Below are 57,671 nucleotides of genomic sequence, written 5' to 3'. Positions count from 1 at the left end.
GCGGCCCCGGCCACCGGCTTCAGGACGGCGGGCGAGAACGGCAGCTCGTCGAGGTGGGTGACGTCGAGGACGTCGTCGACGACCAGGTAGTCCGCGGTGGGCAGCCCGGCCCCGCGGACCGCGCGCTTCTGCAGCGACTTGTCGCGGAACCGGATCGCCACCTCCGGGTCGAGTCCCGGCAGCCCGAGGTGGCGTGCCAGGACGCCGGCCGTGACCATGGAGTACTCGTCGGAGGTGTGGACGGCGTCGAAGCCGTCGGCGTCCGGCCCGGCCCGGCGCAGTGCCGCCAGGACGCTCTCGACGCTGCTCTGGTCGTCGACGTCCAGCACGGTGAGCTCGGGCGGCACGCTCATCAGCCCGTCGTCCCGGGACGCCGCGCCGCGGACGACGACGGCGTCCACGTCCAGGCGGACGCACGCGTCGAGGGTGTACCGGTCCAGTCCCACGACGAGCAGGCGAGGTCGGCGATCAGCCATGATTGTTCCTTCGGTTCTGCGTGCGTCCCCAGTCCTCCAGGGCGGCACGGTCCAACTTTCCGTTCGGCGTCAGCGGCAGGGCCGCGACGGCCACGGCACGGGCGGGCACCAGGAACTCGGGGAGCACCGCGGCCAGGGCGGCGCGCACCCCGAGCGGGTCGGCGGAGCCGGCCGCACGGTCGGCCTCCTCGTCCGGCCGCACGGTGTAGGCGAGCAGCAGCGACTGGCAGCTTCCGTCGGCCTCGCGGACCGGGACGGCGGCGCAGTCGAGGACACCGGGGACGGCGCGCCCGGCGCGCTCCACCTCGGCGGGCTCCACGCGGTAGCCGCGGAGCTTCACCTGGCGGTCCCCGCGGCCGAGGTAGTGCAGCAGGCCGTCGTCGTCCACCCGTCCCCGGTCGCCGGTGCGGTACACCCGGGTGGGCACGCCGTCGACGGTCAGGGTGCGGAACTTCTCCGCCGTCAGGCCGGCCTGTCCCAGGTAGCCGTGGGCCAGGCCCTCGCCGGCCACGCAGATCTCGCCCTCCTTTCCGGGCGGGCAGATCTCGCCGAAGCCGTCGCCGAAGCCGTCGCCGTCCGCTCCGGCGTCCGCTCCGGTGTCCGCGAGGACGAGGAGCCGTGTCCCGGGAGCCGCCGTGCCGAGCGGCACGCCGTCGGGCCGGTCGCAGTCCGGGAGCGAGACCCGGTGCCAGGAGACGAACATGCAGCACTCGACCGGCCCGTAGCAGTTCACCAGCGGGACCGTCAGATGGGCCCGTACGAACCGGCCCGCGTGGGCGCCGGACATCGCCTCGCCGCTGACCAGGACGGCCCGCAGGCCGGTGAAGCAGCCCGGGTCCACGTCGACGAACAGGTTGAACAGGGAAGTCGGCAGGTGCACCGTGCCGGCACCGTGCCCGGCGACCGCCGCACGCAGCGAATCCGGGAGGAAGAGCGGGGCGCCCGGGCCGGGGAGGAGACACGTCCCGCCCGCGACCAGCGTGCCCCACACCTCCAGCGCGTACATGTCCCAGGCCGCGTTCGACACCTGCGGCATGACGTGGCCCGGGCCGAACGACGCCGGGCCGGTCCCGTCGAACAGCCGCAGTGCCGCCCGGTGCGGCAGGACCACGGCCTTCGGTGAACCGGTGGTCCCCGAGGTGAAGATGACCATGGCGGGGGACTCGCCGTCGGCCGCCCGCCGCACCGGTGCGCCCGCCCGGTCCGCGAGTTCGGCGGGGGGTTCCAGCGGCGGTGTCCAGACGGGGAAGCCGTGCCCGTCCGTCGGGCCGGGTCCCTCCGGCCCGGGGTCCTGCGCCCTGGCCAGGTCCGTCACCGCCCGGGCGGCCACCGCCTCGTCCGCCACCGCCAGCGGCGACCGCAGCCGTCCGACCAGCGACGCCAACCGCGCGGGGGGCCACCCCGGATCGAGCACGGAGTAGGCCGCGCCGCACTTCAGCAGGGCCAGCTGGACGATGACCAGGCGCGCGGACCGGGGGAGGATCACGGGGACCAGGCTTCCCGGCCCGATGCCGAGGTCCGTGAGGAGCGACGCCAGGTGGTCGGCCGCGCGGTCGAGGGTCCGGTAGGTGACGGTCGTTCCGGGCTCGACCAGCGCCGGACGGTCGGGCGTCAGCAGGGCCCGGCGGGCCACCGCCGCGTGGAGGGTCCGGTTCATCTATACCTCCCCGGCCGGCAGGACGGCGAACGGGCAGCGGAGCAGGGACAACGCGAGGTCCTGCACCGCGAAGACGGTGAAGTGGTGCTCCTGGGGCGGGGCCGACGCGTCGAGGTGCACCTCGAAGACGGCACTCGGCCGCCCCGCCCGCCGGTCGGACCCGGCCGCCCCCGGTCCGACGGCCTGGACCGGCGGCGAGACGGCGGCCCGGACGCTCCACGGCAGGAGCACGCCGACCTGGACCGGCCCGGGGCGCGACGGCACGACCGGCACCTCGATCCGCAGCGTCCCGCCGGCGGGGACGGTCGCGGCGGAGGCGGCACCGAGCAGCCGCGCCGCGCCGTCCGTCCAGTAGCCGACCGGGCCGCAACTCAGGCAGACGTGCGCGGTGGTGAGCGGGACCCGGGAGGTGAACCCGCGGCGCGGGTACTGCCAGGCCGCCCGCCCGCACAGGACGCAGGGGGTGGTCACCGCCTCGGTCCGCGCGACCGAACTCCGGTCGCCGAAGAAGCGGGGGAACTCGGAGAGCGGGTCGTCGGGCCGCTCCGACATGCGGACGGCGATCGCCCGGTCGAGCACCCGCGCCTCCTCCCGGAGCGTGCCGACGAACGCCTCCCGGTCGGCGGCCGGACCCATGACCGGCCGGACGGCCGTCAGCTCGGCCCGTTCCGCCAGCTGCCCGAGCGGCTCTCGCAGCGGGTGCGCGGCCGGCAGCATGCCGGTCATGAGGAACCCCTGGGCCCGGGCCGAGAGGCCGCCGACCCACTCGGCCTGCTCGGCCGCCGACTCCACGGCCGACCCCGAGGCCGCCTTCCCGGTCGGCCCGCCGTCCGGCTCCACGGCCGACTCCACGGCGGGTGCCCCGGCCGGTTCCTGGGGCGACGAGGCCCCCGGGTAGGCCGAACTCGGCAGCCCCACCTGGATGAACGTGGGGTACGGGTGCAGGGCGTACAGGCTCGCGTTCAGCCGCCGGGCGGTGCTCCCGTCCCCGTCCGCCGAGTCCAGCCAGACGAGGTTCTCGACGCGGGCCGACTGGTGCATGGAGAGCGCGGCGACCACCGCCTGGGCCGGGCCGTCGACGGCGTTCAGGAGCAGCTGGTAGCGGGGGTCGTAGGTGGCGAGGTCCGCCAGGGCGCCGCTGTCGCAGCCGCTGAGCACCAACTCGGCGGCCCGGACGCGGTGGGCGGGGATCAGCTTGTCCTCGGGCTTGTAGCAGCCCCGGCCGTACGAACAGGTGGGCCCGGACCGGCCGGGGCCGGCGGCCGGGCTGAGCCCGCACACCGTGTGCGCGCCGAGGTTGATGCTGTCCTCGGTGCCGTGCCCGCTGACCAGCACCCGTCGCCAGACCCGCTCGGCGGTGAGGCGGACCAGGTCCGCGCCGCTGACGGTGCGTGCGTCGTGATAGGTCGCGGACGTGGCCACCGGCCGGGTGTCGAGGTCGGTGAACAGCCCGGTCGCACCGTCGGGGTGGACCTCGCCGTACTGCTTGGCGATCGCCCAGGTGAGCGAGTGGAGGTCGCGGCCCGTCAGCAGGAAGACGTCCCGGCCGCGGGCGTACGCGTCCACCAGGACGGGGCCGATGACGTCCATCCGGAGGTCCTCGTACCGGCCGAGGACGACCAGCGGGCCGTCGTCCGCGGGCGGCGCGCCGGTGGTGCGGCCGGCCCCGTGCGCCGCCGGCGCGCCGTGCTCGGTCCAGTGCCGGGCGAGCGGGCGGGCGAACGCGCGGATCGTCGCGGGCACGTCCCCCACCACGACCCCCGCCGCGCACACCGGCGGGCGCCGCCGGGCCGGGTAGAGGTCCGCTGCGAGGTCGAGGGCCGCCAGGAGGTCGGAGCGGTCGCCGATCCACACCGGGACGGCGTCCTCCGCCCCGGACCCGAACGCGGCGACGGCGCGCGCGAAGTCCGCCGCGCCGGACACCGCACGGAAGATGCCCGGCACTCCCGCCAGGTCGTCGGTCCCGCTCGTGCCACCCGTGCTGCTCGTGCCACCCGTGCCACCCGTGCCGCTCGCGCGGGAAGTGCGGTCGGTGTCGTCAGTGCCGCTCATGCCACCCCGTCGTCGTTGACGATCGCGGCGGCGAGCGCGTCGACCGTGCGGTGTTCGAAGATCACCCGCAACGAGAGGTCGCGGCCGAGTTCCTCCCCGAGCCGGGAGGCGGTGCGGATCGCCCCCAGCGAGTGACCGCCGAGCTCGAAGAAGTCCTGGTCGGGGTCGATCCGGTCCACGCCGAGCACGTCCCGCCAGACCTCGGTGATGTGCTCGACCAGTTCCGCCCGCGGCGACCGCCCCTCGTCGGGTCCGCTCAGCACGGCAGGAAGGCGAAGTCCTCGCCGACCTCGCGGGAGAGGACGAAGAACTTCCTGGCGCGCTCGGCGATGTCGATCAGCTCCGGGTCGCCGGACTCCCGGGTGATGTCGACCAGCCAGTCCCACGAGGCCCCGATCGGCACCTCCTCGGCGAAGTGGATCCGGCCGAGCAGGAACGCGATGTCCTTGATGTTGTACCGGGAGACGACGGTGCCCAGGGCGCGCAGCCGTTCCGGCAGGTCCGCGGCGGCCGGCCGCCGCTCCACCAGGGCGGGTTCCAGGTCGGGCCGGTACAGCTCGGGCCGCGCGAAGATGTCGGCGGGCCGGAAGCCCGGACCGGCAGCGAAGTCCAGGCAGAGCGACCAGCGGCTGCGCGAGGACATGTTCATCCCGGCGTGGATCTGGGCGGCGTCCAGGAACCACACCTCGCCCTTGCGCATGTGGAAGACCATGTCCTCGTCGGAGTTGACGGCGTGCTCGTTGTCCTCCAGGAAGACGATCACCCGGAAGAACTCCGTGACGTCCCCGGCCTCGATGAAGTCGCGGTGCGGGATGATCGAGAACTCGGAGACGTTGCGCCCGCGCACCATCGTCAGCCGGCTCCCGTCGAACCACTCGGCCAGCACCTCGCGGAGGTACGGGACCTCGTCGAGCAGCTCGGTGGGCTGCCCCGGCCGCTGCTCGTGGCCGTACCAGAAACCGTCGCCGTGGTCGCCGGAGGCGTTCCACAGGTTGAGGTTCAGCCAGGTGCCGGTGGTGAACACCTGGTACGGCTCCTGCGGGACCGGGAGGCTCGCCAGGCGGGCGACGTCCTTGGCGAGGCGCTCGTCGTCGAACGGGATGCGGCCGAGTATCACGGAGGCCATGGAGAGGCGTGCCCTTCTGTTCCAGAGGCCGGGGAGGGGTCGGGTCAGAGCTCGAAGCCGGCCGGGAACGGGTCGTCGGGCGACAGGAAGTACTGCGCGGTGCCGGTGATCCAGGCCCGTCCGGTGACGGTCGGCACGACCGCCGGACGGCCCGCGACCGTCGTCTCCTCGACCAGGCGGCCGGTGAACTTCGAACCGATGAAGGACTCGTTGACGAAGTCGGCGCCGATCGCCAGCTCGCCGCGTGCGTGCAGCTGCGCCATCCGCGCGCTGGTGCCCGTCCCGCACGGCGACCGGTCGAACCAGCCCGGGTGGATGGACATCGCGTGACGGGAGTACGACGCGTCCGAGCCGGGCGCCTCGAAGTAGACGTGCTTCACACCGCGGATCCGGGCGTCCTCCGGGTGCACCGGCTCGTCGGTCGAGTTGATCGCCTGCATGGTGGCCAGCCCGGCGGCCGTGATCTCGTTCTTGGCCTTCCGGTCGAACGGCAGCCCGTAGTCGTCGAGCCGCACGATCGCGTAGAAGTTGCCGCCGTACGCCACGTCGTAGCGGACGGTGCCGAACCCGGGCACCTCCAGCTCGGCGTCCAGCCGCTCCGCGAAGGCGGGCACGTTCCGCAGGGTGACGTGCTTCGCGACCCCGTCCGTGACCGCCACGTCGACCACGACCAGGCCGGCCGGGGTCTCCAGGCGCACCGTGGTGACCGGCTCGGTCACGGGGACCATGCCCGTCTCCACCAGTACGGTCGCCACACCGATCGTGCCGTGGCCGCACATCGGCAGGTAGCCGGACACCTCGATGAACAGCACCCCCCAGTCCGCGTCGGGCCGGGTCGGCGGCTGGAGGATGGCCCCGCTCATCGACGCGTGCCCACGGGGCTCGGTCACCAGCAGGGTGCGGATGTGGTCGAGGTTGTCGCGGAAGTGGATCCGGCGTTCGGCCATCGTCGCGCCGGGGATCACCCCGACGCCGCCGGTGATCACCCGGGTGGGCATGCCCTCGGTGTGGGAGTCCACCGCGTGGAAAACTCGATTGGTGCGCATGTCGTCCCTCTGGGGTCTGGGTCTGGACGGGGGGCTGGGGTGTGAGGTCCGGGCGGAGCCCCGGTCAGGGGCGCCGCGCGGGATCCGGGCTCTGGTCGAGGTCCTCCTCGGAGAGCTGGATCACCCCGGTCATGTACGGTCGTGCCGCGCCGATCAGGCCGACCCGGTCGCCGGTCAGCTCGCAGTCGAGGCTGATCGTGCGGGTCCGGCCCAGCCGGGGCGAGAACTGGTGGGCGTGCAGCCGGGTCCGGCCCAGTCGCTCCGCCCAGTACGGGACGAGCGCGCAGTGCGCCGACCCGGTGATCGGGTCCTCGGGGATGGACAGCTTCGGCCCGAAGAACCGCGAGCAGAAGTCGGCCCCGTCACCCGGCGCGGTGACGACGACGCCCCGCAGGTCGAGTGCGGAGAGCGCGCGCGGGTCCGGTACCACCGCGCGGACCTGTGCCTCGTTCTCGTAGACCGCGATGTAGTCCATCGACCGGTAGACCGCCGTGGGTGCCACCGGTCCCAGCCCGCGGAGCAGGTCCGCCGGCGGGTCCACAGGAGTGAACTCCAGGGCGGGGAAGGTCAGCCCGAACCGGTCGCCGTCCCCCTGCCGGGCGACCACGAGCGGTCCGCTGGCCGAGTGGAACGTCACCTCGTCCCAGTCCGGCTCCAGGTGGGTCAGGACGACGTGGGCCGCGCCCAGCGTGGCGTGCCCGCACAGGTCCACCTCGGTGGCCGGGGTGAACCAGCGCAGGTCGTAGGCGTCCCCGTTCCGGACGATGAAGGCGGTCTCCGGGAGGTTGTTCTCCAGGGCGATGGCCTGCATGACGGGTGCGGGCAGCCAGCTGTCGAGCGGGCAGACGGCCGCCGGATTCCCCCACAGGAGCCGGTCGGTGAAGGCGTCCACCTGGAAGATCGGGATCCTGATCGGCGTCGTGTTCGCCGACGTGCTCACCGGCGCGTTCGCCGTCGTGTTCGTCGTGCTGCTCGTCGTTGCGTTCGTCGTACTCACACGCCCAACCTCTGCTTGGCGTCGGCGAAGAACGGGATGTGACGGTAGTCCTTCGCCGCTTCGTCGTAGTCGGTGTACCGGTTGGTGAACTGCAGGAGCCGGTCCTGGACCTGTTCCGCCGGCTCACGGTGGATCCGTCGCTCGATGCCCTGGATCTCGCCGAGGAACTCGGCGAGGACGGCGGGCAGGCCCGGCCGCAGGTGGATCAGGCCGCCGTGCACCCGGATGCCGTCCGCGGCGAGCAGGTAGTTGAACAGCAACTGCGAAGCGACGGCGTCGTAGTTGGGCCGGGGGATGCCCTCGACCGCGTAGCGCAGCAGCCGTTCGGACAGGATGTACTCGTAGGCGAGCCGTGCGTCGCGTTCCGGGAGACCCGGGTCGTGGAGGCAGGCGAGCATCGCGGACACGTCGACCCGCAGCTCCTCCAGGCCGGCCAGCGGCTTCAGCTTCTTCACCGGGAGGAAGTCCGGGATGGGCATGTCGCCCTGCCGGTGGTGGTACTCGTGCAGCCGCACCCACCAGGACGACGCCTGCTCGACCTCCGCCGGCCCCGCCGTCTCGACCAGCGGGAAGGAGCCCGGTGCCATGACGTGCCGCGTGAGCAGGCGGGTCAGGCGCAGGTGCCGTTCCACGAACTTGTCGATGAAGTAGAAGATCAGGTCGCCGCTCTCCTGCCGGCCGTCGAGGTGGTTCTCCGGGAAGAGCGCCACGACCGGTCGGGCCTCGAAGCCCTTCGACATCCGCTCGATGGTGACCGGCAGGGTCGGGCTGGGGTACCGGACCTCCAGGCCCTCGTCGGTCGGCAGCGGCCGGTAGGCCAGGAAGTCCAGGGAGAGGGTCGGGAAGTAGGACGCGTCGAACAGGGAGAGGACGTGGCCGTCCTTCCTGCCGTTGATGTGCGCCTTGGTCCGGAGCAGCCGGGGGTCCTCGGTGAACGTCAGGACGTCCTCGGCCAGCGCCTGCGCGGCGGGCAGGTTCCGCAGGGCCGGTGACGAAGTCAGCTCGTGCGAAAGGCGTTTGAGGAAATCCTCGTCCCGCAGCTCGTCGCGCCGGACCGAGCCGCGCAGCGCGTTGACCGCGTCGACGACGTCGTTCAGTGGCTCGTTGTTCACTTGGTTCCGTACGTCCTTCCCCGGATCAGCTCGCGGAGGCCTGCGCCGTGGCCTGCGCCGGGGTCCCGGCGGCGAGCGGGCCGGAGAGCTGGTCGGCGAAGTCGTCGAGCGCGTCGGCCCAGTGGGCCGCGTACCCGGTGGCGAGCCGCAGCAGCTCGGCCGCGTCCTCCTCGCCCTCGACCAGCGCGGTCATGCCGGTCTCCTCGTCGCTGACCGACTTGGCGTGGCTGGTCTCGGCCTTGATGTGCGCGTCGATCCACACCAGCGCGTCGGAGTCCGCGAACAGCTTCTCCCCGCCGACCTGCACCTTGCTGTACACGCGCCGGAACGCGACGGCGATGTCCAGCGCGATCGCCTCCACCACCCGCAACTGGACCGCCGCACCCAGCCGGTGGTCGGCGAGTGCGTCCATCGCCTCCAGCAGCCTGGCGACGCCCGCGGGCAGCGCCGGCGCGGACTCCTCGCCCGAGGCCTTCACCAGCGGCGCCACGATCGAGTCCGCCCACCACAGGTAGTGGATGCCCGCCGCTCCGCCCGGTGCCACCGCGCCGAAGTCGTCCGCCAGGTTGTCCAGGTCGTCGCCGATCACCCGGAATGCGGTCTGGAAGGCCGCGAGGGTCTCCCGCCCCGGGGCCTCCTGCGCGGCGAAGTGCCGGGCGGCCGCGCCGAGTCCGCCGATCGTGGTGAACATGAAGGCCTTGGTCATGGCCTCCCACTGCCGCGCCACGGCGAGTGCGTTCGCGGGCGGGACGTCGTCCACCAGCCGCGCGTTCGCGAAGAAACGGTTTCCGGGCCGGACCAGCCCCGCCGCCCGGACGATCGAGGAAACCTGCTCGTCAAGTGCCGTCTCACCAGGCATGATTGCTCCCCCTTTGCCTGTGCCATTTCACATGCCACACGTTAAATGGCATCTGAGGAGGTGTCAATGATCCCCGGAGGGGCGGGAGGTCGGGCGGGAGGCCGCGGCGGGAAGGTGGCCGGGGGCGCGGAGCGGGGTGCGGTCGGGGGCGCGGACCGGGGCTTGGGCGGGTGCTCGGGTGGGCGCGTGCCGTCGCCCCCGGGGCGGGTGGCGGCCGTGCGCCCGCGGGTGTGGTCGGCCGCGCTACGGGCGGGCGGCGTTCGGGCCTTCGCGCCGACCGGAGGGCGGTTGCGGCCGGCGGTTCCCAGCCGGCCGGAGGAGCTTGACCAGCCGGCGGTGGCCGGGCCCCCACTCGTACCCGAGGGCCGAATTGACCGCGATCATCGGGATGTTGGACGCCTCGACCTCGGTGCACGCGGTCCGCACGCCACGGGAGGCGAGGTGTCGGGCGGCGTGCAGCTTGAGCGTCCGGGCCAGTCCGCGCCCGCGCCAGGAGCGCAGGACGCCGGTGAAGTCGATGTGGCAGACGCGCGGGTCGGCGGTCTCGCGGACGGCCGTGACGCCGACGATCCGGCCGGCGGCCTCGGCGGTGAACACCCAGTCCGGGCGGCAGCCCTGGCCGGACAGCGCCTCGGCGTGCCAGCGCTCGAAGCCGGGCACCGCGTCGGCGAAGCCCGGGTTGTCGCTCAACGTCTCGCGGTAGAGCCGGTGGAGCTGCCGGGCCGGCTGCGGTGCGCCGGAGGTGGCGAGCGTGCGGAGGTCGATGCCGAGGGGTGGCGGCGGGGCGAGGGTGCGCGGCTCCAGCCGGGCCGTGGCGGTGCGGATGTGGGCGTCGATGCGGTGGCCGCGGGCGATGAGCAGGTCGAGGAGTCCTGCGTGGCCGCCGCCGCGTGCGCTCCGGCCGCTGTCGTCGGTGCTGTCTCGCCCCTCGCCGTCGCCGTCGCCCCCGCTTCCGCCGGCGCTCCGGTGGGCGTCGGCTCCGTCCGCGTCGGGCGCGGCCCCGGCGGACTCGCCGTGGTCCGGCAGCTCGCCGAGCAGCCGGCGCGCGCCCGCGCCGTGGGCCCAGTCCTCTATCCCGTCGAGAAGGGGGAGCAGGAGCTCCGGAGCCCGGCCCGGCGTGCCGACGACGAGCGAGGCGACGTCGCCCGGCGGCGTCCAGGGAGCCCGCCATGCGGTCGCGAACGCGAGGAGCCCGCCGCTCGGTCCGGGATCCACCAGACGGATCCGGCCGTGCCCGATCAGGAGGCCGTCGGGGTCGGTGGCAAGGCTGCCGACGGGAGGCATCACCTCGTCCTGCGCCCGGAGCTCCGCCGCCGTGACCTGTTCCGGCCCGGCGGAGGACAGGAGCGCGGCCAGCGCCGGATAGTCGGTGGCGGGCCAGAACGGGCGGATCACGCCGTTCGCAAGATGCGTCACATGTGACACCTTACTGATGAATGTCGCGGCCCGTGCGGGAATCGGGCGAGTTCGCCCGGCGGCAGGTGCCCGCCCCCTGTGCGGTGCTCCACCGGAGCGAGGGTGGGGGCGGGAGTGCCCGGTCGGCCGTGCGGGCGCGGCGGGTTGCTGACCGTGCCGTCCGGCGATGTGGTCTGCTGGGAGTGCGTCCGCCGGACGTTCGTGTCGCCATGCGCCTGCCGCCTCCGGGAGGGTCACCGATGCTCCGCCGCTCCGCCGCCGCCCTGCTCGCCCTGCTTCTCGGACCGGCCGCCGTCGTGGGCTGCTCCTCCGCCGCCGCGCCGGACCGCGCCCCCGACCCGGCACCCACCGGCACGCTCGTCGCCTCCTCGCCGGCCCCCGTGCCGACGGCCGCCGGGACGACACCCGCGACGCCGCCCGCGACCTCCCCGGCCGCCACGCCCCCCGCCGCACCGGCGGTGAACGTCCGGGCGACCGTCACGCAGGACCTCGACGCCCCCTGGGGCCTGGCCGTCCTTCCGGACGGAGACCTCCTCGTCGGCGAACGCGACGACGGCCGGATCGTCCGAGTCGCGGCCGACGGCGGCGCGAGGACCGACGTCGGCACCGTCGCCGGCGTCGCCTCCGGTGGAGAGGGCGGCCTGCTGGGACTCGCCCTCTCGCCCGGATTCGCCAGCGACCACCGGCTGTACGCCTACCACTCCACCGCCGACGACAACCGCATCATCCGGCTGGACTACGACCCGACCCGTCCGGAGGGCGAGCAACTCGGCTCTCCCGAAGTCCTGTTGAAGGGAATCCCGCACGGCTCGCGGCACAACGGAGGCCGCATCGGCTTCGGTCCGGACGGCTTCCTCTACGCGGGTACCGGCGACGCGAGCGACAAGGCGCTCGCCCAGGACCGGAACTCCCTGGGCGGCAAGATCCTCCGTCTCGCTCCGGACGGCGCACCCGCCGCGGGCAACCCGTTCCCCGGCTCGCCGGTCTGGTCGCTGGGCCACCGCAACGTGCAGGGCCTCGCCTGGGATCCCCAGGGCCGGCTCTGGGCCTCCGAGTTCGGCCAGGACACCTGGGACGAGCTGAACCTGATCACTCCCGGCGGCAACTACGGCTGGCCGACCGTGGAGGGCGTCGGCGGTCGCCCGGAGTTCACCGACCCGGTCGCCCGGTGGCGTACCGCCGACGCCTCCCCGAGCGGCATCGCCTACGCCGACGGTGCCGTCTGGCTGGCCGCGCTGCGCGGCGGGCGGCTCTGGCGCGTCCCGCTCAACGGGGATCAACTCGCCTCTGAGCCGCAGGAGTTCCTGTCAGGCGACTACGGCCGGCTGCGGACCGTCGTGGCCGACCGGGACGGCACGCTGCTGCTCGTCACCAACAACACCGACGGCCGCGGGGAGCCGCGTCCCGGCGACGACCGCATCCTCCGACTGACCGTCTCGTAGCGGCTCGCGGGGCCCGCGCTGCCGGCGGGACCGGTCCGTCGGTCCTGCCGCTCCGCCCGGCCGTTCCGCCGTCCCGTTCCGCCGCCCCGCGCCGGGTCTCCGGTCCGCGTCCCCGTTCCCCGGGGCGCCCGGCGTCCGTGCGCCGGGGCCGTTTCCCGCAGCCGTTCCGGGGCTGTTCCGCGGTCGTTCCGCGGTCGTTCTGCGCTGCCGTTCTGTGCTGCGCTAGTTCATTCGTTCGAGGGGTTTGGAATCGGGATCCGCTCGGGGTCAGCCCCCGCCGGTCGCGTTGTCAGTGTGTCCCGTTACGTTCCTTCCATCACTGACCGACCAGCTGGGAGGAGAGCGGCCGTGGCGTGGGTGGATACGGGTGCGGGTGGCTATCAAGTCGCCCTCGACGAAGAGGGAAAGGTGCTCTGCCGGAATGCGGCGGGGCGTCCGCTGAAGAGCCTTCCGTCGAAGCTCAACGACGATCCGGTGGTGGTGGGGCTCAAGCAGCTCACCGAGTGGCTGGCCGCACACCGGCGCGGCTGCCTGGAGAGCGTCGAGCGGTGGATGGTCCGCTCGCTGCCGGTGCCCGCCGCCGTCGTCACGGCCGTCTGGGCCGACGAGGCCTGGCAGGAGGTCCTGCGCGACCTGGTCGTCACCGGCTCCGACGGCACCGTCGCCGGGTTCCTGCGCGGTGCCGACGCCGAGCGCGGGATCGGCCTGGTCGACCTCGACGGCGACACCGTCCGCCTGACCGCCGACGAGTTGCTGATACCCCACCCGGTCCTGCTGGCCGACCTGGACGAGCTGCGCGAGTTCGCCGTCGAACTCGGCGTCTCCCAGCAGGTCCAGCAGCTGTACCGGGAGGTCTGGCACCGGCCCGCCGACACCACCGGCACCGAGGTCGACACCTACGCCGGTGGTCACTACGCGGCGCTGCGCGACCTGCTCGGCCGGTGCGCCCGGCTCGGCTACCGGGTCCGCGGCGGTCACGCCGTGCTGCCCGTGGTCGAGGACGGCCGCGCGCTGGAGGCCCGGGTCTGGGTCGGCGACTACTACGAGTACGACGAGTGCGAGACGGGCTCGCTGAGCTGGGCGGGCCCGGACGGCAAGGTCCTGCCGCTCGCCGAGGTCGGACCGGTCGCCTGGTCCGAGGGGACGCGGATGGCCGCCGCGCTGTACGCCGGCCGCACGATCGAAGGGGAGGAAGCCGAATGAGCACCACCGGAGCCGAGCGCGGGACCGCACGCGGGACCGAACTGAGCGAGCGCCTGCTGGACGCCGGGGCGGTCCTTCCGCCCGGTACCCTGCCCGGCGCCGGCGCGCCCGACGGCGTCGCCGACGTCCTCACCGCCCGCAGCTACGCCCACCCGGTGCTCGGCGAGCGCCGGATCGTCCGCCTGGTGCCCGGCGCGCTCGGTCCCGCCGAGGACCTCGCGGTGGACTTCCTCGGCCTCGTGCCCGCCGGGGAACCGGCCGAGGTCGGCCAGGTCCGGCAGGAGGCGCTCGGCTTCCCGGCCTGGGCGCTGGTCCACGACCCGGCCAACGGCCACCACGCGCTCGCGCTGGTCAAGGAGATGGAGCGGCTCGCCCGCCAGGCCAAGTCCAAGCCCGGCCACGCCAAGGACGGCTTCGAGGAGCTGGCCAAGCGGCTCGGCCGCGCGGTGCCGCACTTCCTGCCCACCTACTGCGAGCAGGTCGGTCGGATCTTCCTCGAACAGGGCAACCAGACCTACGCGAGCACCTTCTTCGGCAAGGCCCGCGACGCCGAGCGCACCCACAACCTGACCGTCGACGAGGAGCGGCTGCGCGCCGTCTTCCTGGAGTTCGCCCTCGCCGGCGCGCTCACCGTCAAGGCGCTCCGCCAGTACGTCAAGGAGCTGAGCGTCCGGCTGGACCCGGTGACCGCCTGGCAGCGGTTCAGCCAGCTCTGCACCGAGCGTTCGGCGGCCGGGATGGCCCCCTACGCGGGGGTCGCCGAGGACGCCCGGGCCCTGCTCCGGGCCGCCGGCCTCGACCGCGACGAGCACGAGCGGGTCCTGCTCGCCGAGCTGCTCGCCTCGCCCGCCGTCAACCGGGCACCCACCGCGTTCTGGAAGAGCTGGCACGACGCCGTCATCGAGCTCGCCCGGCGCGACGACACCGTCCGCGCCCGCCTGCTGGAGATCCTGCCCGACCCCGCGGGCTCCGACGACCGCGACGGCCAGGACACCGCCTGGCTCACCGTCCTCTCCGAGAGCGGCGCCGACCGGCTGCTCACCGACGTCACCGGTTCGGCCGCGCCCGCCGGTTCCGCCGAGCCGCTCGACGGCGGCGCGCCCGCGGAACCCGCCGCCGCCTGGCTGCAGCGCTGGGTGAACCACCTCGGCCGCGGCTGGCGCGATCGCGGCCTCAGCGCCGAGACCCTCGCCCTGGCCGCGCGGATGGCGGCGCGCCTGCGCGCCGAGGCCGTCCCGGTCGAGCTCTTCACCGGGGTGCGCCGCAGTGCCACCCAGATCGAACTCCTCGATCTGCTGCTCGCCGAGGGAGTCCCGGTCGCCGACCCGTCCGACGGGCACACCTTCCACCTCTCCGGCTGGGTCCAGGCCTCCGGCACCGACGGGCGCGACCTCGCCGCCGTCGCCGCCGACGCCCGCTTCCGGCCGTCCCTGCGCGCCGCCGTCCCCGACGTCTGGAAGGCCGCCGGCACCAAGGGCGTGACGGCGGTACCGGTGCTGCGCGAGCTGTTCGTCGAGTGGTCCGACGCGCGGGCCGACGAGCTCGCCGCCGTCCGCGGCCTCTCGACCGCCGTCGGCCTGCTGCGCGGGCTGTCCTCCAGCCGCGCCGCCATCCGCACCGAGAACCCGGCCGCCGCCGAGCGGATCGCCGCGCTCGACGTGGCCGGCCTGCTCGCCCGCAGCCTGCGCACCGGCATCCTCGACGAACTCGGCTGGCCCGCGCTGGAGGAGGCGCTCGCCCGGCTCGGTGTCAAGAAGAGTGAGGCCCCTGGCTTCGGCGACAGCAAGACGCTCCCCGAGGGCCTCATCCTGGAGGACGCCTGGCCGCACCTCATCCTGGTCCGCGGGGACCAGGCCCTCGTGGTCGGCGCGGAGGGCATCCTCCTCGAACACGCCGTCCGCATCCCCGACAAGCAGGAGTCCTGGCAGCGGCCCCGGTTCCGCTTCGTCGACGGCGAGTTGCTGGTCGCCTGGTTCCACGAGCGCAAGCAGCGCGCCTACTGGTCCAGCCGTCCCGCCGAGATCTTCGACCTCGGGGGCGCGACCATCGCCTACTACTACGGCGGGTCCCAGGAGCCCGACCAGCCGTCGCTCCCGCTGCCCGGCGGCGGCAGGAGCACCGGCGAGCGCCCGCTGCACCCCGGTGACACCCGGATGCCCGAGGAGTACCAGGTCCTCGGCGACGGCACCGGCTACTGGACGGTCCGCCACGGCCGCGGCACCGCCGCGCTCACCGAACTCGACCCGGCCACCGGCACCCTCGGCCGGGCCGCCGAACCGCCCCGGATCGCCGCCACCGCGGCCGCCGGCCGGCTCGACGTCCGGCGCACCCTGCTGCTGCCCCTCCGGCCCGGGCTGGAGGACACCCCGCTCGGCACGGACGGCTCCGCGGTCGGCAGCTGGCTCCGGGTCGAGGGCGGCCGCGTCACCACCGGCACCGCCGACGGCACGACCCTCGTCCTGCACAACACCAGGGACCACGCCAAGCTCTACCCGCTCGGCCGGCTCGGCCTGCCCGGTGGCGCCCACCCGCTGCTCGTCGAACTCCCCAACGACCACCTCGCCTTCGTGCTGCCGACCGACGGCGCCACGGCCACGGCCACGGGCACCGTCGCAGGGCCGGCCGTCGTCGAGGGCGACGCCGCCGGAGCCACCGCCGACGTCCGGTTCTGCCGCCCCGGTGGCCGCGGCGCCGCCGGCACCGCGCTGGTGCCCCCGCTGCCCTACTGGCACGTCCTGCGGCCGCGCGACGAGGAGGGCTCGCGCCACCTGCGCACCGTCACCGCCGAGCAGGCCGCCCGGCTGATCGACGCGGCCTGGCCGGTCGACGCCGAGCCCGTCCCCGAGGAGCGCCAGCTCTGGCTCACCACCCAGGGTGTGCGCCGCCGGCTGGTCAGCGGCAAGAAGGCCAAGAAGGGGCTCCCCGTCCAGGACGTCGCCGGGATCCTCCCCGGCATCGGGGACCGGCTGCTGCTCGCAGGGGTCACCGGGCTCGCCCGGACCGCCGCCGACCTGCTCGACACGATCTCCCGGTACGTCCCGCAGCCCGAGGCCGAGGCCGAGGCCTCCGCGGACAGCGGTACCACCGCCTTCGCCTACCGGCCGGAGCACGGCTCCGACTACGACCTCGGCGAGGCCGTCACCCTCCTGCTGCCCGACATCGGGGGCTTCGGCCGGAACTGGGAGCGGTCCGCCAACTGGCGCGTCCTCAACAACCTCCGGGCCGTCACCGCCGTCCTCGCCGCACCGCCCGCGGCCACCGGCGAGAGCTGGACGACGCCGCACCGGATCAAGCTGCACGGTGACGACAACCACCACGGCTGGCTGCACCTGCTCGGCCGGCTCGGCACCGCCGCCTACGCCGCCGCCGCCCCGCTCACCTCCGACGCCGCACGCGCCTCGCTCGCGCTGCTGCTCACCGAACTCACCGCCGGCCCCCTGGCCGACCGCGGCGCCACGGTCCGCGAGGTCACCCTCACCGAACCGCTCACCGACCCCAAGGCCACCAAGGGCAAGCACGAGAAGCGGGCCGGCCAGGTGTGGCGGCACGGCGAGCGCACCGTCGTCATCCTCGGCTGCCGCCACCACGAGAACGACCGGGTGCACTGGCTCGCCGTCGACCACGACCCCTCGGGAGCGTTCGGACAGGTCGCGCACTTCGGCGCCGAGCAGGAGCGCAGCACCGAGGAGACCCTCACCGCCGACTGGGTCACCCGCTTCACCGCCCTGCTCGCCCTGCACGGCGGCATCCCCCACCGGGCCGAGCGCGCCGCCGACTTCGGCGACCGCAGCGGCATCGGCGCCGTCCGCGCCACCCTCCTGCTCAGCCCCACCGCCGCCCTCGTCCAGTGGTACGGCGCGCCGCTGCCCGCCGACCGGCTCAAGGAGTACGGCCTCAAGTCCTCCGAGGCGAAGGCCGCCCGGGACTGGGTCCGCGACCGGGACCGGACCGTCCTCACCGACGTCTGGGCGGCCCTGCTGCCCGCCGACCCGGCGAGCCTCTGGACCGACGGCCCCGACACCGCGGCCGCCGCGGCGCTCTGGACCGAACGCCTCGGCAGGCTCGTCACCCTGCCCGAGGAGATCCAGGCCACCGTCAGCGGCGCCACCATCGCGCACATCGAGGAGATCCTCAACGTCGCCCGCACCCCGTGGCTCAGCCGCACCACCCGCCACCGGCTCCGCCCCGAGGAGGACGACGGCTCACTGCGCCTGCGCCCCGACGACCCCGCCGCCCTGCCGGCGTACGACAGCCTCACCGGCGCCGTCGACGCCGTCCGCTGGCTCGCCTACCACCTGCCCTACGAGAGCCCGCTGCGCCCGTCGCTGCCCGGGGCCGCCGTCGCGCTGCGCGCCCGCCTCGCGGACCCCGAGCTGCTGCTGAGCTACGGCTACGTGCAGACCGTCAAGGGCCGCCCGGTCTCCGAGGTGCTGCGCTCCCGGTTCGGCCTGCCCGTCGAGGGCGGCGCCGACACCGACGGCCTGGTCCGGTGCGGCGACGCCGTCGTCCTGTCGCCCGGCCACGGGGACGAGCAGATCTGGCTGCGCCCGGCCGGCCTCACCGGGGCCGACGACCCGGTGCTGGAACTGCTCGGCGGCCTCGCCGAGGGCTACGGGTTCGCGGACCAGGTGCTCGCGATCCGGACGATCCTCGGCGGCGAGCTCGACCGGCTGGCCGCCCTGCCGGGAGCCGGACCGGCTCCGGACCCCGACGGGTCCGACGGGGCCGACGACTCCGACGTGTCCTGGCCGCACCACCCGCAGGTCAGCGTGCCCGACCTCGTCGCCGAGGTGGCCAAGACCCACGAGCTCGGTGAGGACGCCGCCGCGCTCTACCTCCAGCTGCTCGCCCTCCCCGACCCGACCGACCGCAACGCCGCCCGCTGGACGGGCTGGAAGCCCGCCCGCCTGAAGCGGGCCCGGGCCGAACTCGCCGGATCCGGACTGGTCCTGGAGGCCAAGCGGGCCCGGGCGGGCCGCACCCTCTTCCTCCCCGGCGGCTGGCAGGAGGCCAAGACTCCCGCCCTGCCCGCCGAGACCTGGAAGGCCGGGCTCTACGAACTGCCCACCCACCGGACCGCGCTGCCCCGCCAGGCCGTCCCGGAGCTGTTCACCCGGGCCTGGCAGCGCGTCACCGACGGGGACACCCCCGGCTACGAAGAGCTCCAGACCGGCAAGCGCAGGAAGGCCCGCCGATGACCACCCCCACCACCACGGAACCCGCGGCCACCCGGCAGGTCGTCCCGCCCGAGGAACGCCACGCCGCCGAACTGGAGTTCCTCGCCGCCTACGACTCCGGCCCCCGGCCGCCCGGCTGGCGCCTCACCCCGCGCGCCGTCATCACCTTCGTGATGGGCAGCGACGGCGAGAAGCTCAAGGCGGGGCGGAAGAGCCTCGTCATCGAGCAGAAGTTCGTCGGCGAGCGGGCCCTCGTCGAGCGGTGCGTCGTCACCCTCGCCGGCGAGCGCGGCCTGCTGCTCGTCGGCGAGCCCGGTACCGCGAAGTCGATGCTCTCCGAACTCCTGGCCGCCGCCGTCTGCGGCACCAGCGCACTCACCGTCCAGGGCACCGCCGGCACCACCGAGGACCAGCTCAAGTACGGCTGGAACTACGCCCTCCTGCTGGCCAAGGGCCCCAGCCGGGAGGCCCTGGTGCCGTCCCCGGTGCTCACCGCGATGACCACCGGCGCGGTCGCCCGGGTCGAGGAGGTCACGCGGTGCCTCCCCGAGGTCCAGGACGCCCTGGTCTCGCTCCTCTCCGAACGGCGGATCGCCGTCCCGGAGCTGGCCGGGAGTCCGGACGGCCAGCTGCACGCGGTGCCCGGCTTCACCCTGATCGCCACCGCGAACCTGCGGGACAAGGGCGTCAGCGAGATGTCCGCCGCGCTCAAGCGACGGTTCAACTTCGAGACGGTCGGTCCGATCGGCAGCCTGGCTGCCGAGGTCGAGCTGGTCCGGCGTCAGTCCACCGCCGCGGTCGCCCGTGCCGGCGCCCCCTACGCGGTCGACGACGCGGTCCTGGAGGCGCTGGTCACGGCCTTCCGGGACCTGCGGACCGGCCGCTCCACCGAGGGCTGGGACGTCGAACGCCCGTCCACCGTGATGAGCACCGCCGAGGCCGTTTCGGTGGCCACGGCCCTCGGCGTCACCGCGGCCTACCTCCCCGACGGCGGCGACCTGCTCGGGCGCCTGCCCGGCCAGCTCATCGGGGTCGTCCGCAAGGACGACCCCGCCGACGGCGCCCGCCTGCTCGGCTACTGGGACGGCCCGGTCCGCCGGCGCGCCGAACAGGGCGCCGGCACCTGGCGCACGCTCTGGGACCTCCGCACGGCGCTGGAGTCGTGAGGTGACCGCGCACACCGCCACCGGGACCGGCGGCCTCCGGCCGGGCCCCGACGGCATCCGCCGGGCCTGCGGCGGCCACTGTCGCCGGGCCCGGTGCGCGGTGTGCGCGACCCGCACCGGTGCACCCGGCCCCGAAACGCCCGCCGCCGCACCGCACCAGAGCCACCCGGCGACGGTCGGCACCGCGGCGGCTCCCCGTCCCCCCGGCCGACCCGCCCGCCCGGCGGCCCGGCCCCATCCAGATCCGTTCCACACCGGAGAGGTGAACACATGAGCAGCGCGGTGCTGCCCGACGAGGCGGGCGTCGACGACCCGCGAGGGGTGGTCGAGGCGGAAGCGGCCCGGCTGGCCGACTCCGGCCTCGGTGCCCCCGGGCCGTACCTGATCGGGGTGCGCCACCACGCGCCCTCGCTCAGCGCGGTCGTGCCCGCACTGCTCGACGCCGCCCGGCCCGAGGTGCTGCTCGTCGAGCTGCCCGCCGAGTTCCAGCCCTGGCTGGACTGGCTGGCGGACGAGTCCACCCGGGCGCCGGTCGCCCTCGCCGCCGCGCCCGGCGGCCCGGACGACGGCGGTGGCGCTGGGCGCGGCGCCGGGGGGCTCGCCTTCTACCCCTTCGCCGACTTCTCGCCGGAGCTGGCCGCCCTGCGCTGGGCCCGCCGCAACGGCGTCGAGACGGTCGCCTGCGACCTGCCGCTCGCTCTACGGGGCGCCGAGCGCGGTCCGGCCCCGGCGGCGGGGGAGCGGGCCGCCGCCGGCCCCCTGCCGGGGGTGGCCGACGCCCTCCGACACCGCCTCACCGGCCGCGAGGACGACGACCTCTGGGACCGCCTGGTCGAGACGGCCGCCCCGGGATCCGTACCGGAGGCCGTCCGCCGCGCCGCCCTGCTGGTCGGCTGGGCGCTGCGCCGGGACGCCCAGGACGGCCCCGGCGTCGACCCGTACGACCTGCGGCGCGAGGACTGGATGCGGTCCCGCATCGAGGAGGCCGCAGCGGGTGGACGCCGGGTGGCCGCCGTGATCGGCGCGTTCCACGCCCCCGCGCTGACGGCCGCCGGCCCGGCCGCCCCCGGGGACGCCGCCCGGGCCGCGGACCCCGCCGACCCGGCCTCCGCGGGCGGCGGCCACGTCGTCTCGCTGATCCCCTACACCTACCCGCTGCTCGACGCCCGCTCCGGCTACCCGGCCGGCATCCGCGACCCCGAGTGGCAGCACACCGTGCTCGACGCGGGCGGCGACCCGGACCGGCTCGCCGAGGCGCTCACCACGACCGCCGTCCGCATCTGCGAGGCGCTCCGCAACCAGGACCACCCCTCCGGCCCGGCCGACGCCCGCGAGATCGTCCGGATCGCCGGCGACCTCGCCCGGCTGCGCGGGCTCGCCGCCCCCGGCCGGGGCGAACTGATCGAGGCGGTGCAGACCGCCCTCGCCCAGGGCGAGCCGCTGGGCCGCGGCAGGGCCGTCGCCCGCGCCCTCGAACGCGTCCTGGTCGGCACCCGCACCGGCCGGCCGGCGCCGGCCGCCCCGCGCAGCGGCCTCGCACCCGCCGTCGAGGCGCTGCTCGCCGAACTCGGCCTGCCCGGCCCCGGTGAGACCGCCGAGTCCGCCCCGCGCGATCTCCGCCTCGACCCGCTCCGGTCGTCCCTCGACCGGCGCCGCGAACTCCTCCTGCAGCGGCTCGCCGTCTGCGGAGTCCCGTACGGAGACCCGGTCGCCACCACGGGCGCGGGCGGTACCGAGACCCTCTCCACCCGCTGGCGCGTCCAGTGGACCCCGACCGCCGCCGCGATGCTCACCGTCGCCGGTACCCGGGGTGTCACCCCGGCCCAGGCGGCCGAAGGCGCCCTGCGCGAACAGCTGCGCCGTGAGCGGCAGGCGGACGGCCCGACCGCGCGCGAGGTCCTGCGGGGCCTGGCCGACGCGGCCGCCTGCGGGCTCCCCGCCCTCGCCGACTCCCGCCTCGCCCAGCTCACCGCCGTCCTCCCCGAGAGCGGGACCCTCCCCGAACTCCTCGACGCCCTCGCCCTCGTCGACCGGCTCAGCGCCGGCCACGTCCCCGGCCTCGCCCCGGACCCGTCGTCCGGCACCGGTCACGGCGCCGGCGGCGACGCCGATCACGACGCCGATCACGACACGGACCGCCCGGCGGCACCGCCCGGCCCCGCCCGGTCGGGCGGGGCCGAGGCCCTCGCCGCCGCCGCGGAGGTGGTGACGGTGGCCGCGGTCCGGCAACTGGAAGGGCTCGGCGGCTCGGACGAGCCGGCCGACGCCCGGGCCCTGGTGGAACTGGCCCGGCGGGCCGACCTCGCCGGGGGCCTGCGGCTCGGTCACGCCCTCGCCGAACTCTCCGACGGCGGAAGCCCGCTGGTCCGCGGCGCGGCAGGTGCGGTGCGGGTGCTGCTCGGACACGAGGAAGCCGCGGTGTTCGGCGGCCGGGCCGCCTCCTGGGTGGACGGGGCCACCGGCCCCGAGGCACGGCAGGCTCTGGGCCGGTCGCTGGTCGGACTGCTGACGGCGGCCGAGGGCCTGTTCGCGAGCGCTCCCGAAGTCCTCGAACCGGTGCTGGAACGGGTCGTCACCCTCGCGGACGACGCCTTCCTGGACCGCCTGCCCGCGCTGCGCGGCGGCTTCGACACCCTCAGCCCGGCCGCCCGCGACCGGTTGCTGACCCTGGTCGAGGAGCGGCTCGGCGCCCGGCTCGACGTCCTGCCCGAGGAGGTGCCGCCGGCCCTGCTCGCCGACTGGTCCCGGGCCGACCTGGCCGCCCGGGCCGCACTGGGCCGTCGAGGACTGCTCCCGGCGGCGCTCACCGCGCCGGACCGCGCGGGCGCGCACCCGGCTCCCGGCGGCACTCCGGCCCGCCCGTCCGGCGCGGCACCCGTCCCCGCCGCAGACCCGTCCGCCGACCGTCCGGCCACTCCCGCAGCCGGTCCTGCGGCCGACCCCGCAGCCGGTCCCGCCCGTGCCCTCGGCCCTTCCGAGCGGTGGCGGCTCCTGCTGGGCCGGCCCGGCGACGGCGGCCTCGGCGGGCGCTCCGCCAGGCTCGCCACCGCCCTCGACGAGCTGTACGGGACGGGACACGGCGAGGGTTCCGGCCCCGGCCTGGACGGCCGGGGCGGCGGGAACCGCGGCGGACGCGAGGCGCCGTTCCCGGGCGTGCGGGAGTGGTCCGAGGAGCTCATCGCCCTGTTCGGGCCGGGTATCCGGGAGGAGGTCCTGGCTGCGGCCGTCGAACAGGGCCGGACCGACGCCCTGGCGGCGATCGACCCCGGCGCCGTCCGCCCCTCGGTGGACCTGCTGCGCACCGTGCTGGAGCACGCGGGCGGCCTGCCCGAGGCCCGGATCGCCGGACTGCGCCCGCTGGTCCGCCGCCTGGTCGACGAGCTGACCCGGGAGCTGGCGACCACGCTGCGCCCGGCCCTCACCGGGATCAGCGTGCCGCGCCCGAGCCGCCGCCCGGGCGGCGGGCTGGACCTGCACCGGACGATTCGCGCGAACCTCGCCACCGCCCGCCCGGCCGAACCGGGCCCGCCCGGCAGCTCCGGCGGCGGCCTGGTGATCGTCCCGGAGCGGCCGGTGTTCCGCACCCGGGCCCGTAAGGCGTCCGACTGGCGGCTGATCCTCGTGGTCGACGTCTCCGGCTCGATGGAGGCCTCGACCGTCTGGGCGGCGCTGACCGCGTCGATCCTGGCCGGGGTGCCCTCGCTGAGCACCCACTTCGTCGCCTTCTCCACCGAGGTGGTGGACCTGACCGACCGGGTGGAGGATCCGCTGAGCCTGCTCCTGGAGGTCCGGATCGGCGGCGGCACGCACATCGCCGCCGGCCTGAAGTACGCGCGGGAGCTGGTGACCGTGCCGTCCCGCACGCTGGTCGCGGTGGTCAGCGACTTCGAGGAGGGCGGCCCGATCGGGGGGCTGCTCGCCCAGACCCGGGCGCTGGTCGACTCGGGCTGCCACCTGGTCGGCTGCGCCGCGCTGGACGACACCGGGACGGCACGGTACTCGAAGGCGGTCGCGGGCCGGCTGGTCGCGGCCGGGATGCCGGTGGCGGCGCTCAGCCCGCTCGAACTGGCCCGCTGGGTGGGGGAGAAGGTCCGATGACGGAGACGGGAGCGGTGGGAGCGGTGCAGGAGACCGGGGCGGACTGGCCGGCGATCAGGCCGGAGGTGGTCGCCGAGGTGGTGGCGGGGCTCTCGGCCCGGCTGCAGAAGCGGCTGGACAGCGCGGCGGCCAAGTTGGCGGGCCGCCCGGTGGAGCGCACCGGCGACGACTGGCGGATCGCCGTGGACGAGGAGGCGGAGCTCGTCCTGCACGCCCCGGGCGGGGTGATCGCCGATCAGGCCGACGTCCGCTGCGGCTGCCTGCTGGCACCCGCGTGCGTGCACCGGGCGGCGGCGGTCACCGTCTGCCCGATCACGGACGAGGAACCGGCCGGGCGACCGGGCACCGGAGGCACCGGTACGGACGGGGCGGGGCCGGCCGCCGCGGCCCCGCCCGCCGGCACTCCGGTCGCCGGTCAAGGGACCACTGCCGGGACCGCTTCCGGGACCGGTGACGGCGCGCCCCCCGACGTCCTCGCCGCCGCCGAGGTGGCCGCCGTGCACCACCTGCACCGGGCGGGCGCCGCCGTCCTGGCGGCCGGCGTGGGCGGTGCCGGCGCCGTGCTCCAGGCGGAGCTGCTGCGCGCGGCCCACCGGGCGCGGCTGGCCGGGCTGTACCGGCCGTCGGCCGCGGCCGTGGCGGTGGTCACCCGGGTCCGGGCGGCGCGTTCGGGGGAGCCGGACCACCGGCTGGCCGACCTGGTCGCCGCCCTGCGCGAGCTCCTCGGCCTCACCGCGGCCCTGGCCGACGCCGCGTCCGACGCCGCGTCCGCTGCCCCGCCCGGTCCGGCGGACGGCGCCCCGGACGGTACCCCGCCCGTCGTCCCGGTCGGCATCGCCGGCCTGCGCGGCACCGCCCGCCAGGCGTACGGCGAGGCAGGCGGTCTGCGGTTGTACGGGCTGTTCAGCGAGCCGGTACTGACGCCCACCCATGCGGGTGCGGTCACCTGGGCGGTCGACGCGGGCGGCAGCCTGCACACGATCGCCGAGATCATGCCGCACGCCGACCCGACGACGGCGGCACCGCAGGCGGTCGGTGCCGGGAACCGGGCGATTCGGCTGGGGGACGCGCTGCTCAGCCACCGCGAGTTCACCCGGGCCGGTCTGGCGGTCCAGGGCGCCACCCGGTCGGCGGGCGGGCGGCTCGGCGCGGGTGCCGCGGTCCGCGCGGTCCGCGCCTCGGGGGCCGCGTGGACGGCGGAGCCGATCGCCAGGCTGTGGGCCGAGCCGCCCGCCGCGCAGGTGGAGCGGGCGCTCGCGGCGGCGGCGCTGCCCCCGGAGGGCAGGCCCGCCGGGAGCGAGCTGCTGTTCCTGGAGGTGACGCTGATCGGTGCCGTTCCGTACGGGCCGGGCGGGGCACTGCAACTGCTGGCCGACTGCGGCGGGGCCGTCGTGGTGCTCCGCGCCGCGCACGACCACCCGGGGCTGGCCCACCGGGGCAACCTCGCGCTGCTCGCCGCCGCTCCCGGGCTGCGGCTGAGGGTGGTCGGCCGGCTGGAGCGGGCGGCCCGGCCGGAGCTGCGGCTGCTTGCGGTCGGGGCGCCGGCGGACGGTCCGCACCCGGGCGAGCCGGCGCTCGCACTGACCGACCGGGCGGACCGGGTCAACCTGGGTCTGGAGCGGCTCCAGCGGGCGGATCTCGTCCTCCCGGCCGAGACCCCGGCTCCGTCCTCGACCCCGTCCTCGACCCCGTCCGGCGCGGAACCGGAGGGCGCGTCACGCCTCACCGGAGCCCCTTCCGCCCCCGGCCCCCTGGCGGCCCTCCCGGACCGGGAGGGCCCCGCGGCCCCGGTCCACCTGCTCACCCGCCGGGTCGAGCAGGCGGTGACCGGAGGCCGGGCCGCGCTGACCCTCACCGTGCGGACGGCCGACGGCGCGCGGTCGGTGGACGGTGACCGGGCACGGCTGCGGTCGGCGGGTCTGGCCACCGGTGCCGCGCTGCTCGACGGGCTCCGTTCGGCGGCTGCGGACCAGCCGCGCGACGTCTTCGGCCGGGTGATCGCGGACGACCACGAGGCGTTCGCCGTGGCCTGGCTGGCAGCCGCCTGGTACGGGGAGGAGCTCGCCTCGGCGCTCTGCGCGACCGCCTGGACGTCCGCGATGTCCGGGCCGGTGCCCGCCGCCGGGCCGGTGCCTGCCGGGGAGGGGGCGTCCGTCCATTCACAGCTGTCATCCCAGCCATAAGGGGAGGTACTTGCACGAGCAGGTAAACGGCGCCGAATGGCATACTGGGAGGACATGAAACGTTCGACCGGTCGTCCTACCGCCGACCGGCAGTGGACGACCGGCGATGGCAGGACCGTCGCCAGAGGGACGACCGGCAGCAGAGAGGCTCCAGCCATGGGTATCCAGGACGATGCCGCCGAGATCCGCGCCTGCGGCTGGCGCACGCTCGCCGCGTTGCACGGTCAGATCGACACGGCGCTGGAGAAGGCGCTGCAGGCCGAGCACCGGCTCTCGGTGGTCGAGTACACGGTGCTGGACGCCCTCTCCCGGCAGGACGGCTGGCACATGCGGATGCAGCAGCTGGCCCGGGCGGCCGCGCTGAGCAGCAGTGCGACCACCCGGCTGGTGACGCGGCTGGAGGACAGGGGGCTGCTCAGCCGCTACCTCTGTGCGGACGACCGGCGCGGCATCTACACCGAGCTGACCCCGCAGGGGCGCGAGCTCCTCGCGGCCGCCCGGCCGGTCCACGACGCGGCCTTGGAGGCGACGCTCACCAAGGCCGCCGACGTCCCCGAGCTGGCACCCCTGGTCCGGGCCCTGTACGAGCTGGAGCTGACGCCGGCGGCCCCGGTCAGGACCTGACAGGACCTGACCGGAGTCCGGCCGCGAGTCGTCCGTCGGTGGCCGCGCCGCGCGGAAGCCGCGCGGCCCGTCAGCGCTGCGCGGCGAGTGCTTCCCGGTGGACCCGGTCGAGGAGGGCGAGCAGGAGCTCCTTGCTGGAGGCGCGGTCCCGCACGTCGCACAGCACCACCGGGACGCCCGGGTCGAGGTCCAGGGCGCGCCGGACGTCCTCGGGGGTGCAGTCGCGGCGGCCGTGGAAGCAGTTGACCCCTATGGCGAACGGGATGCCGCGCTGCTCGAAGAAGTCCACGGCGGCGAAGCTGGACTCCAGCCGCCGGGTGTCGGCCAGCACGATCGCGCCGAGCGCACCGAGGGCGAGGTCGTCCCACATGAACCAGAACCGGAACTGGCCCGGCGTGCCGAACAGGTAGAGCACCAGGTCCTCGCGGACGGTGATCCGGCCGAAGTCCATCGCGACGGTGGTCGTGGACTTGCCCTGGATCCCGTCGAGGCTGTCGACCCCGATGCTGGCGCGGGTCATCCGTTCCTCGGTCTGGAGCGGTTCGATCTCGCTGACCGAGCCGACCATGGTGGTCTTGCCGACGCCGAAGCCGCCGGCGACGAGGATCTTGACCGCGCCCGGCACCAGGCTCTGGGTCGTCACGTCGGGTCTCCTGGGAGGGAACTGAACGGAACACGAATGAACGGGGGACTACGACGGCCGCGGGGACGGCCGGGCGGGCGACGGCCGGTCAGAGCCGGCGCACGCCCTCGATGACGGCCCGGATCAGCGAGATGTCCGGCGCCTCGGCGAGCTGCACGGGTGCCCGGGTGAGGATCATCCGGGCCTCGGCGAGGTCGTCCAGCAGCACCTTGACCACGCTCACCGGGAGGTCCAGGCTGGCCGCGATCTCGGCCACCGCCAGCGGGCGTTCGCGGCAGAGGTCGAGGATCGCGGCCGGTTCGGGCGTCAGCCGGCTGGTGTCCGTGCGCGCGTCGGCGGTGACCACCAGGGTGATCAGAGCGAACCCGTCACGGACCGGTCCGGTGCGCCCGTTGGTGATGGCGTAAGGACGGACCAGATGGCCTGCGTCCTTGTCGAAGAACCAGGCCTCTTCGGCGTCGACGGTCACGCACTGCCACCCGCGCCCGACAGGCCGGCGTCGCTGCGCGGCGCCGCCGTGAGGTACTGACCGACCTGCTTGACCAGCATGTTGATCTCGTAGGCCATCAGCCCGGCGTCGACCGCCTCGCTGGTGAGGACGGCGAGCCGGGCGCCTTGGCCCGCGGTCGTGACGAACAGGAACAGCTGGTCCATCTCGATCACGGTCTGCCGGACCCGGCCGCCGTTGAACCGGTGCCCGGCGCCGCGGGCGAGGCTCTGCAGGCCGGAGGCGACGGCGGAGAGGTGCTCGGCGTCGGCCCGGTCCAGGCCCTGGGAGAGCCCGACCAGCAGGCCGTCCTCGGAGAGGACGATGGCGTGCCGGGTCTCCGGGACCCGCGCCACCAGCTGGTCCAGCAGCCAGTTGAGGTCGCGCTGGGTGTCGGTGTGCTGCGTCATCACTGCTGTTCCTTAGCTGCGGAAGGTGCGGCCGGTGCAGAGGGAGTGGCCGGTGCGTCCGAGTCGGGTGCCGCCGCACGGGCGGTACGGGTGCCGCGCTGGATGGCGGCCATGGTCGCGCGCGAGCGCTGAGGCATCAGGTCGTCGGCGGCCGGGGCCGCCGGTCCGGGCCGGCCGTACGGGTCGGCTCCGCCCTGCGGTCCGGTCCGGCCGTACGGGTTGTCCCGGCCCTGGGCCGCGGCGCCGGGGCCGGTGGCCGGGGCGCCGGGGTGGGCCACCGGCGGAAGCATGGCGCCCGGGGCGTGGGCCTCCCGCAACTGCTCGGCGAGGCTGGCGTTGCGGACCCGCTGGGGCAGGACGCGGGGGGTGCGCAGCTCGCCGTCGGGGCCGTGCTCCGTGGCCTCGTCCTCGGCCCGCTGGTGCGTCGGCGTGCGGGGCGCGGCGGGGAGCGCGTGGCTCCCGCCGCCGTCGCCGCGGTCGGAGCCGGCGCCGGGAGTCTCCGCGGAGCCGTTCTCCCACGGCCCGGCGGGACCGGCCGACGGACCGACGGCCGGATCGCCCGCCTGCTGCTCCTCGTACGGCAGGGGCAGCACGGGTCGTGGGACGACCACCGCACCGGGCAGTCCGGGGATCTGCGCACCCACCTGCAGACCGCCGTTGACGGCGGGGTCGTTCTCGCCCCGTGCGCCGCCCATGGGGTAGCGCGCGAGCAACTCGCTGATGGCGAGACCGCCTTCGCCGCCGGTCGTTCCGACGACCGGGACGCCGTTCGCGGGCGTCCCGTCCACGAGCGGGGCCTCGTGCCACTCCGGTCCACCCGCGACCTGGCCGGGAACGGCCGGACCGGGAACGGCCTGGTCGGGGAGGACGTGGCCGGGGAGGACGTAGCCCAGGTCGCCGGTCACCGCGGTGGTGTCCGCGCTCCGGCCCACGACCGCGCCCGGCGCCGAGTCCGGTGCGCCGCCGGAACCGGGCGTCGGCCCGGTGCCCAGCAGCCCGCCGAGCACGCCGGCCAGGGCCCCCGACAGCTCCTCGTCGATCTCGCCCAGGTCCGCGTCCGGGCCCGGCAGCGGCTCCGGTACCGGAGTCCGGGTGACCCGGGCCCCGGCCGGCAGGCCGGGAACGGAGGCCGCCTGCTCGGCCTGCTCCAGCAGCACCGCCGGAACCAGCACCACGGCCCGCGTCCCGCCGTAGGGGGAGGGGCGCAGGGTGACCTGGATGGCGTGCCGGGCGGCCAGCCGGGCGACCACGAAGAGGCCGAGCCGCAGGTCGTCGCCGAGCGCGGAGACGTCGAGCTCGGGAGGGTTGGCGAGGTAGTCGTTGAGGCGCTCGTACTCGTCCTCGCCCATGCCCAGGCCGCGGTCCTCGACCTCGACGGCCAGGCCCTTCGGAACCTCCTGCGCGGAGACCTGGACCTGGGTGTACGGCGGGGAGAAGGTGGTGCCGTTCTCGATCAGTTCGGCGACGAGGTGGATCACGTCGGCGACGGCCTGGCCGCTGAGCGAGGAGCGGGGCACGCCCTGGACGACGACCCGGGCGTAGTTCTCGGTCTCGGAGACGGCGCTGCGCAGCACGTTGACCATGGGCACGGCGTTGCGCCAGCGCCGGGCGGGCAGGGCGCCGCCGAGGATGACCAGGTTCTCGGCGTTGCGCCGCATCCGGGTGGCGAGGTGGTCGACGGCGAACAGTTCGCGCAGCAGCTCGGGTTCCTCGTGCTCGCGCTCCAGCGCGTCGAGCATGCTGATCTGGCGGTGGATCAGGATCTGGGTGCGCCGGGCGATGTTGAGGAAGACCTTCTTCGTCCCCTCGCGCCCCTGGGCCTGGTGGATGATGGCGGCGACCGCGGCCTGACGGACCGCGGCGAGGCCGTCGGCGGTCTGCTGCACCTCGTCGCCGACCCTGCGGGCGGGGGCCCAGGCGGGTGGGGACGGGACCGACTCGCCGGACTGGAGCCGGCCGACCACCTGCGGGATCTCGTGCTGGGCGATCGCGAGGGTGTCCTCGCGCAGGCCGGAGAGCCTGGCCGGGAGGGAGCGCGCGACGCGTATGCCGCGGACCAGGCTCCAGAGCAGGACGGCGGCGAAGACGGCGCTGCCGGCGTACAGGGCGGTGGTGTCTCCGGAGTCGCGCAGCAGGTAGGCGGCGTAGCCCCAGGCGGCGGCGAGGCCGAGGCAGGGGACCAGCGCGAGCGCGAGGAGCGAGCTGCGGAGGGAGCCGGACCGGCCGGCGCGGTGGCCCGTGCGGGGGGCCGATATGCCTGGCATCTGATTCCTTGTAGCAGGGCCGAACGGCGGGGTCGCCCGTGTGCGGTACCGGCCGGGGCTTCGGGGGTGCCACGACCGGCGGGTCCCGGAAGGGTCGCCGACGTGGATGACGCGGTGTCACCGTCCGGACGGGTGCAGCACGGCCGCCGACTGCAGGCACGCTACCAGCCCCAGGTGCCCTCACTGCAACATCAACTGACGATATGTAAACGGCCGGTGACGGATGGGTCCGTTCCCGGACGGACCGTCGGGCCGGGGATCGCCGCTGGTCAGCGGAGCTCCGGGAAACGCCGGACGGCCTTCCGGCGGCCGAGGGGTGGTCGCCGGAAGGCCGTCAGGGACAGGTCAAGGGCGCCTGTTCCGAAGAGTCGTCCGTTTCGCCGGAAGAGTTCCCGAGGGAGCCCCTCCGGGCTCCCGGCCGGTCGTCGCCGGTGCGGTTCAGCCGGCCAGCGGCATCCGGAACACCGCACCGACCTCCGCGGCGGCCTCGGCCGCCGCCTCGCGCTGGGCCAGTTCGGTCCAGGCCCAGCTGGCCAGGCCCGACAGTTCGGCGGACCACTGCTTGCCGTAGGTGCCCGAGGCCACCTGGCCGAGCCGCAGCCGCTGGATGTCGGAGGTGCCGGCCGGCGGGTAGACGTGGGTGGCGTCGCGCAGGTAGCGCTCGATGTTGAACTCCGTCTGCAGGCCGCGGGCGGCGTGGATCTCCATCGCGTTGCGGGCCGAGTCCAGGGCGTACTCGGTGTTGACCAGCTTGGCGTTCATCAGCTCCGCGTCGCACGCCTTGCCGTGGTCCAGCAGGTGGGAGGCGTGGTAGGCGGCGAGCTTGGCGGTCATCAGGCGGGACTGCATCTCGCCCAGCTTCAGGGCGATGTTGGGCAGCTGGGAGAGGGGCTTGCCGTAGAGCATCCGCCCCTCCGCGAACCGCACGGTGTCCTCGACGATCGCCACGTGGATGCCGAGCGCCACGGCGGCGAGGTTCAGTCGTCCGTACAGGGTCGAGGAGGAGTAGGCGACGTCCAGGCCCTGGCTCTCCCGGCCGAGCCGGTTGGCCACCGGGATCCGGCAGTCCTCGAAGAGGATCTCGCCGAAGCTGAAGCCGTGCAGGCCGCTCTGCGAGCCGAGCGTGCCGGTGCGGAAGCCGGGGCGGTCGCTCTCCACCAGGAAGGCGGAGAGGCCCCGGCTGCCCTTGCCGGTCCGGAACACCACGCCGTGCACGTCGCCGATGTGCGAGTTGCCGACGAACCACTTGCGGCCGTTGAGGACGTACTCGTCGCCCTCGCGCCGGGCGGTGCCGGTCATGCCGAGCACGTGGCCGCCGGACTCCGGCTCGGTGACGGCGATGGTCGGCAGCGACTCGCCCGAGGCGAACCTCGGGAGCCAGTGGCGGCGCTGGACGTCGTTCCCGAAGTGGATGACCTTGGCGACACCGAGCTGCGAGGCCTGGGCCATGGCGCCCATCGCGCCGCTGACCCGGGACAGCTCCTCGACGATCACGGTCTTCGCGAGGTGGCCGAGGCCCAGCCCACCGAACTCGCGGGGGATGGTGACTCCGATCCAGCCACGACGGGCGATCTCCCGGGACAGTTCGAACTCGACCCGGCGGTCGGCCTCCATTCTGGCCACCTGTGGGCGTATCTCCTTCTCCGCGAACTCCCTTACCTCCGCTCGGAGGTATTCGTGTCGCTCGTCGGTGAAGTAGTCCATCGCCATGCCCGGGTCCTCTCGGATCGTCTGGTGGTCGTGCCTCCGTCCGTGCAGCCGATCCGCTCCGGTCGCCCAGGCGTGGGGGTGGGTGGCGGCCGGTTGCCCCATTGCAGCCGGTGCGCGCGGAGTATCGGCGATGTCCAACGCTGCCCGAAGGAAACCACCGTTTTCGGCAGGGCTCATTGTCATATGTGGCTTGGTAGTGCTCCATAGTTGATCTTCGATTGGCGAGATCCTGATCATCCGAGTTCGACCGAGGATTGAGATGGCCGCAGGAGGGGGAAATGATCCAACCCGCTTTCCCGGGTCGACCACGTCGCCGTCCACATGCACCTTTGACTGAGCATCAGCAAGCTGGATGTGGTGGGCCGGGAGCGCGGAAAGCGCCGCATGTCTGATTACATGTGCGCCATGACTGATGTGATGAGCACTCAAGGCCAGTTCCCGGGTGCCGCCGGGGAGTCCGAGCGGACCCGCAGGCTGCGCAGCCTGGGTCTCAACGAACCGACGGCGGACGAGGCCTTCGACCGCTTCGCCCACTTGGCCGCCAGCATCACCCGCGCCCCCATCGCGATGGTCAACTTCATCAACGACGAGCGCCAGATGTTCCGGGGGCTCTACATTCCGCCAAACTCCGCCGATGTCACGTCCGACGGAGGTGCCTCCTGGGCGGATCGCGGGATCGCCTTCGACCTCCCGACCCGCGAGATGCCGCTGAGTCACGGCTTCTGCCCGCACGTCGTCGCCCAGCGCTCGCCGCTCGCCCTGGACGACATCCTCGCCTACCCCCGGTTCGCCGGTAACCCGGTCGTCGACGAGCTGGGCGTCCGCGCCTACCTCGGCGCCCCGCTCGTCGACGACACCAACACCGTCATCGGCACCGTCTGCGTCCTCGACCGCGAACCCCGCCAGTGGGGACGCGAGCGGCTGCGCGACATCCAGCACCTCGCCGAGGCCCTGCTCTCCGAGATCCGGCTGCGCGACAACCTGCTCGCCCAGCAGCAGGAGATGTTCGCGGCCTTCGACGGCTCGCCCTTCCCGATCATGCTCACCGACGGCCCCGGTCAGGAGATCCGCTACGCCAACGCCCAGCACGCCGACATCTTCGGCGCCCCCGCGGCGTACGGCACGATCGGCCAGGCCTACCCGCAGCTCGGCATCGCCGGCCTCCAGCAGGCGGTCTCCGAGGCGTACCACACCGGCCGCACCACCGTGCTCAACGACGTCCGCATCCAGTCCGCCCGGCCCGAGGCCCAGCGGATCCAGCAGATCTTCAGCTTCACCTGCACCCCGCTGCGCACCGCCCGGACGGGCCAGGTCAACGGTGTGCTCACCGTCGGCATGGACGTCACCGCGCAGTCCCGCACCGAGGAGGAACTGGGCACGCTCGCCGCGCTCCTGGTCGACCGCCTCCAGCAGAACGGCGCCGCCCCCGCCGTCCGTCCGGGCCTCGGCGCCGGAGGGACCGGGCTGGTCCTCCCGGGCTGACACCGGGCCGGTACCACCGTGGCGGGGAGCCTCTCACCCCCGAGGAGAGGCTCCCCGCCACGGTGCCCATGGCGGCGCGGCCGGTCCCGGACGCCACCCCGCTCCTCCCGGCGCTTCCCCTCTCCTCCTCGCTCCTCCCCTCTCCTCCTCGCGCCGGTCCTGGCGCGCAGCTCGCGGCCGAGCGCCGCCGACACCCGGCCCACCGCCGACACCCGGCCGACCGTCGATTCCCGGCCGACCTCACCGACCGCCGTTCGTACCGGGCCCGTCCGGGACGGCCGTCCGGTCGGCCACCGCCCGGGTGAACCGGCCGCCGGGCCCCCGCACCCGCGCCCCGCGCGACGGGCGGCGATGGTAGGCATGGGCCGCATGCAGTGGTTCGCGGCACCCGAGTACTGGCTCAGCAGACTGCTCGTGCAACGGCTGCTGGCCGCCGTCTACCTGACCGGCTTCCTCGCCGCCGCCCTCCAGTTCCGCGCCCTGATCGGCGCCGGCGGCATGCTGCCCGTGCCCCGCTTCACCGCCCGGGTCCCGTTCCGGCAGTCGCCCGGTCTCTTCCACCTCCACTACAGCGACCGCTTCTTCGCCGCCGTCGCCTGGACCGGCGCCGCGCTCTCCGCCGCCCTCGCCGGCGGACTCGGCGACGCCGTCCCGCTCTGGGCGTCGATCCTCTGTTGGGCGGCGCTCTGGGTCCTCTACCTCTCGATCGTCAACGTCGGACAGACCTGGTACTCCTTCGGATGGGAGTCACTGCTGCTGGAGGCGGGCTTCCTCGGCGCCTTCCTGGGCAACGCCGACACCGCCCCGCCCACGCCGGTTCTCTGGCTGATGCGCTGGCTGGTCTTCCGGGTCGAGTTCGGCGCGGGCCTGATCAAACTCCGCGGCGACAGCTGCTGGCGGGACCTGACCTGCCTGCGCTACCACCACGAGACGCAGCCCATGCCCGGTCCGCTCAGCTGGTTCTTCCACCGCCTGCCCGACCCGCTGCACCGCGTCGAGGTGGCCGCCAACCACGTCACCCAGCTCGCCGTCCCGGTCTGCCTGCTCCTCCCGCAGCCCGTCGCCACCTTCGCCGCCTGCGTCGTGATCGCCACCCAGCTCTGGCTGATCGCCTCCGGCAACTTCGCCTGGCTCAACTGGCTCACCATTGCCCTCGCCCTCGCCGCCGTCGACCCCGCCCGCCTCGGCCTCCCGGCCCACCCCCGGGCGTACGGTGCCGCGCCCGCCTGGTACGAGGCGCTGGTCCTGGCCCTGGCCGCCGCCGTCCTCGTCCTCAGCTACTGGCCGGTCCGGAACATGGTCTCCCGCCGCCAGGTCATGAACCGTTCCTTCAACCGCCTCCACCTGGTCAACTCCTACGGCGCCTTCGGCAGCGTCAACCGGCTCCGCCAGGAGGTCGTGGTCGAGGGCACGGACGAACCGGCCGTCACCCGGCACACCGTGTGGAAGGAGTACGGCTTCAAGGGCAAGCCCGGTGACGTGCGCCGCCTTCCGCGCCAGTACGCCCCCTACCACCTGCGGCTCGACTGGCTGATGTGGTTCGCCGGCATCTCGCCCGCGTACGCCCGGCCCTGGTTCCTGCCCTTCGTCGCCCGACTGCTGGTCAACGACCCGGACACCCTCCGCCTGCTGCGCCACAACCCCTTCCCCGACGCCCCACCGACCCACGTCCGGGCGACCCTCCACCTCTACCGGTTCACCGATTGGCGCGAACTTCGCGAAACCGGCGCGTGGTGGCACCGGACCGCGCTCTCCGAGTACCTCGCGCCGGTCGACCTCGCCGCCCTCGGCCGCAGCGGGTACCGCCCGCCGCTCGGGCACCGGCTCCGCACGGTGCCGACGGAGCGGATCCGGCGGCCGGGAACACACGGGGCGCCCACGCACCACCCGCCCGGCCGAACACCGGACCACCCGCCCGGCCCTCCCGAGTAGCGGCCAGGTGAGCGGTATGGCACGCCACACCCGACCGATGGACGGTGGGTGCGTGCAAGGCTCGAACGGGCACCCGTATTCTTGGCCTCCACAACAGGCAGCCCGACCGCGCACCCCTTGGCCCCTCCCGCCGGGGCCCCACGCGCACCCGGACCGCCGTCCCCCTCGACGCCAGCCCCGCCGCAGTCGCCCAGAACCGGACCTCACATGACAGTGCTTCACTCGCGCAACGCCGACGCAGCCGACGCCGCGGACGCCAAGGACGCCACCGACGCCAAGGACCTGGAGCAGACCCGCGGCCAGGCGGTCACCGCCGACACCGACCTCCGGGAAGAGCTCGGCCGGTACGCCGACCTCGGCGCCTTCACCCTCACCGCCGACACCCACGCCTGGTACGCGGCCGTCGACACCGTCGCCAGCCCCGAGGATGCCCGCGCGGCCTCCACCGTCCTCGCCGAGCTGCGCGGTCACGACCTCCAGCAGACCTGGGAGGACGTCACCGCGCTCGCCGCCGAGGTCAAGATCGACGCACCGGACACCGTCGGCAAGACCGCCGTCCTGGTCGAGATGCTGCAGCTCGTCCACCGGACCTCGACCATCCTCACCGGTGCCGCCTACGACGCCGACCTCGGCACCCTCGTCGCCGCCACCGCCGACCGGGCCTGGCGCCGCGAGCGGGGCGTCAAGCTCTCCTGGCTGCGCGCCCGCTCGCTGCGCAAGCAGGCCGCCGCCCTCGCCGCCACCTCCGGCCGACCGCGCCCGCAGGACCTGCACGAGGCACTCGCGTCGGCGGAGGTCGAACGCCGCGCCTGGACCGCCCTCGCACCCGCCGGCACCCTGCCCGTCCCGCCGGCAGACGGCGCACTGGTCCACCGCACCGCCCTGGCGTTCGAGGCCATCAACACCGGCCTGCGCGACCTCGCCCGGCTGCTGCCCGGCCAGGACCTCGACGCGCTGTCCTTCCCGGACCTCGTCGACCTCGTCGACCGGCTCGCCGCGGACGAGGGCACCCTCTACCGCCTCCCCACCATCCGCACCCTGCGCGCCACCCTGGAGGACGCCGGCCTCGCCGACCTCCTCTCCGAGCTGACGGCCTCCCGCGCGGACCGCCGCGCTGCCGAGGCCGCCTACACCGCTCGCCAGGCGCTGGCCGGCGGCCAGCGCGACGGCCTCGCGGGCAGCGGCGAACCGGCCCCCACGGCGGAGGCCGAGGCGGCCGACGTCGAGACCGCCGGTGAGGCCGACGTCGTCGAGACCGAGGCCCCGACGGCTGCCGGGACCGATCTCGCGGACACCGAGACCGACGGCGTCGCGGACACCGCCGCGGACATCGCCGCCGAGGCCGAGGTCGAGGCCGGCGTCGATGAGTCGCCGGTCGAGGTCGAGGTCGAGGCCCCGGCCTCCGAGGCCCCGGGTACCGATGAGGCGGAGGCCGAGGCGGCCGTCGAAACGGTCGTCGAGTCGACCGTCGAGGAGAAGCCGCTCGTCGTCACTCTCCCCGCTCCGTCACCGGCTGCCGATGACCTGGTCGGCGCCGCACCGGTGGAGCCTTCGGCCGCAGAGGTCGAGACAGTGACCGAGGAGACTCCCGCCGTGGAGGCCGAGGCCGAGGCCGCTGACGCCGACGAGACCCACGCCGAGGACAGGACGGCCGAGGACGAGACGGAGACCGAGCCCGTCGCCGAGCCGGTCGAGGAGGTCGCGACCGAGGTCGAGGCTCCGGCCGCCGCGGTGGTCGAGGAGACTACGCCCGCCGTGGTCGAGGCCGAGGTCGTGGCCGAGAAGGTTGCTGCCGTCGAGGTCGCGGTGGTCGAGGAGACTGCAGCGGTCGAGGCTCCGGCGGTCGAGGCGTCCGCCGAGCCCGTGGTCGAGGCCGAGGTTGTGGCCGAGGAGGTCCCGGTCGTCGAGGTCGTGGCCGAGCCCGTGGTCGAGGCTCCGGTCGAGGCCGAGAAGGCCGAGGCTGTGGTGGTGGAGACCGCGTCCGTCGAGGTCGTCGTCGAGGCTTCCGCCGAGCCCGTGGTCGAGGAGACTGCGCCCGCCGTGGTCGAGGCCGAGGTTGTGGCCGAGGAGGTCCCGGTCGTCGAGGTCGTGGCCGAGCCTGCCGTCGAGACTCCGGTCGAGGCTGAGAAGGCTGCTGCCGTCGAGGTCGCGGTGGTCGAGGAGGCTGCATCGGTCGAGGCTCCCGTGGTCGAGGCTCCGGTCGAGGCCGAGAAGGCCGAGGCTGTGGTGGTGGAGACCGCGTCTGTCGAGGTCGTCGTCGAGGCTCCCGCCGAGCCCGTGGCCGACGAGGCCGCGCCCGCCGTGGCCGAGGAGGTCCCGGTCGTCGAGGCGCCGGTCGAGGACGTTGCTCCGGAGCCGGTCGTCGAGCCGGTCGTGGTGGCGGATGTCGTCGTCGACGCCGAGCCGGAGACGCCTGCCGTCGTGGAGCCCGCCGCCGTTCCGGCCGCTCGGGCTGCGAAGCCGGCGTTCACGCCGGGTCGCCCGGTGACGGCCTACTCCGCCGAGGAACTGCTCGCGATCGTGCGCTGGATCGACGGCGACGGGGTCGGGCGGAGCGACGAGGAACTGCTCCGGGCCGCGATGAAGGAGCTGGGCTTCGCCCGTCTCGGCCCGCGCATCAAGGACGCGCTGGGCACCGCCGTGACGGCGGCGCGCGCCTGACGACGGAAGCGCCGGGGCCCGGTGGAAGCGGTACGCACCGCTTCCACCGGGCCCTTCCGTCGTCCGTGCCGCCGCCGTCCCGCTTCTCCGCGGGACGGCGGCCGGAGGAGCGTCAGCCGGCCTTGTTCCAGGGCTGGCTCGCCATCAGCGCCTTGACGTTGGCGACGTAGCCCGGGTTGGGAATGACCAGGCTGCCCGTGGTCGCGCCGGTGGCCGGGTCGGTGACGGTGTTGTAGTGGACGTTGCCGGCGCCCGCGTTGTAGGCGGCGATGACCAGGTCCAGCAGCGGGGCCTTGCCGGTGGCCGCGTCGGGGGAGAGGTCGTACTTCCCGCCGAACGAGGAGTCGCCGTAGTAGGCGATCAGCCAGTCCAGCAGCTGGGTGCCGAGTTGCACGTTCCCGTTCAGTGTCTTCGGGTCCGAGGTGGTGCCGAACTTGCTGTTCATCCAGCTCACGGTGGCGGGCATGATCTGCATGGTGCCGATGCCGCCGTCGCAGGCGAGGATGCCGGACTGCCAACCGCTCTCCTGCCAGGCGATCGCCTTCACCAGGTTGACCGGGAGCGGCGGGAGCTTGTCGGTGCCGCCGTTGCTGAGGAACAGCGTCCGGGACGTGCCGGCGGCGGTGGTGAGTGCGGCGGCGACGGCTTCCTTGGGGTCGTCGGGCTGCGGCTTGGTCGGTGTGCAGCTGCTCTGCAGCGGCGGGACGTGCGGGGTCGCGGGCGCGGGCGGCGGCGGGGGCGCGACGGGACCCGGCTTCGCGGTGGGTGCCGGGGCGGCTGCGACGGCGGCGCCGGCCGGCGGCGCGACGGGAGTGGTGACGGGCGGTGCCTGCGGCGCGGGTGTGGTCTCGGCGGGCTTGGCGCTGCCGGGCTTGGCAGCGTTCGCCGCCGGGCCGGTGCTCGGCGACCGTGTGGCGGTCGGGCTCGGCTTCGCGGACTTGGACGCCGTGCCGTGCGGCGACGGGCCGGTGCTCGCGCTCGGTGTCGCCGGAGTGGACGCGGTCGCGGACGGCGAGGTGCTCGGCGAGACGCTCGGCGTGGGGGTCGGTGTCGCGGACGGCGAGGCGTCCGTGGTGGCCGCGGCCGGTGTCGCGGACGTCCCCGTGGCCCGTTCGTCGGCCTGCTTGGTGCCGCATCCCGTCAGGAGCGCGGTGGACACGGCTGCCGCCGAGACCGCCACCAGCGCTCGCCGTGACGCGCTTCCGCGCACGGCACCCACCCGTACCGCACCAACCCGTACCGCACTCGCCCGTACTGCACTCACGTGCTTCCGTCCCCCCGTACATCACCGGCCGACCCGGTGAGAAGCCGACATCGTACGACGACCCGATCGTCCGACTGTCGGGTGGGGAGGCGGCGTTCGAGCCCAGCCGCCGCGCCCGGCTACTGCGGCAGCGCCCGCGCGAGTCCGGCGGTGAGCACCTCCGGCGCCTCCACCAGGGACGGTCCGTACCAGGTGAGGTGGCGACCGCTCACCAGGGCGACCGGAAGGCCGGGGAACGCCTCCGGGCCGTCGTCGGCGGTGAAGCGGTAGGGCTCGTCGGGAAGGACCACCAACTCCGGCCCGGCGGCCAGCAGGTCGGGCAGCGGGACGGCGGGGTAGCGGTCCGGACCGTCGGCGTGCAGGAGCCGGACGCCGAGCCGGCCGAGCAGGTCACCGGCGAACGTGTCGCGGCCGAGCACCATCCAGGGGCGGCGCCAGATCGGCACGACGGCCGGGCGGGGCGGACCGGGCAGGGGCCGGACCGCCGCCCACGCGGACTCGGCGGCGTCCAGCCACACCGGGCGCGGCAGGCCGCAGCCGACCGTCAGCAGCCGGTGCAGCGAGTGGATCGCCTGGTCGAGCGTGCGGATGTCGGTGACCCAGACGGGCAGACCGGCCGCGCGCAGCGCGTCCAGGTCGGGCCGCCGGTTCTCCTCGTCGTTGGCGACCACCAGGTCGGGAGCGAGTGCCACGATCCGGGCCACGTCGGGGTTCTTGGTGCCGCCGATCCGGGTGACGGCCAGGTCGGCCGGGTGGCTGCACCAGTCGGTGGCACCGACCAGCAGACCGGGGCCGGTGGCGGCGAGCGCCTCGGTGAGCGAGGGGACCAGCGACACCACCCGCCGGACGGGTGCGGGACCGAGCGGAACGGTCAGACCCAGATCGTCGACCGGCACCGTACCCGCGGGCGCCGCTCCGGCCGACGCCGCGTCAGCGGGTCCCGTGCCCGCCGCTGTGGAGGGGGCGCCCGCTGAGGTCCACGGGGCGGAAGGGGAGGTCATCGCGCCACCCTAGACGTATCCGGAGCCGCTCGTCCGGGCAAACTCGTGGGAACCGCTCGGGCACCACGGCCGACTACCTGGTCCGGGTTCGTAGGACGGGCCCGAGCACGACCATTGACCAGGAGAGTTCTGATGCGCCCTCGCGTGTTCTGCGGTATCGCGGCCGCCGTCGCCCTGTTCGCCACCGCCTGTTCGAGCGACGGCGGAGGAAGCAGCGACGGTTCGAACGGCGGCGGTAGCGCACAGGCGACCGCCGCCGGCGCGTTCCCGGTCAAGGTGGCCGACTGCGCGGGCAAGGAGACCACGGTCAAGCAGGCTCCGAAGAAGATCGTCACCACCGACGCGGCCGGTCTGGAGATGCTGCTCCAGCTCGGCGCCGGCGACCGCGTGATCGGCACCGGCTTCCCGCCCGGCAAGGGAAGCCTGCCGGCCGCCGTCGCCGAGCAGGGGGCCAAGGTGCCGGTGCTCGGCGACGCCCTGATCCCCAAGGAGAAGCTGCTCGGCTCCGGTGCCGACCTCTACGTCGACACCTTCGGGCCGATGCCGATGATGGGCGCGGCCGGTGCCGGACCGACCGAGGAGGAGCTGAAGGCGGTCGGCATCCAGCACGTCCTGCTGCTCTCCACCGCGTGCGCCGGCACCCCGAAGGCGGCCAAGGGGCCCCGGACCGACCTCTCCGAGATCGAGAACGACATCCGCCGGCTCGGCGCGGTCACCGGGACCGCCGCCCGCGCCGAGGAACTGGTCGCCGCCATGGAGAAGCAGATCGGTGAGGTGCGAACCGCCACCGCCACGATTGCCGAAGCAGAGAGGCCCGGCTACTTCCTCTTCGACTTCGATGCCGGTACAAAGCAACCGATGGCTGTCTGCGGCAAGCAGGTCGCCAACGCGGTGATCACCCTGGCCGGTGCGCGCAACGTGTTCGCCGACTGCGACGCCGACTTCCGGCCCGTCTCCTGGGAGGACGTGGTGGCGAAGAACCCGGACTGGATCCAGCTCGCCGTGCGCAACCGCGGCAGCGAGGAGGCCAACCGGAAGGCCTTCGACGAGGCCGAGGCCTACCTCAAGGGCTTCCCGGCCACTCAGGGGCTGAAGGCCGTCCAGGAGGGGCACTTCCTGCGGATCGGCTCCGAGACCACCACCATCGCCGGGGTGCGCAACGCCGACACCGTCCGGCAGATCGCCGCCACCGTCCACCCGACGCTCGTCAAGAACGGGCAGTAGGCCGTGGCGTCGGCCACCGTCGCCGCCCGGCGCAGCCGCAGCCGTGCGCTGCGCGCCGGGCCGCTGGCGGCCGTCCTCACCGCGGCCCTCGTCGTGGCGCTGACCGCCGCCGTCTCGCTCGGCTCGGTGGACATCCCGCCCGGCGAGGTCTGGTCGGTGGTCGGCCGCCGGCTCACCGGGCAGAGCCCGGCGCCCGGCACCCGGGACCTCATCGTCTGGCAACTGCGCGTCCCCCGCGCCCTGCTGGCGGCCATGGTCGGGGCCGGGCTCGGCCTGGTCGGCACCGCCGTACAGGCGCTGGTCCGCAACCCGCTCGCCGATCCGTACCTGCTCGGCATCTCCTCCGGTGCCTCGCTCGGCGCCGTCGCCGTGATCGTCCTCGGGACCGGTCTGGGCCTGGAGATGAGCCTCGGGGGCGTGGCCGGGCTCACCGTCTCGCTGGCCGCCTTCCTCGGCGCGCTCGCCGCGTTCTCCCTGGTCTGGCTGCTGGCCAGGCGCGGCGGCGGGTTCTCGCCGCTGCGCCTGGTGCTGGCCGGCATCGGCATCGGCCAGTTCCTCACCGGCCTCACCAGCTACCTGGTGCTGCAGACCGGGGACGAGCAGCAGACCCGGGGCGTGCTGTTCTGGCTGATGGGCAGCCTGAGCGGCGCCACCTGGGGGCAGCTCGTCGTCCCCGCCGTCGCCGTGGTCCTCGGGCTGGCCGTGCTCCAGGGCCGCGCCCGGGGGCTCAACGCCATGCTGATGGGCGACGAGACGGCGGCCGGTCTCGGCGTCGACGTGGTCCGGCTGCGCCGTGAGATCTTCGCGGTGACCAGCGTCCTCACCGGTGTCCTGGTCGCCGTCTCCGGTGCGATCGGGTTCGTCGGTCTGATGGTCCCGCACGTCTGTCGCCTCCTGCTCGGCGGCGACCACCGCCGCCTGCTGCCGCTCTCCGCACTGACCGGCGCGGTGCTGCTCGTGATCGTCGACCTGCTCGCCCGGACCGTGCTGGACGGTCAGGAGGTGCCGATCGGCGTGGTCACCGCCCTGCTCGGCGCGCCCACCCTGCTCTACCTGCTGGACCGACGACTGGAGCGGAATTGAGAATCGCGGTCGAGGACCTGAGCGTCACCCTCGCGGGGCGGACGGTGGTCTCCGGCGTCCACCTGGTCGCCAAGGAGGGTGAGATCGCCGGCCTGGTCGGTCCCAACGGCAGTGGCAAGTCCAGCCTGCTGCGCACCGTCTACCGGCACCTGAAGCCGAGTGCCGGGCGCGTCCTGCTGGCGGGCCGGGAGCTGTCCGGGCTGACCCCGGCGCAGTCGGCCCGGCACATCGGGGCGCTGCCGCAGGAACGCGGCGGGGACTTCGAGCTGACCGTCCGCGAGGTGGTGGCGATGGGTCGAACCCCGTACAAGAAGGCGTTCGCCGGGGACGACGCCGAGGACCACCGGCTGGTCGACGACGCGCTGGTCCGGGTCGGGATGGCGGACGCGGATCACCGGCGGTTCGCCCAGCTCTCCGGTGGTGAGCGTCAACGCGTCTTACTGGCGCGGGCGTTGGCCCAGCAACCGGACGTCCTGGTGCTGGACGAGCCGACCAACCACCTGGACGTCCGGCACCAGGTCGAGCTGCTCGCGCTGCTGCGCGAGCAGCGTCGTACCACGCTGGTCGCGCTGCACGACCTGAACGCCGCCGCCTCGGTCTGCGACCGGTTGCACGTCCTGCACCGCGGGACCCTGGTGGCGTCCGGGACGCCGAGGGACGTGCTGACCGCCGAGCTGCTGGCCGAGGTGTTCGGGGTGCGGGCGGCGGTCGTCGAACACCCGCTCACCGGTGACCCGTTGATCGCCTTCGACCACCGTACGCCGGCGGGCGCACCCGGCCGGGGGGCCGCGGACCTCGGCCGGGTGCGCCCGGCGGACTCGGACCTCGTGGCCCCGGTCGCGCCGTTACCCCTCGCGGCAACGGCAACGGCAACGGCAACGGCTACGGCAGGCGCAGGGGCGAGGTGGAAGCCGGGCCGGAAGTCGAACCGGAAGTCGGCTCTGGAACCGAGCCTGGAGCCGAGCCTGGAGCCGGGGCCGGCGACGCTGCCGGCCCCGGCTGAGCCTCAGGAGGTCTCGTAGTGGCTCGGCCGGTCGTTGCGCTCGACCAGTCGGCCGACCTTCGCGGCCTCCTCGCTGCGCATCAACTCCCAGCCACCGTCCTGGCGGTGGAGCACGGAGGAGTGCCACGGGGTCATCCACACGTCGGAGTGCTCCAGCAGCCGGATGCCGAACTTCAGCACGCCGGCCTTCTGCGGGTGGATGGAGAGCCGGAACGACCGGGGGTGCTGCTCGGCGATCAGGTCGCCCCAGGCGCGGCTGCGCTGGATGACGCCGTAGGCGCGGGCGCGGCAGTCGCGCTGCAGGGCGGACTTGGTGCCCTCGAAGCCGAAGGTGTCCTCGGTGAGGAAGCGGGTGATGCCGCGATAGAGCTTGGCCGTCTCCTCGTCGGTCAGGATCTGCTCGCGCAGCTCCTCCTTGGTCGGCGCGTACTTCTCGTGCACCCGGGCGCGCTTCTCGTCGAAGGGCAGGTCGCCGAGGACGGCCCGCAGGTCGAAGGTGGCGAGGTGGGCGAGACCCTCGCGCTCGATCATCGCGGTCAGTGCGTCGGAGTACTCGTCGATGTGGTCGTCGGGGACGTGGATCAGGTCGCCGAAGATGTGCCCGTCCGAGCAGATCAGGATCTGCGCGCCCGGCTCGTAGAGCTTGCCGATCTGCTCGCAGAGCCCGTTGAGGAAGGTGAGCGAGAGCCGCTCGCCCTCGTCGGGCAGGTGGCTGAGCACCTTGGCGAGGTTGGGCGACTTGCACGGGAAGCCCGGCAGGGTGAACAGGATCGGGTCGCCGGCGGTGATGAAGTCCGCCAACTGCTCCAGCTGGAGCGGGAAGTCTTCGGGCGTGGTGTCGATCTCCGGGTCGGAGGCGCGGCGGTGCGGCAGCAGCAGGTCGACGATCTCGGCGGAGATGCGGGCGACGGTCTGGGCGTCCGGTGCGGTGTACCCGGATCCGGTGTCGCCGGTCCGGGTGCTGCCGGACTGGGCGTTGCTGGGCTGGGAGTTGCTGGTGACAGTGCCGGCGGACGGCATGCTGGTCCTCCACGGAACGGTGTACGGGCTTCGGGCAGGCGGAGCCACGCCCCGGCGACGGTCGCCGGGACGCTGTGGTGGATGCCGGACGGTGCTGGGGCGGACCGGTCAGGACCGCTTGTCGTAGGCGACCGGGAGCCGGTTCACCCCACGGGCCAGGACGGCGGGCACCCAGGCGAGCGAGTCGATCTCCTCGCCGTCGGCGGCCGACGGCCGGAGCCCGGGCAGACGGGTGAGCAACGTGCCGATGGCGATCTGGAGTTCGGCCCGGGCCAGGGACGCGCCGGGGCAGAAGTGGATACCGTGGCCGAAGGCCATGTGGGCGTTGGGGGAGCGGTCGAAGTCCAGGACGTCGGCGTCCGGGAACTGCTCCTCGTCACGGTTGGCGGCGTTGAGCGAGATGATCACCGAGTCGCCGGCCGGGACGGTGGTCCCGTGCAGGTCGCTGTCCTCGGCGAAGAACCGCCAGGTGGTCAGCTCGAACGCGCCGTCGTAGCGGAGGAGTTCCTCGATGGCGCGGGCGAGCAGCCGCGGGCCGGCGGCCTGGTCGCCGTCGTCCGCGGTGAGCGCGGTCCGCAGCCGGTCGAGCTGCTCCGGGTGGCGCAGCAGGGTGATCAGCATGGTGGTGATCTGGTTGGTGACCGGCTCCTGGCCGGCGACCAGCAGCTGGAACACCATCGAGTCGAGCTCCTCGGGGCTCAACTCGCCGGCGTCGCACGCCGTGACGAGCCGGCCGAGCAGGTCCACGCCGGGTCCGGCGGGGTCGTAGGTCGCGCGCTTGTGCGTGACCACCTCGGCGATGTAGTTCTGCAGGCCGTGCAGCCGGCCCTCGTACGCCGGTCGGCCCGGGTCCTGCGGGCCGACCGGTTGCACCACCTTGCCCCAGTCGCGGTCGAAGCGGACGGCCAGCTCCTGCGGCAGGCCGATCACCTCGGCCAGTACCCGGAACGGGTAGTGGGCCGCGAAGCCCGCCACCAGGTCGGCGCCGCCGGCCGGGGCGGTCTCCGGCAGTTCGTCGATCAGGGCGTCGGCCAGCTCCTGGATGCGCGGGCGCAGCGACTCCACCCGGCGCGGTGAGAAGGCGTCCAGGACGAGCCGGCGCATCGTGGTGTGCTTCGGCGGGTCCTGGTGGAGCAGGTGCACCTGGAGCTGCGAGTGCTGCGGCTCCGGCATGATCGAGGCGAGCCTGAGCCACTCCTCGTTGCCGAGGTCGTGGTTCTTGCCGAACCGGGGGTCGTTGAGCGCCTCGTGCGCGGCCTTGTAGCCGGTCACCAGCCAGGCGCCCACACCGCTCGGGAACTTCACCCGGTGCACGGGGCCGGCGGCGCGCATCTGCCGGTACAGCGGATAGGGGTCGCTCTTGTACTCCGGCCCGTACAGCGGGACCGGATCGGGGAGCTCGTCGTAGCCGAACGGGCAGCGCGACGCGTCGGCGGCGGGTGCCGTCGACGTCGTCTCTGCCGCGCCGGTCTGGCCGGCCGAGGCCGGGTCGTGGACGGTGTCGGTCATGCGGGTGTTTCCTCCGGTCGGGATCTGTGGTGCGCAGGAGGAGGTGCGACGGTGGTCACACTCTGCTGCGGATCGTCCGGTTGGTGCTGGTGGTGCCGGTGGTGCTGTCGCCGCCGGTGGCTCCGGCGGCGCGGTGGTGCAGGGTCAGGAGGACGACGGCGAGGGCGGTGAGCAGTCCGGCGAGCAGGAGCCCGGCGTGGATCCCGGCGACCTCGGTGGTGCCGTAGAGCGTGGCGGCGGTCCCGAGCGCCGGGCCGAGCGCGAACCCGAGGCTGCGGGCGAGCTGGACGGCCGAGCCGGCGGTGGCCATCTGCTCCCGCGGGGCGGAAGTCATCACCAGGGCCTGGACGGGGCCGCCGTTGAGGCCCATGCCGATGCCGGCCACTGCCAGGCGCCAGGCGATGTCGGCCGAGGACCAGCCGGTATCCACCGGGACGAGCAGCAGCAGGCCGAAGGCGGTCACGGCGGCGCCGGTCAGCGCGGTCGGGCGGGCTCCCCAGCGGTCGGCGAGCCGTCCGCCGAACCGGCCGGCCACCACCATGCCGAGCGGGAAGGCCAGCATGGTGACTGCCGTTCCGGTCGCGCTGACGCCGTCGTCCCGGCGCAGGTACTGGGCGAGCAGGTAGTGGTTGGCGGCGAACCCGGCGGCCAGCGCCAGCACCGATCCGTTCACGGCGGCGGTGCCGGAGGCCCGCATGACGGCCGCGACCGGCTTCCCGCCGGGCCGGCGCAGCCAGAACAGCGTCAGCGGCACGGCCGGCAGCAGGAGCAGCAGCCAGAGCGGGGCCTCGGGCGCCAGGGTGAGGCCGAGCAGGACGGCGGCCACCGCCGAGCCGATCAGCGCGGCGTCGCCCAGCGTGCTGCGGTCGGGCAGTCGCAGGCGCCCGCCGAGCGGGGCGTCGCGCCGGGTGATCAGCCAGGCGGCCAGACAGATCGGCAGCTTGACGAGGAAGATCGCCCGCCAGCCGACGTGGTCCAGCAGCAGGCCGCCGATCACCGGGCCGAGGACGGCGCCGAGCGGGCCCAGGGTGGCGGGCACGCTCATCGCGCGCCCGCGCAGCTCGGGCCGTACGGCGGTGGCGGCCAGTACCGGCATCAGGACGAACAGCACCGCGCCGAACGCGCCCTGGGCCAGCCGGGCGGCTATCAGCCAGCTCGCCCACGGTGCGGCGGCGGCCAGCGCGCTGCACAGGGCGAAGCCGCCGACGGAGAAGAGCAGCGCGGAGCGGATGCCGACCTGGTCGAGCCACCGCCCGGCGGGAAGCAGCAGGGCCACCAGGGGGAGCTGGTAGCCGAGCACGGCCCACTGGGCGGTGGTCGAGGAGACGTCGAGGGCGTCGGCGATGTCGGTGAGCGCGAGGTTCACGACGTTCATGTCGAGCATCGCGACGAACGAGATCAGCCCGGCGGCCAGGACCAGGCTCCACCGGTCCTCCGACCGCGCCGGGTCGTCACCCGCCTTGCTGGTGGCGGGCGACTGCTGCGCTGCCATGGGTCATCCTCCGTCCGTTCCCCGTGCCGTCCGGACACCACCTCGGCGGCGGTGTCCGGTACAGCAGTCGGAGGCACACGAGGGTGAGTTCCGAACAGGTGAGGGATTTTTATGACTTGGCCGGATCATGGCGATCGTGGCCGATCTTGTCCGCCCGGGGGCCTCCGGACGCGCCGCCCTCCGGAGGCGCGGTACTGGCGTCGGTGCGGTGCCGGCGGTCGGCCGACGTGGTCGGTGCCGGTGGCGTGCCGACCGCTTCAGCAGGCGGCGGCCAGCTCGGCGGGCGCTCCCGGAGGCGCGTCGCCGGTCTCGGCCGCCCGCAGACGGGCTATCAGCTCCTCCCGGGCCCGTGCCACCCGGGAGCGGACGGTGCCGACCGGGCAGCCGGCCACCTCGGCGGCCTCCGCGTAGCTCAGCCCGACCACCTGGGTGAGCACGAAGGCCTCGCGCCGCTGGGCGGGCACCCGGTCCAGGAGGTCGCCGAGCGCCACGCCGTCCTCGAAGCCGGCGGTGGGCGCGGTGCCCTGTCGCTCGGCGGCCTCCTGCCAGTCCGGCAGCGCGGCGCAGCGGGGCCGGGCGGCGGCGGTGCGGTAGCGGTCGATGACGGTCCGGCGGGCGATCGACAGCAGCCAGGTGCGGGCGGAGGACCGTCCGGCGAACCCCGGCAGGCTGCGCAGGGCCCGCAGGAAGGTCTCCTGGGCCAGGTCGTCGGCGGACTGGACGTCGGTGAGGTGGGCGACGAACCGCCAGACGTCCCGCTGGGTGGCCCGGACGAAGGCCTCGACGTCGGCGGGCCGGCCCTCCCGGGCGGCCAGGGCGAGCGCGGTCAGCTGTTCGTCATCCACGGCGGCCTCCCACCCGGGCGGTCGCACGTCGGAGCGGGTGCGGGACGATGGTCACATGAGATGCGCGCAACTCCGTACCGCTCTGTCCGCACGCCTCGACGGCGAACCCGCCGGTGTGCCGGACCGTCGGCTGGACAAGCACGTCGCGCGCTGCGCGGCGTGCCGGGACTGGCTGGAGCAGGCGGAGCGACTGCGCGGCCCACTGCTCGCGGACCGGATCGACGGACCCTCGGACGACTGGTCCGCGGGGCTCCTCGCCCGCCTCGCGGCGGAGCGCGGCGACGCGGACCGGGGCGACGCGGGCCGGGGCAGTGCTGGATCGGGCCGTCCCGGGCAGGGGGACGACGGGCGGACGCGGTAGGACGGTGGCGCCGGACGAGGCCGGTGCGCCGTCGTAGTCAGGCATGGAAGGTCCTGAGGGGAAGACAGGGGCGGTGCCGCTGCGGGCGGCACCCTCGGCGTCGGTGGGCCGGTCGTGCCGCGTCGCCCCGCATGACTGCGGGGGCGGCGGCACGTGCCGGGCCCGGGCCCTGGCGGCGCGGCGGCGCCGGACGCACCCCGGAGTAGCGGTACTCGGGAGTGCGCGGTGTCCGGCGGAACGGCGCAGGGCGACCTGCCCGTCGCGCCCCGGACACCGGTGGTGTCGGGGGAGGCGGCGGGCGCGTCAGCGGGCGAGCGCGAGGACCGGCGGACCGCGTCGGACCAGGGCGTGCGAGAGCAGCACCAACCGGGGCGGCCGGGTCCGGTGGCCGGCGGTTCTCGGTGCGGTCGGCGGCCGGAGGCCGACCGGACAGCCGAACAGGGCCAGCAGCGGCACCAGCAGTGCGCCCGCGAGCACCGAGCCCAGCGAACCGAGCAGTTCGAACAACCGGGCCAGGGCCGCCTCACCGCGCCAGAGCAGCAGCGCACAGGCCAGCGCGGCGAGCACGTGGGCGGTGATCATGCCGGGCGTCATGCCGTGCGCGGCCATGTCGTGCGCCGCCGTCCCGTGGGCCGCCAGACCGTCCCCGGACGTCGCGGCGCCGGACAGCGCGGACGGGTCCGCGGTGGTCGCCGCGCCGTGCGCATGGTGCTGGACGGCTGCCGTCGTGACGGCCGGTGGCACCGCCGGGTCGAGTCCGGCCATCCGGGCCAGGTCGTCCGGCGAGAGGCCGGTGGGAGAGGCTTCCGGATTGCAGAGCAGCAGCGAGGCCCAGTCGGTCCCGGCCAGTCGGCCGAGCCCGCCGCCCCCGGCGAGCGTTCCGGCCTGTTCGAACGTCAGGTGGAGCGCGGTCTGCGCGGCCACCATCCAGACGCTGATCAGGCCGAGCCCCCGCTGTCGCCCGGCCAGCAGCCAGGTGAGGCCGAGGGTGAGACCGAAGGCGCCCGCCAGTACCGGGGGGGAGATCCCGGCGCCGGCCATGGCGACGTGAGCCGCGGCGGCCAGCGCTACGCAGAGCGCAGCGAAGACCACGGCGCGCAGCGAGCGGATCCGGTCGGTCATCACGATGACACTCATCGTCGCACCCGCCTCCGTCGGCCAGTACCGCACCCTCGGGTATTGGCCGGTTCCGCCCCCGTCCCGCCACGTCCGACCACCTCGGGCACCACTGTCCCGGGCAAGCCGTTCGGGCACTACCGCCCTGTGTGGGCAGCGGGAACGGGTGGGGTGGCCGGGGGCCGTGCGGTGGCTGGTTCATGACGGTACGGACGTCCCGCTTGCGACGTCTGTGCCTGAATACCCGTTAGTCGTACCAGCAGCACGGTTTGACAGCTTCCTTTCCGGTACGTGCTAGATGTGACCCCGCGATGTGACCCCGCGCACACGGGGTGTGAGGGGGCAGGAGGACAGGCATGAGCACCGCCGCCACACCCGACGCCGAGGCCGCACCCGGGGCCGCACCCGAGGCCGCGCCCGAGGCCGACGCCGGGGTGCCCGGCGCCGGCGTTCCCGCCGTGGACCTCGCCGACCCCGCGTTCTGGCGGCTGCCCGCCGCCGTCCGCGCCGCCGCCTTCGCCGAACTGCGCCGCCTCCCCGCCCCGGCCCGGTTCGGCGGACCCGGCTCCGGGCACCCCGGCCAGGGCTTCCACGCCCTCGTCCGGCACGCCGACGTCGTCGAGGCCGGCCGCACCCCCGCCGTCTTCCTCAGCGGACCGGGCGTCACCACCCCCGAACCGGCGCGCTGGGTCCGGCTGCTGTTCGGGGACTCCATGGTCAACCTGGACGACCCCCGCCACGCCCAGCTGCGCCGCATCGTCTCCCGGGCCTTCACCCCGCGGCTGATCTCCAAGGTCGAGGACGACATCCGGCGGGTCGCCGCCGACCTCGTCGACCGGGTGGAGCGCGAGCGCCCCGAGGACTTCGTCACCTCGGTCGCCGCCGAGCTCCCGTTCCAGGTGATCTGCAACATGATGGGCATCCCCGAGGAGCCCCGTCGCGTGATCCTCGACCAGGTCAACCACGCGTCCGAGCACACCGGCGTCGCCCGCCCGCTGCGCGCCCGGCTCCGGATGCCCGGCCGCGGCCTGCTGGCACTGGCCCGGATGCAGGGCATGGTCGCCGACCTCGGCCGCGAGCGCCGCCGCCGCCCCGCCGACGACCTCGTCACCGCCCTCGTCACCGCCGACGTCGACGGCCGCCGCCTGACCGGCCGTGAGCTCGGGGCCTTCTTCTCCCTGCTGCTCGTCGCCGGCGTCGAGACGACGCGCAACGCGCTCGCCCACGGCCTCCACCTGCTCACCGCCCACCCGGAACAACGGGCCCTGCTCGTCGGCGACCTCGACCGGCACCTCGGCGGGGCGGTCGACGAGATCGTCCGCCACGCCACCCCGATCATCCAGTTCCGCCGGACCCTGGCCGTCGACCACCGGCTCGGCGGCCCCGACGGCCCGTTGCTGAGGGCCGGGGACAAGGCGGTGCTCTACTTCGGCTCCGCCAACCGCGACGAGACGGTCTTCGCCGACCCGGACGCCTTCGACATCACCCGCAGCCCCAACCCCCACCTCGGCTTCGGCGGCGGCGGACCGCACTACTGCCTCGGCGCGCACCTCGCCCGGCAGGAGATGAAGGTGCTCTACCGGGAGCTGTTCACCCGCCTGCCCGGGATCCGCTCGGTCGGCGAGCCGGAGCTGGTCCCGTCCAGCTTCGACCACCGGGTCCGGTCGCTGCGGTTCACCTTCTGAGCGCAGGCCGCGCAGGCCACGCAGGCCACGGCGGCCACGGCGCGCGGGTCAGCCGCCGGTCGGGATGCCCCGGTCGGTCTTGACCTGCTTCATCGTCAGGTGGGAGTTGACCTGGGCGATCCCCGGCAGCCCGGAGAGCACGTCGGTGATGAACCGCTCGTACGCCGCGATGTCCGCCACCGCGATCCGCAGCAGGTAGTCCGGCTCCCCGAACAGCCGGTGCGCCTCCACCACCTCCGGCAGCTCGGCCACCCGCCGTTCGAACTCCGCCACCGTGACCTGGTCCTCGTGCCGCATGGTGATCGTCACGAAGGGCTGGAAGCCGCGGCCGACCGCCGCGCCGTCCAGCAGGGCCCGGTAGCCGCGGATCACGCCGTCCTGTTCCAGCTGCCGGACCCGGCGCAGGCAGGGCGAGGGGGTGAGGTCGACCCGGGCGGCCAGTTCGGCGTTGCTGAGACGGCCGTCCTGCTGGAGCTCGTGGAGGATTCTGCGGTCAATTCGGTCCATGGCGCAATATTCTGCCAAAAGGTGGTGAAGGCGGGCACGAAGTAGCCATCGCGTGCCAGGCCGATCCGGCTACCGTCAGTGACCGCAACCCGCCCGGCCGAGCACGACAGGTCACCGCCATGGACACCCACGCCCTCCTCCTCTTCCTGGGGGTCGACCTGCTACTGGTCTGTACGCCCGGCCCCGACTGGCTCTACATCGCCGCCCGCGGCCTCGGCCAGGGCCGGCGCGCCGCACTGACCGCCGTCGCCGGGGTCTGCGCCGGCTACACGGTCCACACCCTGCTCTCCAGCGCCGGACTCGCCGCGGCCCTGCGGGCCGTCCCCGCGGCCCTGCCCGTCCTCCGCGTCACCGGCGCCGTCTACCTGCTGGTCCTCGCCGTCACCATGCTGCTCGCGCTCCGCCGCGGACGGGGCGGCACCGCCCTCGCCGCACCCCGGCCGCAGCCCACGGCCACGGTGCTGCGCCAGTCCGCTCTCACCGCGCTGCTCAACCCCAAGGGCCTGCTGCTCTACCTCTCCCTGGTGCCGCAGTTCGTCGACCCCGCCGCAGGGCTGCCGGTCGGCGGCCAGGTGCTCGTGCTCGGTACGCTCAACGTGCTGGCCTGCGCCGTCGTCTACGGGCTGGTCGCGCACGCCAGCGGACGGCTCGGCGGCCGCTTCGGCGCCGACCCGGCCGCCGCCCGCCGGATGACCGTCGTCTCGGCGGTCCTGCTGATGCTTGTGGCGGGTGTCACGGCGACCGCCTGAGGACGGGAGCAGAATGCGCTCATGACAGACCGTTCGACGTCCTCACCGTCCGGCCCCGGTCCCGTGCCCGTCGGGGACCTGCCCACCGCCGATGCCTGGGCCGCCCTCGGGGGGCCGGCGGACCTGCTGGAGCGGGTCGCCTTCCACGGCCCCGACGCGGTGCTGCCCTCCCGGCTCCCCGTCCTGCGCCTCGCCCGGGCCACCGTCGCCGCCTGCTCGCTGGCCGCCGCCGAACTCGCCGCGCTGCGGTCCGGCGGACCGGTACCGGAGGTCGGGATCGACCACGGCGCCGTCGCCACCGCCTTCGTCAGCGAACGCCACCTGCGGATCGACGGCCGGACCCCGGTCTCCTTCGCGCCGCTCTCCGGCTTCTGGCAGACCGCCGACGGCTGGCTCCGGACCCACGCGAACTACCCGCACCACCGCGAGCGGCTGCTCACCGCCCTCGGCCTGCCCGCCGACACCGGGCCCGAGCGGCTCGCCGCGGAGCTGCGGCAGCGGCCGGCCGCGTCGGTCCAGGAGCGCGCGTACGCGGCGGGGGCGCTCGCTGTCGCCGTCGCGCCGGTCCGGGAGACCGCGCTGCCGCTGGTCGAGTCCCGGGTCGTCGACGAGGCCGCCCCCCGGCGCCTGGGCCCCGCCCCGCTCCCCGCCGCCGGGATCCGCGTCCTCGACCTCACCCGGGTCATCGCCGGACCGGTCGCCACCCGCACCCTCGCCCTGCTCGGCGCCGACGTGCTCCGGGTCGACTCACCCCGGCTCCCCGAGGCCGAGGACGCCCACGTCGACACGGGCCTCGGCAAGCGCTCCACCCGCCTCGACCTCGCCGACCCCGCCGACCGGGCCGTCCTGGAGACCCTGCTCGCCACCGCCGACGTCGTCGTCACCGGCTACCGCCCCGGCTCCCTCGACGCCCACGGCCTGGCCCCCGAGGCGCTGCTCGCACGCCGCCCCGGGCTGGTCGTCGCACAGCTCAACGCCTGGGGCTGGACCGGACCCTGGTCCGGCCGGCGCGGCTTCGACAGCCTGGTCCAGGCAGGCGTCGGCATCGCCGGGATCGAGGCCGGCGCCGACGGCCGCCCCGGTGTGCTGCCCGCCCAGGCCCTCGACCACGGCACCGGTTACCTGATCGCGGCCGGGGTCCTGCGGGCCCTCACCGACCAGCGCACCACCCGCCCGGGCGGCCGCCGGCTGCGCTACTCCCTGGCCGGCACCGCCTCCTGGCTGCTGGAGGGCATCGCGCCCACCGCCGACCCGCGCGTCCTCCCGAACGGCGAGCCGTACGACCCGGCGCGCTGGATCACCGAGACCGACTCGCCGTACGGGCGGCTGCGCCACGCCCTGTCGCCCGTCGCGTACGCGGGCGCCCCGGCGGGGTGGTCGCGCCCGCCGGGGCGTTGGGGGACGGACGCCCCCGCCTGGCACTGATCCCCCGATCCGTGGATCGGCCCCGGCCCCGGGTGGGGTCGGGGCCCGGGCGTCAGACGCCGGAGGGGATCCGGCCGGCCGTGCTCCGGACCTGGAACGCCGTCACGATCTCGACCAACCCGAGGATCACCAGCCAGCACCCGGACAGGATGGTCAGCGCGGTGATCGAACCGACCGGCCAGACCATCAGCAGCACGCCCGCCAGGGTGTTCGCGACCCCGGCGACGGCCTGCCAGCCGCGGGCGGGCATGGACGCGTCCGAGATCACGGCCGCGAGCTGGGTGATGCCCCGGAACAGCCAGCCGATGCCGATCCAGATCGCCAGCAGGAGCAACGACCGGGCCGCGCTGCGGAAGCAGAGCAGGCCCAGCAGCACGCAGATCGCCCCGCTGATGAAGGCCAGCACCCGCAGCGCCGTCGTGGCGTGCGTGCCGAACGCCGCGACCAGCTGGACGATGCCGATGACCAGCAGGTAGAGGCCGAACAGGACGCCCACCACCAGCAGCGTCTGCTCCGGCCAGACGAACACGATGATCCCGAGGCCGAGCGAGACGAGCCCGGCGATCAGCAGGACCTGCCAGGCGGCCTTGGCGAGCAGTCCGAGCGGGCCCCGGACCGGGGAGCCGTCGGGAGTGATGATCGGGGAGACCACGGTGGCGTCCTCCTGGGGGAGCGGAGCGGGTCGGCGTTCCTCACGATCTCCGCGTGTGCCGCGCACCGCCCGCCGGATGCACCCGTTCGGGGGACCGGCCCGGCTCAGGGCGCGGCCGTTCCGCACCGCCGTCGTTTCCCCCCGCGGCTGTTTCCCCTAGGCCACCGGACGTCCATCTCCGCCTCGCCTCGCGTCGATATCGTCCGGCGATATGACTTCTGAAGGGTGGGGGACCCCTCCGGTCGAACCGATCAGCCAGCACTACATCGTCTGCGGCGGAAACGCGCTCGCCCACCGCCTCACGCTCGAACTCGTCGAACACTACGAAGTGCCCGTGGTGGTCCTCGTCCCGGACCGGACCCGCGACCACGCACCGCAGATCGAGCAGCTGGACGGGGTCGCCGCCGTCGTGGAGTACGCCGGCGTCACCGAGGAGGCGCTGCGCGCCGTCCGGGTCGAGACCGCGCGGGGCATCGCCCTGGTCGAGGGCCGCGACCAGGAGAACATCCACGCCGCGCTCTCCGCCCAGGGCCACAACCCCGACATCCGCATCGTGCTGCGGATGTTCAACCAGCGGCTCGGCGAGAACATCGAACGGCTGCTCAGGAACGGCACCGCGCTCTCCGGCTCCGCGACCGCCGCGCCCGCCTTCGCCGCCGCCGCGCTCTCCCGCCCCAACTCCGTCCAGGTCGGCGACCGGTTCCTGCACATCGCCTACGACGACGACATCGACTCCCACCGGATCTGCGTCGTCGCCGACCGGATCGACCGCCAGGACCTCGGCCGCACCCGGCTGCTCCCCGAGCAGGAGGGCGACTCGGCGTCCTTCGTGCGGCTGGCCAGGGAGTTCGGCGACGACGGGCCGATCCGCTCCGGCGCCGCCGCCCGCCGGGCCGCCGGGGCGGAGGGGGCCGCCGGGACGCCCGGGAGCGGGGACGGGGCGGGAGATCGGGCCGGGGACGGGGACACCGGCCGCGAGGCCGCCCGGGAACCTGCCGCCGAGTCCGCCGAGGTCGTGGAGGCCGCCGAGGTCGTGGAGTCCGCCGAGGTCGTGGAGTCCGTGGAGTCCGCCGAGGTCGCCGCAGACCGGGCCGCCGACGCAGACGCCGACAGCGCCGCCCGCGAGGTCGCCGGGGCCGCCGCCGAGGGTCGCGGCGGGGTCGCGGCGCTGCAGACCCTGCCGAGCGAGCCCCCGGTCCGGATCGCCTGGTGGCGCCGGCTGCGCTGGCGGCTGCTCGACACCCTCCGCTTCTTCACCAGCGCCCGGCTCCGGCTGGTGCTGATCACCGCCCTGGCCGCGGTGCTGCTCGCCTTCGGCCTGCTCTGGTACCTCAACCGCGACTTCGGCTGGTCGCTGTACGTCTCGCTGCTCGACCTGGCCGGCGCGGCTCAGCCGGACCAGCCGGCCGACGCCGCCGCCGGGACGGGCACCGGCGGCACCTGGCAGCGGATCGCCCAGGTGGTGATCACCTTCTGCGGGATCACCTTCGCACCGGTCGCCACGGCCATCATGGTCGAGGTCCTCGCCTCCGGACGGCGCGGTCAGCCCCGCAACCCCGGCGCCGGCACCCGCGACCACGTCATCGTGATCGGCCTCGGCAACGTCGGCACCCGGGTGGTCGCCCAACTGCACGGCCTCGGTGTCCCGGTGGTCGGGCTCGAACGCGACCCGCAGGCCCGCGGCATCTCCGCGGTCCGCGCGCTGGGGGTCCCGGTGGTGGTCGACGACGGTCCGCTCGCCGAGCAGCTGCGCCGGGCCCGGCTGAAGCGCAGCCGGGCCGTGGTCGCGGTCAGCGGCGACGACGCGACCAACCTGGAGGCGGCCCTGGAGGCGCGCGCCGTCCGGCCCGATGTCCGGGTCGTCGTGCGGCTCTTCGACGACAACTTCGCCCATCACGTGTACGCCACGCTGGACAACGCGGCGTCCCGCTCGACGTCCTACCTCTCGGCGCCCGCCTTCGCCGCGGCCCTGATGGGGCGTGAGGTGCTCGGCACCCTGTCGGTGTTCCGGCACGTCCTGCTGATCGCCGAACTGCGGGCCGAGGTCGGCAGCGGCCTGATCGGCCTGAACCGGCACGACCTGGAGGACCCGGGGGGTGTCCGGGTCCTCGCCGTCCGGCTGGCCCGCAGCCCGCAGGTGTACCACTGGAACTACGCGGACCGTACCCGGGGCCTGGAGCCGGGCGACCGGGTCGTGGTCGCCGCGACACGCAGCGGACTCGCCCGGCTCAACACGGTGCCGGGGAACACGGGCGGCGGTCGGGCGGCGGCCGAGCAGCAGTCGGACCGGTGACCGGTGACCGGTGACCGCTGCCCGGTCGGCCGCCGGGCAGCGGCCGGCGGCCGACGGCGCCCGTGAACCGCCGGCCGCCGTACGCCGGTTGCCAGCGGTCGTCAGTTGTCAGCGGTGGGTGAACGACGCCGGCCGCTTCTCGGCGAACGCCGCCATGCCCTCCTTCTGGTCGGCGGTGGCGAAGACGGCGTGGAAGAGCCGCCGCTCGAAGCGGACGCC

41 protein-coding genes and 2 pseudogenes (1 of these 43 running past the window's edge) are annotated in these 57,671 nt (G+C 74.7%); 18 read left to right on the top strand and 25 right to left on the bottom strand.

Annotation, left to right across the window (positions count from 1 at the left end; genetic code table 11):
• From ABZY91_RS10725 to ABZY91_RS10680, 10 genes are all read right to left on the bottom strand, one after another.
• Positions 1 to 476, bottom strand: partial view of a hypothetical protein gene (locus ABZY91_RS10725; RefSeq protein WP_355401448.1) — the 5' portion only. It extends 850 nt beyond the left edge of the window; 476 of the gene's 1,326 nt are visible here — the first part of the coding sequence; it begins with the start codon at positions 474 to 476; the stop codon falls past the left edge of the window.
• Complete coding sequence (locus ABZY91_RS10720; protein WP_355401446.1) at positions 469 to 2,133, bottom strand: AMP-binding protein; 1,665 nt, start codon at positions 2,131 to 2,133, stop codon at positions 469 to 471. Before ABZY91_RS10720 ends, ABZY91_RS10725 begins: the two co-directional genes overlap by 8 nt.
• Positions 2,134 to 4,185: a hypothetical protein gene (locus tag ABZY91_RS10715; protein WP_355401444.1), complete on the bottom strand. Its 2,052-nt coding sequence runs from the start codon at positions 4,183 to 4,185 to the stop codon at positions 2,134 to 2,136.
• A complete protein-coding gene (locus tag ABZY91_RS10710) occupies positions 4,182 to 4,448 on the bottom strand; it encodes a phosphopantetheine-binding protein (RefSeq protein ID WP_329878245.1) in 267 nt (88 codons plus the stop codon). The genes ABZY91_RS10715 and ABZY91_RS10710 overlap by 4 nt, the downstream gene beginning before the upstream one ends.
• Positions 4,442 to 5,311 carry an aspartyl/asparaginyl beta-hydroxylase domain-containing protein gene (locus ABZY91_RS10705; RefSeq protein WP_329878244.1) on the bottom strand — a complete coding sequence of 290 codons (870 nt, stop codon included), beginning with the start codon at positions 5,309 to 5,311 and terminating at the stop codon, positions 4,442 to 4,444. Before ABZY91_RS10705 ends, ABZY91_RS10710 begins: the two co-directional genes overlap by 7 nt.
• Positions 5,312 to 5,355: 44 nt before the next feature.
• Positions 5,356 to 6,357: a proline racemase family protein gene (locus tag ABZY91_RS10700; RefSeq protein ID WP_329878242.1), complete on the bottom strand. Its 1,002-nt coding sequence runs from the start codon at positions 6,355 to 6,357 to the stop codon at positions 5,356 to 5,358.
• 64 nt (positions 6,358 to 6,421) lie between these two features.
• Complete coding sequence (locus tag ABZY91_RS10695; RefSeq protein WP_355401442.1) at positions 6,422 to 7,354, bottom strand: PhzF family phenazine biosynthesis protein; 933 nt, start codon at positions 7,352 to 7,354, stop codon at positions 6,422 to 6,424.
• On the bottom strand, positions 7,351 to 8,466 hold the full coding sequence (locus ABZY91_RS10690) for a DUF6421 family protein (RefSeq protein ID WP_355401440.1): 1,116 nt from the start codon (positions 8,464 to 8,466) through the stop codon (positions 7,351 to 7,353). Before ABZY91_RS10690 ends, ABZY91_RS10695 begins: the two co-directional genes overlap by 4 nt.
• A gap of 25 nt (positions 8,467 to 8,491) precedes the next feature.
• Complete coding sequence (locus ABZY91_RS10685) at positions 8,492 to 9,325, bottom strand: DUF6202 family protein (protein ID WP_329950862.1); 834 nt, start codon at positions 9,323 to 9,325, stop codon at positions 8,492 to 8,494.
• A 243-nt stretch (positions 9,326 to 9,568) separates the two neighbouring features.
• On the bottom strand, positions 9,569 to 10,741 hold the full coding sequence (locus ABZY91_RS10680; RefSeq protein WP_355401438.1) for a GNAT family N-acetyltransferase: 1,173 nt from the start codon (positions 10,739 to 10,741) through the stop codon (positions 9,569 to 9,571).
• Between the two features lie 239 nt (positions 10,742 to 10,980).
• Between ABZY91_RS10680 and ABZY91_RS10675 the strand changes: the two genes are divergently transcribed.
• The 7 genes from ABZY91_RS10675 (at position 10,981) to ABZY91_RS10645 (ending at position 26,634) form a co-directional block, all read left to right on the top strand.
• Positions 10,981 to 12,183: a PQQ-dependent sugar dehydrogenase gene (locus ABZY91_RS10675; RefSeq protein ID WP_355401436.1), complete on the top strand. Its 1,203-nt coding sequence runs from the start codon at positions 10,981 to 10,983 to the stop codon at positions 12,181 to 12,183.
• A gap of 357 nt (positions 12,184 to 12,540) precedes the next feature.
• Positions 12,541 to 13,386 (top strand): DUF4132 domain-containing protein, encoded by an 846-nt coding sequence (locus ABZY91_RS10670; RefSeq protein ID WP_355401500.1) that lies wholly within the window; start codon positions 12,541 to 12,543, stop codon positions 13,384 to 13,386.
• A complete protein-coding gene (locus tag ABZY91_RS10665; RefSeq protein ID WP_355401434.1) occupies positions 13,383 to 18,584 on the top strand; it encodes a hypothetical protein in 5,202 nt (1,733 codons plus the stop codon). Before ABZY91_RS10670 ends, ABZY91_RS10665 begins: the two co-directional genes overlap by 4 nt.
• Positions 18,581 to 19,729 carry an AAA family ATPase gene (locus ABZY91_RS10660; protein WP_329878229.1) on the top strand — a complete coding sequence of 383 codons (1,149 nt, stop codon included), beginning with the start codon at positions 18,581 to 18,583 and terminating at the stop codon, positions 19,727 to 19,729. Before ABZY91_RS10665 ends, ABZY91_RS10660 begins: the two co-directional genes overlap by 4 nt.
• Positions 19,730 to 19,999: 270 nt before the next feature.
• Positions 20,000 to 23,827: a DUF5682 family protein gene (locus ABZY91_RS10655; protein ID WP_355401432.1), complete on the top strand. Its 3,828-nt coding sequence runs from the start codon at positions 20,000 to 20,002 to the stop codon at positions 23,825 to 23,827.
• Entirely contained in the window at positions 23,824 to 26,010 is a 2,187-nt protein-coding gene (locus ABZY91_RS10650) for a hypothetical protein (protein WP_355401430.1), read from the top strand. Before ABZY91_RS10655 ends, ABZY91_RS10650 begins: the two co-directional genes overlap by 4 nt.
• A 156-nt stretch (positions 26,011 to 26,166) precedes the next feature.
• Positions 26,167 to 26,634 (top strand): MarR family transcriptional regulator, encoded by a 468-nt coding sequence (locus ABZY91_RS10645; protein ID WP_329878223.1) that lies wholly within the window; start codon positions 26,167 to 26,169, stop codon positions 26,632 to 26,634.
• Between the two features lie 70 nt (positions 26,635 to 26,704).
• Here ABZY91_RS10645 and ABZY91_RS10640 read toward each other — a convergent pair whose 3' ends face one another.
• The 5 genes from ABZY91_RS10640 to ABZY91_RS10620 form a co-directional block, all read right to left on the bottom strand.
• A complete protein-coding gene (locus ABZY91_RS10640) occupies positions 26,705 to 27,277 on the bottom strand; it encodes an ATP/GTP-binding protein (RefSeq protein ID WP_329878221.1) in 573 nt (190 codons plus the stop codon).
• Between the two features lie 88 nt (positions 27,278 to 27,365).
• On the bottom strand, positions 27,366 to 27,746 hold the full coding sequence (locus tag ABZY91_RS10635) for a DUF742 domain-containing protein (protein ID WP_329878219.1): 381 nt from the start codon (positions 27,744 to 27,746) through the stop codon (positions 27,366 to 27,368).
• Positions 27,743 to 28,174 (bottom strand): roadblock/LC7 domain-containing protein, encoded by a 432-nt coding sequence (locus tag ABZY91_RS10630; RefSeq protein WP_329878217.1) that lies wholly within the window; start codon positions 28,172 to 28,174, stop codon positions 27,743 to 27,745. Before ABZY91_RS10630 ends, ABZY91_RS10635 begins: the two co-directional genes overlap by 4 nt.
• Complete coding sequence (locus tag ABZY91_RS10625) at positions 28,174 to 30,438, bottom strand: ATP-binding protein (RefSeq protein ID WP_355401427.1); 2,265 nt, start codon at positions 30,436 to 30,438, stop codon at positions 28,174 to 28,176. Before ABZY91_RS10625 ends, ABZY91_RS10630 begins: the two co-directional genes overlap by 1 nt.
• 438 nt (positions 30,439 to 30,876) lie before the next feature.
• Positions 30,877 to 32,142, bottom strand: a complete 1,266-nt coding sequence (locus ABZY91_RS10620; protein WP_329879082.1) for an acyl-CoA dehydrogenase family protein — start codon at positions 32,140 to 32,142, stop codon at positions 30,877 to 30,879.
• A gap of 423 nt (positions 32,143 to 32,565) precedes the next feature.
• Between ABZY91_RS10620 and ABZY91_RS10615 the strand changes: the two genes are divergently transcribed.
• The 3 genes from ABZY91_RS10615 to ABZY91_RS10605 all read left to right on the top strand — a co-directional run bounded on the left by ABZY91_RS10615 (position 32,566) and on the right by ABZY91_RS10605 (position 38,223).
• A complete protein-coding gene (locus ABZY91_RS10615; RefSeq protein WP_355401425.1) occupies positions 32,566 to 33,630 on the top strand; it encodes a GAF domain-containing protein in 1,065 nt (354 codons plus the stop codon).
• A gap of 369 nt (positions 33,631 to 33,999) precedes the next feature.
• Complete coding sequence (locus tag ABZY91_RS10610; RefSeq protein WP_355401498.1) at positions 34,000 to 35,562, top strand: lipase maturation factor family protein; 1,563 nt, start codon at positions 34,000 to 34,002, stop codon at positions 35,560 to 35,562.
• Positions 35,563 to 35,769: 207 nt separating this feature from the next.
• Positions 35,770 to 38,223, top strand: a complete 2,454-nt coding sequence (locus tag ABZY91_RS10605; RefSeq protein ID WP_355401423.1) for a hypothetical protein — start codon at positions 35,770 to 35,772, stop codon at positions 38,221 to 38,223.
• A 112-nt stretch (positions 38,224 to 38,335) separates the two neighbouring features.
• Here the strand turns inward: ABZY91_RS10605 and ABZY91_RS10600 are convergent, their stop codons facing one another.
• Together ABZY91_RS10600 and ABZY91_RS10595 are read right to left on the bottom strand one after the other, a co-directional pair.
• Positions 38,336 to 39,382: a transglycosylase SLT domain-containing protein gene (locus ABZY91_RS10600; RefSeq protein WP_355401421.1), complete on the bottom strand. Its 1,047-nt coding sequence runs from the start codon at positions 39,380 to 39,382 to the stop codon at positions 38,336 to 38,338.
• A 224-nt stretch (positions 39,383 to 39,606) separates the two neighbouring features.
• The gene (locus ABZY91_RS10595; RefSeq protein ID WP_355401419.1) at positions 39,607 to 40,488 is read right to left on the bottom strand and encodes a helical backbone metal receptor; all 882 of its coding nucleotides are present in this window, start codon (positions 40,486 to 40,488) and stop codon (positions 39,607 to 39,609) included.
• Positions 40,489 to 40,620: 132 nt separating this feature from the next.
• Between ABZY91_RS10595 and ABZY91_RS10590 the strand changes: the two genes are divergently transcribed.
• The 3 genes and pseudogenes from ABZY91_RS10590 to ABZY91_RS10580 all read left to right on the top strand — a co-directional run.
• Positions 40,621 to 41,712 (top strand): ABC transporter substrate-binding protein, encoded by a 1,092-nt coding sequence (locus ABZY91_RS10590; protein WP_329950851.1) that lies wholly within the window; start codon positions 40,621 to 40,623, stop codon positions 41,710 to 41,712.
• 3 nt (positions 41,713 to 41,715) lie between these two features.
• Entirely contained in the window at positions 41,716 to 42,795 is a 1,080-nt protein-coding gene (locus ABZY91_RS10585) for an iron ABC transporter permease (RefSeq protein ID WP_355401417.1), read from the top strand.
• Positions 42,792 to 43,565: pseudogene (locus ABZY91_RS10580) on the top strand (ABC transporter ATP-binding protein); the annotation flags it as partial. The gene ABZY91_RS10585 and the pseudogene ABZY91_RS10580, both read left to right, overlap by 4 nt.
• 236 nt (positions 43,566 to 43,801) lie before the next feature.
• Here ABZY91_RS10580 and ABZY91_RS10575 read toward each other — a convergent pair.
• The 4 genes from ABZY91_RS10575 to ABZY91_RS10560 all read right to left on the bottom strand — a co-directional run bounded on the left by ABZY91_RS10575 (position 43,802) and on the right by ABZY91_RS10560 (position 48,664).
• Positions 43,802 to 44,818, bottom strand: a complete 1,017-nt coding sequence (locus tag ABZY91_RS10575) for an isocyanide synthase family protein (RefSeq protein ID WP_329879070.1) — start codon at positions 44,816 to 44,818, stop codon at positions 43,802 to 43,804.
• Positions 44,819 to 44,926: 108 nt separating this feature from the next.
• A complete protein-coding gene (locus ABZY91_RS10570) occupies positions 44,927 to 46,327 on the bottom strand; it encodes a cytochrome P450 (protein WP_329879071.1) in 1,401 nt (466 codons plus the stop codon).
• Positions 46,328 to 46,382: 55 nt separating this feature from the next.
• The gene (locus tag ABZY91_RS10565; protein ID WP_355401414.1) at positions 46,383 to 47,819 is read right to left on the bottom strand and encodes an MFS transporter; all 1,437 of its coding nucleotides are present in this window, start codon (positions 47,817 to 47,819) and stop codon (positions 46,383 to 46,385) included.
• A 257-nt stretch (positions 47,820 to 48,076) separates the two neighbouring features.
• The gene (locus ABZY91_RS10560; protein WP_329879073.1) at positions 48,077 to 48,664 is read right to left on the bottom strand and encodes a sigma-70 family RNA polymerase sigma factor; all 588 of its coding nucleotides are present in this window, start codon (positions 48,662 to 48,664) and stop codon (positions 48,077 to 48,079) included.
• 55 nt (positions 48,665 to 48,719) lie between these two features.
• Between ABZY91_RS10560 and ABZY91_RS10555 the strand changes: the two genes are divergently transcribed.
• On the top strand, positions 48,720 to 49,025 hold the full coding sequence (locus tag ABZY91_RS10555) for a zf-HC2 domain-containing protein (RefSeq protein WP_355401412.1): 306 nt from the start codon (positions 48,720 to 48,722) through the stop codon (positions 49,023 to 49,025).
• Between the two features lie 303 nt (positions 49,026 to 49,328).
• Here the strand turns inward: ABZY91_RS10555 and ABZY91_RS10550 are convergent, their stop codons facing one another.
• Positions 49,329 to 50,162, bottom strand: a complete 834-nt coding sequence (locus ABZY91_RS10550; RefSeq protein WP_355401410.1) for a hypothetical protein — start codon at positions 50,160 to 50,162, stop codon at positions 49,329 to 49,331.
• 335 nt (positions 50,163 to 50,497) lie between these two features.
• Here ABZY91_RS10550 and ABZY91_RS10545 point away from each other — a divergent pair, with 335 nt between their 5' ends.
• Positions 50,498 to 51,826, top strand: a complete 1,329-nt coding sequence (locus ABZY91_RS10545; protein WP_355401408.1) for a cytochrome P450 — start codon at positions 50,498 to 50,500, stop codon at positions 51,824 to 51,826.
• Between the two features lie 48 nt (positions 51,827 to 51,874).
• Here ABZY91_RS10545 and ABZY91_RS10540 read toward each other — a convergent pair whose 3' ends face one another.
• Complete coding sequence (locus ABZY91_RS10540; protein ID WP_329879077.1) at positions 51,875 to 52,333, bottom strand: Lrp/AsnC family transcriptional regulator; 459 nt, start codon at positions 52,331 to 52,333, stop codon at positions 51,875 to 51,877.
• 119 nt (positions 52,334 to 52,452) lie between these two features.
• Here ABZY91_RS10540 and ABZY91_RS10535 point away from each other — a divergent pair, with 119 nt between their 5' ends.
• The gene (locus ABZY91_RS10535; protein WP_329950845.1) at positions 52,453 to 53,082 is read left to right on the top strand and encodes a LysE family translocator; all 630 of its coding nucleotides are present in this window, start codon (positions 52,453 to 52,455) and stop codon (positions 53,080 to 53,082) included.
• 21 nt (positions 53,083 to 53,103) lie between these two features.
• A complete protein-coding gene (locus ABZY91_RS10530; RefSeq protein ID WP_355401405.1) occupies positions 53,104 to 54,507 on the top strand; it encodes a CoA transferase in 1,404 nt (467 codons plus the stop codon).
• 52 nt (positions 54,508 to 54,559) lie between these two features.
• On the opposite strand, the gene ABZY91_RS10525 is transcribed toward ABZY91_RS10530, so the two are convergent.
• Positions 54,560 to 55,159 carry a DUF308 domain-containing protein gene (locus tag ABZY91_RS10525; RefSeq protein WP_329879080.1) on the bottom strand — a complete coding sequence of 200 codons (600 nt, stop codon included), beginning with the start codon at positions 55,157 to 55,159 and terminating at the stop codon, positions 54,560 to 54,562.
• 211 nt (positions 55,160 to 55,370) lie between these two features.
• Between ABZY91_RS10525 and ABZY91_RS10520 the strand changes: the two genes are divergently transcribed.
• Positions 55,371 to 57,452 (top strand): NAD-binding protein, encoded by a 2,082-nt coding sequence (locus tag ABZY91_RS10520; RefSeq protein WP_355401403.1) that lies wholly within the window; start codon positions 55,371 to 55,373, stop codon positions 57,450 to 57,452.
• Positions 57,453 to 57,560: 108 nt separating this feature from the next.
• On the opposite strand, the pseudogene ABZY91_RS10515 reads toward ABZY91_RS10520, so the two are convergent.
• Positions 57,561 to 57,671, bottom strand: a pseudogene (locus ABZY91_RS10515) (enoyl-CoA hydratase); the annotation flags it as partial.

The sequence above is a fragment of the Kitasatospora sp. NPDC002965 genome, from assembly GCF_040611255.1.
GTDB lineage: Bacteria > Actinomycetota > Actinomycetes > Streptomycetales > Streptomycetaceae > Kitasatospora.
Note: the sequence above shows the minus strand (reverse complement) of the source record. Positions and strands in the feature narration are given on the sequence as shown.

Coding starts and splice junctions, on each gene's coding strand:
- ABZY91_RS10720 (WP_355401446.1), bottom strand. CDS start 2,133: ATGAACCGGACCCTCCACGCGGCGGTGGCCCGCCGGGCCCTGCTGACG.
- ABZY91_RS10715 (WP_355401444.1), bottom strand. CDS start 4,185: ATGAGCGGCACTGACGACACCGACCGCACTTCCCGCGCGAGCGGCACG.
- ABZY91_RS10705 (WP_329878244.1), bottom strand. CDS start 5,311: ATGGCCTCCGTGATACTCGGCCGCATCCCGTTCGACGACGAGCGCCTC.
- ABZY91_RS10700 (WP_329878242.1), bottom strand. CDS start 6,357: ATGCGCACCAATCGAGTTTTCCACGCGGTGGACTCCCACACCGAGGGC.
- ABZY91_RS10685 (WP_329950862.1), bottom strand. CDS start 9,325: ATGCCTGGTGAGACGGCACTTGACGAGCAGGTTTCCTCGATCGTCCGG.
- ABZY91_RS10675 (WP_355401436.1), top strand. CDS start 10,981: ATGCTCCGCCGCTCCGCCGCCGCCCTGCTCGCCCTGCTTCTCGGACCG.
- ABZY91_RS10665 (WP_355401434.1), top strand. CDS start 13,383: ATGAGCACCACCGGAGCCGAGCGCGGGACCGCACGCGGGACCGAACTG.
- ABZY91_RS10660 (WP_329878229.1), top strand. CDS start 18,581: ATGACCACCCCCACCACCACGGAACCCGCGGCCACCCGGCAGGTCGTC.
- ABZY91_RS10655 (WP_355401432.1), top strand. CDS start 20,000: ATGAGCAGCGCGGTGCTGCCCGACGAGGCGGGCGTCGACGACCCGCGA.
- ABZY91_RS10650 (WP_355401430.1), top strand. CDS start 23,824: ATGACGGAGACGGGAGCGGTGGGAGCGGTGCAGGAGACCGGGGCGGAC.
- ABZY91_RS10645 (WP_329878223.1), top strand. CDS start 26,167: ATGGGTATCCAGGACGATGCCGCCGAGATCCGCGCCTGCGGCTGGCGC.
- ABZY91_RS10630 (WP_329878217.1), bottom strand. CDS start 28,174: ATGACGCAGCACACCGACACCCAGCGCGACCTCAACTGGCTGCTGGAC.
- ABZY91_RS10625 (WP_355401427.1), bottom strand. CDS start 30,438: ATGCCAGGCATATCGGCCCCCCGCACGGGCCACCGCGCCGGCCGGTCC.
- ABZY91_RS10620 (WP_329879082.1), bottom strand. CDS start 32,142: ATGGACTACTTCACCGACGAGCGACACGAATACCTCCGAGCGGAGGTA.
- ABZY91_RS10615 (WP_355401425.1), top strand. CDS start 32,566: ATGAGCACTCAAGGCCAGTTCCCGGGTGCCGCCGGGGAGTCCGAGCGG.
- ABZY91_RS10610 (WP_355401498.1), top strand. CDS start 34,000: ATGCAGTGGTTCGCGGCACCCGAGTACTGGCTCAGCAGACTGCTCGTG.
- ABZY91_RS10605 (WP_355401423.1), top strand. CDS start 35,770: ATGACAGTGCTTCACTCGCGCAACGCCGACGCAGCCGACGCCGCGGAC.
- ABZY91_RS10595 (WP_355401419.1), bottom strand. CDS start 40,488: ATGACCTCCCCTTCCGCCCCGTGGACCTCAGCGGGCGCCCCCTCCACA.
- ABZY91_RS10590 (WP_329950851.1), top strand. CDS start 40,621: ATGCGCCCTCGCGTGTTCTGCGGTATCGCGGCCGCCGTCGCCCTGTTC.
- ABZY91_RS10575 (WP_329879070.1), bottom strand. CDS start 44,818: ATGCCGTCCGCCGGCACTGTCACCAGCAACTCCCAGCCCAGCAACGCC.
- ABZY91_RS10570 (WP_329879071.1), bottom strand. CDS start 46,327: ATGACCGACACCGTCCACGACCCGGCCTCGGCCGGCCAGACCGGCGCG.
- ABZY91_RS10565 (WP_355401414.1), bottom strand. CDS start 47,819: ATGGCAGCGCAGCAGTCGCCCGCCACCAGCAAGGCGGGTGACGACCCG.
- ABZY91_RS10555 (WP_355401412.1), top strand. CDS start 48,720: ATGAGATGCGCGCAACTCCGTACCGCTCTGTCCGCACGCCTCGACGGC.
- ABZY91_RS10550 (WP_355401410.1), bottom strand. CDS start 50,162: ATGAGTGTCATCGTGATGACCGACCGGATCCGCTCGCTGCGCGCCGTG.
- ABZY91_RS10545 (WP_355401408.1), top strand. CDS start 50,498: ATGAGCACCGCCGCCACACCCGACGCCGAGGCCGCACCCGGGGCCGCA.
- ABZY91_RS10540 (WP_329879077.1), bottom strand. CDS start 52,333: ATGGACCGAATTGACCGCAGAATCCTCCACGAGCTCCAGCAGGACGGC.
- ABZY91_RS10535 (WP_329950845.1), top strand. CDS start 52,453: ATGGACACCCACGCCCTCCTCCTCTTCCTGGGGGTCGACCTGCTACTG.
- ABZY91_RS10530 (WP_355401405.1), top strand. CDS start 53,104: ATGACAGACCGTTCGACGTCCTCACCGTCCGGCCCCGGTCCCGTGCCC.
- ABZY91_RS10520 (WP_355401403.1), top strand. CDS start 55,371: ATGACTTCTGAAGGGTGGGGGACCCCTCCGGTCGAACCGATCAGCCAG.